The sequence below is a fragment of the Flavobacterium sp. ACN6 genome, from assembly GCF_002304005.1.
Taxonomy (GTDB): domain Bacteria; phylum Bacteroidota; class Bacteroidia; order Flavobacteriales; family Flavobacteriaceae; genus Flavobacterium.
Genome location: NZ_MRCQ01000007.1, coordinates 173015 through 230685, shown reverse-complemented (window position 1 = coordinate 230685; position 57671 = coordinate 173015). Strand labels below are relative to the sequence as shown.

General features: G+C 33.9%; 53 protein-coding genes and 1 tRNA gene (2 of these 54 running past the window's edge). 29 read left to right on the top strand and 25 right to left on the bottom strand.

Annotated elements, in window-relative coordinates:
- From gldM to topA, 5 genes are all read right to left on the bottom strand, one after another.
- Positions 1–899, bottom strand: partial view of a gliding motility protein GldM gene (gene gldM / locus BSF42_RS13060; RefSeq protein ID WP_095953527.1) — the 5' portion only. It extends 643 nt beyond the left edge of the window; only the first 899 of its 1542 coding nucleotides appear in the window; the start codon lies at positions 897–899; the stop codon falls past the left edge of the window.
- Between the two features lie 51 nt (positions 900–950).
- On the bottom strand, positions 951–1598 hold the full coding sequence (gldL, locus tag BSF42_RS13055; protein WP_095953526.1) for a gliding motility protein GldL: 648 nt from the start codon (positions 1596–1598) through the stop codon (positions 951–953).
- Between the two features lie 59 nt (positions 1599–1657).
- Complete coding sequence (gene gldK, locus BSF42_RS13050) at positions 1658–3058, bottom strand: gliding motility lipoprotein GldK (RefSeq protein WP_095953525.1); 1401 nt, start codon at positions 3056–3058, stop codon at positions 1658–1660.
- Positions 3059–3321: 263 nt separating this feature from the next.
- Positions 3322–4473 carry a formimidoylglutamase gene (locus tag BSF42_RS13045; RefSeq protein WP_095953524.1) on the bottom strand — a complete coding sequence of 384 codons (1152 nt, stop codon included), beginning with the start codon at positions 4471–4473 and terminating at the stop codon, positions 3322–3324.
- Positions 4474–4479: 6 nt separating this feature from the next.
- The gene (gene topA, locus BSF42_RS13040; protein ID WP_095953523.1) at positions 4480–6996 is read right to left on the bottom strand and encodes a type I DNA topoisomerase; all 2517 of its coding nucleotides are present in this window, start codon (positions 6994–6996) and stop codon (positions 4480–4482) included.
- Positions 6997–7591: 595 nt separating this feature from the next.
- On the opposite strand from topA, the gene miaB reads away from it, so the two are divergent.
- The 10 genes from miaB (at position 7592) to BSF42_RS12990 (ending at position 18420) form a co-directional block, all read left to right on the top strand.
- On the top strand, positions 7592–9037 hold the full coding sequence (gene miaB / locus BSF42_RS13035; protein WP_095953522.1) for a tRNA (N6-isopentenyl adenosine(37)-C2)-methylthiotransferase MiaB: 1446 nt from the start codon (positions 7592–7594) through the stop codon (positions 9035–9037).
- Between the two features lie 94 nt (positions 9038–9131).
- A complete protein-coding gene (locus BSF42_RS13030) occupies positions 9132–10091 on the top strand; it encodes a hypothetical protein (RefSeq protein WP_095953521.1) in 960 nt (319 codons plus the stop codon).
- Positions 10092–10113: 22 nt separating this feature from the next.
- A complete protein-coding gene (locus BSF42_RS13025; protein ID WP_095953520.1) occupies positions 10114–11373 on the top strand; it encodes a sigma-54-dependent Fis family transcriptional regulator in 1260 nt (419 codons plus the stop codon).
- Between the two features lie 134 nt (positions 11374–11507).
- Positions 11508–12014, top strand: a complete 507-nt coding sequence (locus BSF42_RS13020; RefSeq protein ID WP_095953519.1) for an LptE family protein — start codon at positions 11508–11510, stop codon at positions 12012–12014.
- Between the two features lie 168 nt (positions 12015–12182).
- Positions 12183–13922 (top strand): tetratricopeptide repeat protein, encoded by a 1740-nt coding sequence (locus BSF42_RS22630; RefSeq protein ID WP_216360280.1) that lies wholly within the window; start codon positions 12183–12185, stop codon positions 13920–13922.
- A 3-nt stretch (positions 13923–13925) separates the two neighbouring features.
- Entirely contained in the window at positions 13926–14267 is a 342-nt protein-coding gene (gene secG, locus BSF42_RS13010) for a preprotein translocase subunit SecG (protein WP_095953518.1), read from the top strand.
- Positions 14268–14407: 140 nt separating this feature from the next.
- Positions 14408–14683, top strand: coding sequence for a co-chaperone GroES (gene groES, locus BSF42_RS13005; protein WP_012023920.1), 276 nt, complete (start codon positions 14408–14410; stop codon positions 14681–14683).
- Positions 14684–14772: 89 nt separating this feature from the next.
- Complete coding sequence (locus tag BSF42_RS13000) at positions 14773–15129, top strand: four helix bundle protein (protein WP_095953517.1); 357 nt, start codon at positions 14773–14775, stop codon at positions 15127–15129.
- A gap of 175 nt (positions 15130–15304) precedes the next feature.
- On the top strand, positions 15305–16933 hold the full coding sequence (gene groL, locus BSF42_RS12995; RefSeq protein WP_095953516.1) for a chaperonin GroEL: 1629 nt from the start codon (positions 15305–15307) through the stop codon (positions 16931–16933).
- Positions 16934–17217: 284 nt separating this feature from the next.
- A complete protein-coding gene (locus BSF42_RS12990; protein WP_095953515.1) occupies positions 17218–18420 on the top strand; it encodes an ectonucleotide pyrophosphatase/phosphodiesterase in 1203 nt (400 codons plus the stop codon).
- A gap of 230 nt (positions 18421–18650) precedes the next feature.
- Here BSF42_RS12990 and BSF42_RS12985 read toward each other — a convergent pair whose 3' ends face one another.
- From BSF42_RS12985 to BSF42_RS12975, 3 genes are all read right to left on the bottom strand, one after another.
- Positions 18651–19490: an oxidoreductase gene (locus BSF42_RS12985; RefSeq protein ID WP_095953514.1), complete on the bottom strand. Its 840-nt coding sequence runs from the start codon at positions 19488–19490 to the stop codon at positions 18651–18653.
- Between the two features lie 91 nt (positions 19491–19581).
- Positions 19582–20490: an AraC family transcriptional regulator gene (locus BSF42_RS12980; protein ID WP_095953513.1), complete on the bottom strand. Its 909-nt coding sequence runs from the start codon at positions 20488–20490 to the stop codon at positions 19582–19584.
- A 417-nt stretch (positions 20491–20907) separates the two neighbouring features.
- Entirely contained in the window at positions 20908–22437 is a 1530-nt protein-coding gene (locus BSF42_RS12975; RefSeq protein ID WP_095953512.1) for a SulP family inorganic anion transporter, read from the bottom strand.
- Between the two features lie 470 nt (positions 22438–22907).
- On the opposite strand from BSF42_RS12975, the gene BSF42_RS12970 reads away from it, so the two are divergent.
- The 3 genes from BSF42_RS12970 (at position 22908) to BSF42_RS12960 (ending at position 27321) form a co-directional block, all read left to right on the top strand.
- Positions 22908–24458: a tail fiber domain-containing protein gene (locus BSF42_RS12970; protein WP_172426684.1), complete on the top strand. Its 1551-nt coding sequence runs from the start codon at positions 22908–22910 to the stop codon at positions 24456–24458.
- A gap of 312 nt (positions 24459–24770) precedes the next feature.
- On the top strand, positions 24771–26042 hold the full coding sequence (locus BSF42_RS12965) for a tail fiber domain-containing protein (RefSeq protein WP_095953510.1): 1272 nt from the start codon (positions 24771–24773) through the stop codon (positions 26040–26042).
- A gap of 22 nt (positions 26043–26064) precedes the next feature.
- Entirely contained in the window at positions 26065–27321 is a 1257-nt protein-coding gene (locus BSF42_RS12960; RefSeq protein ID WP_095953509.1) for a tail fiber domain-containing protein, read from the top strand.
- A gap of 97 nt (positions 27322–27418) precedes the next feature.
- Here the strand turns inward: BSF42_RS12960 and BSF42_RS12955 are convergent, their stop codons facing one another.
- The gene (locus BSF42_RS12955) at positions 27419–27658 is read right to left on the bottom strand and encodes a hypothetical protein (RefSeq protein WP_253251047.1); all 240 of its coding nucleotides are present in this window, start codon (positions 27656–27658) and stop codon (positions 27419–27421) included.
- 8 nt (positions 27659–27666) lie between these two features.
- Entirely contained in the window at positions 27667–28656 is a 990-nt protein-coding gene (locus BSF42_RS12950) for a hypothetical protein (RefSeq protein ID WP_095953508.1), read from the bottom strand.
- 422 nt (positions 28657–29078) lie between these two features.
- Between BSF42_RS12950 and BSF42_RS12945 the strand changes: the two genes are divergently transcribed.
- Together BSF42_RS12945 and BSF42_RS12940 are read left to right on the top strand one after the other, a co-directional pair.
- Positions 29079–29840, top strand: a complete 762-nt coding sequence (locus BSF42_RS12945) for a sensor histidine kinase (RefSeq protein ID WP_253251045.1) — start codon at positions 29079–29081, stop codon at positions 29838–29840.
- A complete protein-coding gene (locus BSF42_RS12940; RefSeq protein WP_095953506.1) occupies positions 29813–30526 on the top strand; it encodes a LytTR family DNA-binding domain-containing protein in 714 nt (237 codons plus the stop codon). The genes BSF42_RS12945 and BSF42_RS12940 overlap by 28 nt, the downstream gene beginning before the upstream one ends.
- A 223-nt stretch (positions 30527–30749) precedes the next feature.
- Here BSF42_RS12940 and BSF42_RS12935 read toward each other — a convergent pair whose 3' ends face one another.
- Entirely contained in the window at positions 30750–31031 is a 282-nt protein-coding gene (locus BSF42_RS12935; RefSeq protein WP_095953505.1) for a hypothetical protein, read from the bottom strand.
- A gap of 232 nt (positions 31032–31263) precedes the next feature.
- A complete protein-coding gene (locus BSF42_RS12930) occupies positions 31264–31680 on the bottom strand; it encodes a hypothetical protein (RefSeq protein ID WP_095953504.1) in 417 nt (138 codons plus the stop codon).
- Positions 31681–31954: 274 nt separating this feature from the next.
- Between BSF42_RS12930 and BSF42_RS12925 the strand changes: the two genes are divergently transcribed.
- A complete protein-coding gene (locus tag BSF42_RS12925) occupies positions 31955–32419 on the top strand; it encodes a hypothetical protein (RefSeq protein ID WP_095953503.1) in 465 nt (154 codons plus the stop codon).
- Positions 32420–32960: 541 nt separating this feature from the next.
- On the opposite strand, the gene BSF42_RS12920 is transcribed toward BSF42_RS12925, so the two are convergent.
- Positions 32961–33278: a GIY-YIG nuclease family protein gene (locus tag BSF42_RS12920; protein ID WP_095953502.1), complete on the bottom strand. Its 318-nt coding sequence runs from the start codon at positions 33276–33278 to the stop codon at positions 32961–32963.
- A gap of 509 nt (positions 33279–33787) precedes the next feature.
- Here BSF42_RS12920 and BSF42_RS12915 point away from each other — a divergent pair.
- From BSF42_RS12915 to BSF42_RS12855, 13 genes are all read left to right on the top strand, one after another.
- Complete coding sequence (locus BSF42_RS12915) at positions 33788–35023, top strand: TMEM143 family protein (protein WP_095953501.1); 1236 nt, start codon at positions 33788–33790, stop codon at positions 35021–35023.
- Positions 35024–35045: 22 nt separating this feature from the next.
- On the top strand, positions 35046–35561 hold the full coding sequence (locus tag BSF42_RS12910) for a DUF2199 domain-containing protein (RefSeq protein WP_095953500.1): 516 nt from the start codon (positions 35046–35048) through the stop codon (positions 35559–35561).
- 134 nt (positions 35562–35695) lie between these two features.
- Positions 35696–36349, top strand: coding sequence for a cupin domain-containing protein (locus BSF42_RS12905; RefSeq protein WP_095953499.1), 654 nt, complete (start codon positions 35696–35698; stop codon positions 36347–36349).
- A 45-nt stretch (positions 36350–36394) separates the two neighbouring features.
- The gene (locus BSF42_RS12900; protein ID WP_095953498.1) at positions 36395–36859 is read left to right on the top strand and encodes a DUF962 domain-containing protein; all 465 of its coding nucleotides are present in this window, start codon (positions 36395–36397) and stop codon (positions 36857–36859) included.
- Positions 36860–36963: 104 nt separating this feature from the next.
- A complete protein-coding gene (locus BSF42_RS12895) occupies positions 36964–38805 on the top strand; it encodes a TlpA disulfide reductase family protein (protein ID WP_095953497.1) in 1842 nt (613 codons plus the stop codon).
- Between the two features lie 117 nt (positions 38806–38922).
- Positions 38923–39603, top strand: a complete 681-nt coding sequence (locus tag BSF42_RS12890; RefSeq protein ID WP_095953496.1) for a metal-dependent hydrolase — start codon at positions 38923–38925, stop codon at positions 39601–39603.
- A 149-nt stretch (positions 39604–39752) separates the two neighbouring features.
- Complete coding sequence (locus BSF42_RS12885) at positions 39753–40604, top strand: alpha/beta fold hydrolase (RefSeq protein ID WP_095953495.1); 852 nt, start codon at positions 39753–39755, stop codon at positions 40602–40604.
- A 198-nt stretch (positions 40605–40802) separates the two neighbouring features.
- Complete coding sequence (locus tag BSF42_RS12880) at positions 40803–41510, top strand: hypothetical protein (RefSeq protein ID WP_095953494.1); 708 nt, start codon at positions 40803–40805, stop codon at positions 41508–41510.
- Between the two features lie 88 nt (positions 41511–41598).
- Positions 41599–42201 (top strand): dihydrofolate reductase family protein, encoded by a 603-nt coding sequence (locus BSF42_RS12875; protein ID WP_095953493.1) that lies wholly within the window; start codon positions 41599–41601, stop codon positions 42199–42201.
- Positions 42202–42227: 26 nt separating this feature from the next.
- A complete protein-coding gene (locus tag BSF42_RS12870; RefSeq protein WP_095953492.1) occupies positions 42228–42419 on the top strand; it encodes a hypothetical protein in 192 nt (63 codons plus the stop codon).
- Between the two features lie 398 nt (positions 42420–42817).
- A complete protein-coding gene (locus tag BSF42_RS12865; protein WP_095953491.1) occupies positions 42818–43300 on the top strand; it encodes a hypothetical protein in 483 nt (160 codons plus the stop codon).
- Between the two features lie 163 nt (positions 43301–43463).
- Positions 43464–44195: a hypothetical protein gene (locus tag BSF42_RS12860; RefSeq protein ID WP_141248454.1), complete on the top strand. Its 732-nt coding sequence runs from the start codon at positions 43464–43466 to the stop codon at positions 44193–44195.
- A gap of 155 nt (positions 44196–44350) precedes the next feature.
- Positions 44351–45292, top strand: a complete 942-nt coding sequence (locus tag BSF42_RS12855) for a DUF2185 domain-containing protein (protein ID WP_095953489.1) — start codon at positions 44351–44353, stop codon at positions 45290–45292.
- Between the two features lie 321 nt (positions 45293–45613).
- On the opposite strand, the gene BSF42_RS12850 is transcribed toward BSF42_RS12855, so the two are convergent.
- From BSF42_RS12850 to mraY, 12 genes are all read right to left on the bottom strand, one after another.
- A tRNA-Arg gene (locus tag BSF42_RS12850) sits at positions 45614–45687 on the bottom strand.
- 74 nt (positions 45688–45761) lie between these two features.
- A complete protein-coding gene (locus tag BSF42_RS12845; protein WP_095953488.1) occupies positions 45762–46211 on the bottom strand; it encodes a GatB/YqeY domain-containing protein in 450 nt (149 codons plus the stop codon).
- A 265-nt stretch (positions 46212–46476) separates the two neighbouring features.
- A complete protein-coding gene (gene ftsZ, locus BSF42_RS12840; RefSeq protein WP_095953487.1) occupies positions 46477–48468 on the bottom strand; it encodes a cell division protein FtsZ in 1992 nt (663 codons plus the stop codon).
- A gap of 86 nt (positions 48469–48554) precedes the next feature.
- Positions 48555–49964, bottom strand: coding sequence for a cell division protein FtsA (gene ftsA, locus BSF42_RS12835; protein ID WP_095953486.1), 1410 nt, complete (start codon positions 49962–49964; stop codon positions 48555–48557).
- A 6-nt stretch (positions 49965–49970) separates the two neighbouring features.
- Positions 49971–50693 (bottom strand): cell division protein FtsQ/DivIB, encoded by a 723-nt coding sequence (locus BSF42_RS12830; protein WP_095953485.1) that lies wholly within the window; start codon positions 50691–50693, stop codon positions 49971–49973.
- Positions 50680–52029 (bottom strand): UDP-N-acetylmuramate--L-alanine ligase, encoded by a 1350-nt coding sequence (murC, locus tag BSF42_RS12825; protein ID WP_095953585.1) that lies wholly within the window; start codon positions 52027–52029, stop codon positions 50680–50682. The genes BSF42_RS12830 and murC overlap by 14 nt, the downstream gene beginning before the upstream one ends.
- A gap of 210 nt (positions 52030–52239) precedes the next feature.
- Entirely contained in the window at positions 52240–53325 is a 1086-nt protein-coding gene (gene murG / locus BSF42_RS12820; protein WP_095953484.1) for an undecaprenyldiphospho-muramoylpentapeptide beta-N-acetylglucosaminyltransferase, read from the bottom strand.
- Positions 53326–53370: 45 nt separating this feature from the next.
- Positions 53371–54681, bottom strand: a complete 1311-nt coding sequence (locus tag BSF42_RS12815) for an FtsW/RodA/SpoVE family cell cycle protein (RefSeq protein WP_095953483.1) — start codon at positions 54679–54681, stop codon at positions 53371–53373.
- Between the two features lie 56 nt (positions 54682–54737).
- Positions 54738–55052: a four helix bundle protein gene (locus BSF42_RS12810; RefSeq protein WP_253251044.1), complete on the bottom strand. Its 315-nt coding sequence runs from the start codon at positions 55050–55052 to the stop codon at positions 54738–54740.
- 121 nt (positions 55053–55173) lie between these two features.
- The gene (murD, locus tag BSF42_RS12805) at positions 55174–56505 is read right to left on the bottom strand and encodes a UDP-N-acetylmuramoyl-L-alanine--D-glutamate ligase (RefSeq protein WP_095953481.1); all 1332 of its coding nucleotides are present in this window, start codon (positions 56503–56505) and stop codon (positions 55174–55176) included.
- Between the two features lie 62 nt (positions 56506–56567).
- Positions 56568–56918: a four helix bundle protein gene (locus tag BSF42_RS12800; protein ID WP_095953480.1), complete on the bottom strand. Its 351-nt coding sequence runs from the start codon at positions 56916–56918 to the stop codon at positions 56568–56570.
- Between the two features lie 52 nt (positions 56919–56970).
- Positions 56971–57671, bottom strand: partial view of a phospho-N-acetylmuramoyl-pentapeptide-transferase gene (mraY, locus tag BSF42_RS12795; RefSeq protein ID WP_095953479.1) — the 3' portion only. The gene runs 532 nt beyond the window's last position; 701 of the gene's 1233 nt are visible here — the last part of the coding sequence; its start codon lies beyond the right edge, outside the window; it ends in the stop codon at positions 56971–56973.

Here is a 57671-nt window from a genome sequence, read left to right as displayed (position 1 = left end):
AATTGTCCATTAATATTTTGTTCTCCAACTCCACCAGCAGTTAAAGAGATAACAGCTTGTCCGTTTACGATTTGTCCAGGACCTTGGAATGAAGTAGGTTTAGTATTTTCGTCATAACGACCTAAAACAACTTTACCTGTAACTTTTTCTCCTTGGAAATAAGCGTTTTTGTCTAAAACAACGATTGCTTGGTAATTACTGTAAGAAGCAGCAGCAACTGCAGCTTTTCCTAAAGCACTGTTGTAAACATCTGTTTCAACTTTTTTAACATCATTTTGCCAAGTTGAAAGTTTTGCAGCAGATGCAATTGCAGGGAATCCTTTGAAGTGATAAGCTAAATATTTTTCTTTGATACCATCTTTGTTCTTAACATCAGATACATCAAATTTCTTTTCAACCTCAGAAATAATTGCTGCGTATTTTTTATCTGTACCTAAAACAGCTTTAATATCAGCTTTGTATTTTTCGATTTTAGCGATAATTTCGTTACCTTTTTTAGTATAACCGTCTCCTGTAAACCAGTCGTCGATATTATCTCCTCTATCCATTGCCTCATATGGCAGTTTTCCAGTTTCTTTTTCAACTTCGAAACCTTTAATAGACTGAGCTTTTAGAGTAGCGATATAATCATAAAAATCTTTTGTAATTGTTTCAACTTTATGAGCTGTAACTGCAGCAATAGCAAATTCTCCTTTTGCTTCAGCAGCTTTTTGATCTAAAGATGTTAATAAACCTGTATTTGTTTCCGTTGAACTTGTATTTGCACTTTCAAATTTTTCGTTCATCAAACCAAAAGCAGAAATTACTTCTTTTGATACGTTCATTGCTAACATTGCGATGAAAACCAGATACATCAGGTTAATCATCTTCTGTCTAGGGGTTAATTTTCCTCCTGCCATTTTTTTCTAATTAGTTCTTTATTAATAAATTTAATATTAGTCAAAAACTAATTATCCTTTGTTACTCATTGCAGAAAGCATACCACCGTAAACACTGTTTAAAGAAGCAATATTTGCAGTCATAGATTGCATTTGCTCTTTTAATTTAGAAGCATTTTCAGCGATTTCTTTGTTAGCTTCAGCGTTTCTAGAAGCGCTTTCTAACTGTACTTTATATAAACTGTTTAATGATTCCATTTGAGCAGCAGCAACAGATAATTCTTCAGAATATTTCTTTTGTCCTGCGATTGAATCTACAGTTGGAGCAATTCCTTTAGCAGCAGATTCGAAGTTTTTGATGCTGTTTCCTAAACTTGACATTAATTCACCGTCAATTTTAGCTTCTTTTAATAATGAATCTAATTTTTGAGATAATAATCCTTGAGCTTCTGTTGGAGCTTCAACTTTAACCTCTTTTTTTCTAGCTTGTCCGTTAGCTAATTCAGGGTAAACAAGAGTCCAATCTAACTCGTCTTCAACAGGTTCGAAAGCAGAAAGTGCAAAGATTAACGCCTCAGTAACCAATCCTACTGAAAGCATAACTGTTCCTGTTAATGGTCCAATTTCAAAGTGAGTAATTTTGAATAAAGCTCCAACGATTACTACTGCCGCTCCCATACCATAAGCGAAATTCATTGCTTTTTTACTTAATAATGCCATAATACTTTTTTTTAGGTTTTAATTTAAATAGATTTGTTGGATATTGATAAAATTATAAATTACTTTCTTGTGTTGGAGCTTCCAGTTACCTGAGTTCCCATGTAATCTTGTACAGTTCTAAATCCGATATAACTTCTAGCTGAATCAGCATATTCGTGATCACGAGTACTAACTTGTAAGAAGTATGCAACATCTTTCCAAGAACCTCCACGAACCACTTTTCTCTGATTTTTACCATCAATTACGTTTGGATTCATTGTTGAAACATATTCGTAAGCGTTTGGATTGTAAGCAGAGTCAGTCCATTCTGAAACGTTTCCTGCCATATTGTATAATCCGTAACCGTTTACATCGTATGATTTTGCTTCAACAGTATATAATGCTTCATCAGCAGCATAATCTCCTCTACTTGGTTTAAAGTTTGCTAAGAAACAACCTCTATCACTTTTAGTATAAGGACCTCCCCAAGGATAAGTAGCAGATTCTAGACCACCTCTTGCAGCGTACTCCCATTCTGCTTCAGTTGGCAATCTGAAAGCATTTACTAGGTCACGCCCTTTTTTCTTAGATTTGATATAACTGTTTTTGTTTAATGTTCTCCAAGCACAAAATGCTTTTGCTTGTTTCCAAGTAACACCAACTACAGGATATTCTCCGTAAGCTTTGTGCCAGAAATAATCATTATGCATTGGCTCATTGTATGAGTAAGCGAAATCTTTAATCCAAACTGCAGTATCAGGATAAACATTTACCTGTTCTGTTTTTACGAAGTCACTTCTTTTTCCAACTTTAGCTTTTGCAGCAGCTTGAATGTCCATCCAAGAATAACGAAATTTCAATTTATTTACATCAATTGTTCTTAAACCATTGTATGATTCTTCAATTGGCAAATACATAGAATCCATTACTTCAGCGTAATATTCATCTGGATAAGCTTTTGTATCTTTAATTAATTTAACTTTTCTGTTTAGTTTTCTTCCAGCGTATGGATCATCTTTTGTACCAACACTATAATAGTTGTCATACATATATTTATCATAAGCAGTCATTTTCTCTGGATCTGAATCGTTGAAAGCATAATCAGATATACTTCCACCTTTTGAACCTTTACCATCAGTAGCTTTTTGTCCTGTTTCATCAGCTAAGATTGCTAAACGAACTCTCATTGTAGAATCTTTCACCCATTCCACAAATTGACGGTACTCACTATTTGTAATTTCAGTTTCATCCATATAAAATGAACGAACCGTTACTGTTTTAGTCGGAGCATCTTCTACGTTAGCTAAATCAGCATCTGATTTACCCATTATAAAAGATCCACCCGGAACTAATGTCATTCCATAAGGCTTCTCAGGATGCCATTTCCCTCCTGTAACACCAACTAATTCACCTTTATCTCCTGACTTACCACAGCCGATTACTAGTGTTAACATTGCTGCAAATGCAATAAACTTCTTCATATAAATTTGGGATTATCTATTCATTATTAAAAGTCCGTAAACGTATTTATTATTTATCTAAAAAACAATACTAATTTCGAAATTTATTTTACCGTTCAAAAATAATGTTAAATAAAATAAAAAAAAAATATTTTACCGATAAACTGTTTCAAAAAATCGATGTAAAACGTTAATTTTTATGATATATAATTATTTTCTTACTAATTTATTTTAACTTTTTTTAATTAATTTTAAAAATTTAAGATTTTGCTTAAATTTTCGACTTACAATGCATTTTTTCGCTGTGCTTTCCACCATCTTTCTGGCAATTCTTGGTTGCAAGCCGACAAATATTCGTCATAAGAACAGGGTAATAACGTATTTCTTTTCAATTTATTGTGACCATTAGATTCAAAAGGAATTTCAATCCACCAGCGATCTGTTTTGTCACTTTTATAAAAAATCAGTTCTTCATCTTCAAGAGGAACTATATATTTTAAATAGTTTGCACGGCTTCCAAATGGATACTCTTTTGAACGATAATGATACCCTTCTATAAAGTACCAAACTATCTGTGCAATAATTACAGACTCTGCCATAGAACTATTGTGATTAAAGATTCCAAAAGAGGAAACTTTATCACTAATTCCTGCATATCTTGCCAAAGCACAGATTTCTTTTCCATTAAAACCATTAGGCTCAAAAGTAACCGTATTTCCTGAAGCAGAAGATTTTACAGAATTTAAATCGATACTAACTAAATCTGCATCTCTAAAAATTGGTTCTGCTAATGTTATTTTATTTGAAATTTCCCCTAAACGGTAGGCATCAAAAAATAACTTTTCGATCAAGTCGATTTCTTCTTGCGAATTATAATACGTTTGATATCCTATATTACAGTAATTGAAAAGGTTATTTGGTTCATCAATAATGATCTTAGTTAAATACGAATTAGCTGAAACTGACTCGTTTTCCTTTCCAAAATCAAACTTATTATCAACGGCAACCATATTAACCATTTGCTCCAAATCGTCATAAGCACGATACAACGCATATGTTAAATCTTGTGAACCTCCCAGGACTATAGGAATGACTTTGTTTTTAATTAAAGAAGCTGTAACTTTCTTTAATGCAAAATAAGTATCCTCTACAGAATCTCCTGCAAGTATATCTCCTAGATCAGCAATCGATGCATCCCAGTTACCAGGAAACATCCCATACAACTTTTTACGTACTGCAGAAAGATTAACTTCATTAACCATATTGATGTTGGTACGATCTTCCAAAACACCAATAATAGCAATATCAATTTTGTCAATATCTGGAAACTGATCTTGGGTATGAAAGACAACTTTACTCCCAAGCTCTTGTGAAGACAGTGCGCTGACGAATTTTACAATCGCATCATTAACTGGTTCTAGAAAATCGAATTCCATCTATACTTATTTCTTTTTAGCAGCTGTTTTTTTAGCTGGTGCTTTTTTAGCAGTTGTTGTTTTTTTAGCTGCAGTTTTCTTTGCAGGTGTTTTAGCGGCAATCATTTCTTGAACTTGTGCCAATGTTAATTGTGCTGCATCAACATCTTTACTCAATTCAATTTTCATTTTGCCTTTTAGAATTACAGAACGTCCCCAACGGGCCTTTTCTACTACAATTCCTTCGTCTTCCCAATTATGAATGACTTTATCGATGTTTTTTTGAAGTTTTTCTTCGATAAGTTCTTCAACATCTGTTTGTGACAAATTATCAAAATTGTATTTTTTATTGACATTTATAAAAAGACCGTTCCATTTAATGAATGGACCAAAACGCCCCACTCCTTTTTGAACTGCTTCTCCCTTATAAACTGCAATTGGCGCATCAGCAAGTGCTTTTTCGTCAATTAATTCCTGTGCTCTTTCCTTAGAAACATTCAACGGATCTTCTCCTCTTGGCAATGAAATAAAAACGCTTCCGTGACGAACGTAAGGACCATAACGGCCATTACTTACTTCTACTTCTTCTCCTTTATATTCACCTAAACTTTTAGGAAGCAAAAATAAATTTAAAGCTTCTTCAAGTGTAATGTTTCCAATATTTTGATCTGCCATTAAACTGGCAAATTTTTTATCTTCATCATCTGCTTCTCCAATTTGAGCCATTGGTCCAAATTTTCCTAAACGAACAGAGACTTGTCTTCCGTCTGCATCTTTTCCTAAAATTCTTTCACCGCTTTCACGTTCCGCATTTGCTTCAACTTCTTTTACATTTGGATGAAATTTATTGTAGAACTCCTGCATCATAATCGCCCAGTCAATATTTCCTTCGGCAATTTCATCAAAATCCTGTTCTACTTTTGCTGTGAAATTATAATCTAAAATGTTTCCGAAATTCTTTACTAAGAAATCAGTCACAATAGTTCCGATATCTGTAGGAACCAATTTTCCTTTATCAGAACCTGTGTTTTCTTTCAAGAGTTTTTCACCTACTTTACTGTTTTGCAAAGTAAGCTGTGTATAATTACGTTCCTGCCCTTCAAGCGTTCCTTTTTCAACATAATTTCTATTGATAATTGTTGAAATCGTTGGCGCATAAGTAGAAGGACGGCCAATTCCAAGTTCTTCTAATTTTTTTACCAAAGATGCCTCAGTGTAACGTGCAGGTGGTCTTGAATATCGTTCTGTAGCTGTAATATAGTTGTTTGCTAACTTTTCGTTTACTTTTAATGCAGGAAGCATTCCTTCTTGTTCTTCTTCGTCATCATCATGACCTTCAAGATAAACTTTTAAGAAACCTTCAAAAAGTAAGACCTCCCCAGAAGCCGTAAAAATTTCGCTGTGATTATCTGCTTCAATTTTTACGTTTGTTCTCTCCAGCTGTGCATCGCTCATTTGCGAAGCCAACGTTCTTTTCCAGATCAAATCGTACAAACGAGCCTGATCACGATCGATATTTACCGTATGACGAGACATATCTGTCGGACGAATTGCTTCGTGCGCTTCTTGGGCTCCTTTGTTTTTATTAGCAAAAACGCGAGGCTTAGAATATTCTTTTCCGTAAGATTTTATGATTTCTGCTTCAGCGGCATCCATTGCTTCTTTAGAAAGGTTTACCGAGTCAGTTCTCATATAAGTAATAAGTCCTGCTTCGTACAGACGCTGTGCTAACTGCATTGTAATTCCAACCGGCAGATACAATTTTCTTGCCGCCTCTTGTTGAAGCGTAGAAGTTGTAAAAGGTGATGTTGGTGATTTTTTGGTAGGTTTAGTTTCTAAATCAGCTACCTTATATTTAGAACCGATATTTTGATTTAAGAAATCTTCGGCTTCTTTTTTTGTATTGAAATTTTTAGGCAGTTTTGCTTTGAAAACTTTTCCCGCTTCATTTACAAATTCTGCAACAATTGAATAGGATGCAACTGCAGTAAAGTTTTGAATTTCACGTTCTCTTTCAACAATCAAGCGAACAGAAACAGATTGTACACGACCAGCAGAAAGTCCGCCTTTGATTTTTCTCCATAAAACAGGAGACAATTCGTAACCTACTAAACGGTCTAATACTCTTCTTGCCTGCTGTGCATTTACTAAATTATAATCAATCTCTCTTGGATTGTCGATTGCTTTTAGAATTGCAGATTTTGTAATTTCGTGAAAAACAATTCGTTTGGTTTTTTTTATATCTAATTTCAATTCTTCCGCCAAGTGCCATGAAATAGCTTCTCCTTCGCGGTCCTCATCACTTGCTAACCAAACCATTTCGGCATTCTTAGATAGTGTTTTAAGTTTACTTACCAAAGCTTTTTTATCCGGAGAAACTTCATATTTAGGTTTAAAACCATTTTCTACATCTACCCCTATTTCCTTTGATGGTAAGTCGGCTATGTGACCATAACTTGACTCCACCTGAAAATCGCTCCCAAGAAATTTCTCGATCGTTTTCGCCTTTGCAGGTGACTCCACTATTACTAAATTCTTTGCCATTGCTCTATTTTTCTGCAACAAAAGTATCTATTTTTTTTAAATATTAACCTTGCTTATGAATTTTTGAAGTATTTTGATATTATGAAACTTAAAATTGCAGATTTATCTGTAATAATCTCGATAATATATATAGGTATAACTTTTAATGATTTATGACCGAGAAATGTTCTTTTTGAGACCAATGGTTCTAGCCCAGATTGCAGTGAAAAGCCCGGAGTAAAAAAATTAAAAGTTTCTTGTTTTAAAAAAGCGACCAACGGAAGCTCTTTTTAAAACATTAGAAACTTTTAATTTTTTGCGAGGACTTGAAACGTAAAGCTGGAAATTGCTTCTGAAAAAATTTAACCACAAAGCTCACAAAGATTTACGCAAAGTTCGGAAAGTTTTTTCTAAGCTAAAATTCAGAACAAAGTTCCCAAAGCTATGAGAATTCTTTTTAATCTTTTAATCTGTGGCTATTTAAATATTTTAGAATCATAAAATTTTACAAAAATCATAAAAATCTAAAATCTGCATTCTAAAATCTAAAATTTCTTTCCTGCCATCTTGTCATATTGACTGTATTTACGCTATCTTTGCACTTTGAAATTTTACAATGGAAAAGATTATTGAAGAAAGCAAGCAGGGCGAAAGTCTTGTTTTGGAAAATAAACCTGAGAATACTAAAAAACTTTTTATAGAAAGTTACGGCTGTGCGATGAATTTTTCGGACAGTGAAGTCGTAGCTTCCATTTTGTCTGCCGGAGGTTATAATACCACTTCTGTTTTGGAAGAAGCCGATTTGGTTTTGGTAAACACCTGCTCTATTCGAGACAAAGCCGAGCAAACTATTCGCAAACGTCTTGAGAAATACAATGCTGTAAAACGCACTAATCCGAAAATGAAAGTTGGGGTTTTGGGCTGCATGGCGGAGCGTTTGAAAAGTCAGTTTTTGGAAGAAGAGAAAATAGTCGACCTTGTTGTTGGCCCTGATGCTTATAAAGATCTGCCGAATTTATTGGCAGAAGTGGAAGAAGGCCGTGACGCTATCAATGTAATTTTATCAAAAGAGGAAACTTACGGAGATATTTCGCCTGTTCGTTTAATGAGTAACGGAATTACCGCTTTGGTTTCTATTACCCGTGGCTGCGATAATATGTGTACGTTTTGCGTTGTGCCTTTTACACGTGGTCGTGAGCGCAGTCGTGAACCTCAAAGTATCATCTCTGAAATTCAGGATTTATGGAATAAAGGTTTTAAAGAAATTACTCTTTTAGGGCAAAATGTTGACAGTTACCTTTGGTACGGCGGCGGTTTGAAAAAGGATTTCGTAAACGCTTCTGAAATGCAAAAAGCAACTGCAGTCGATTTTGATCAATTACTTGAAATGGTGGCTGTTGGTTTTCCTAAAATGCGTATTAGATTTTCGACTTCTAATCCGCAGGATATGCACGAAAGTATTTTGCATGTTATTGCGAAATATCCAAATATCTGTAAGCACATACACTTACCAGTTCAATCTGGAAGTAATAGAATTTTAAAAGAAATGAATCGTCTGCATACGCGTGAAGAATATATGGCTTTGATTGACAAAATCAGATCAATTGTTCCAGATGCTTCAATTTCGCAAGATATGATTGCCGGTTTTCCAACTGAAACAGAACAAGATCATCAAGATACGGTGAGTTTAATGGAATATGTGAAATATAATTTTGGTTATATGTATTCGTATTCTGAACGCCCTGGAACTTTGGCAGGAAGAAAAATGAAGGATGATGTTGAAGAAGAAACAAAGGCTAGAAGATTACAAGAAATTGTTGATTTACAGCAAAAACACGCTTGGTTTAGAAGCGAAGAATTTGTTGGAAAAACAGTTGAAGTTTTGGTAGAGAAAGTTTCTAAAAAATCAACCGAAGAATTCTCTGGAAGAAATTCTCAAAGTATTACAGTTGTTTTCCCGAAAGAAAACTACAAAATTGGTGATTTCGTAAACGTAAAAATCACAAGCTGTACTTCCGGAACATTAAAAGGAGAAGCAGTAGAACTAAGCGCTATGAATTAAGAAAATTTATTTCAAGTTTCTAATTTCAGGTTTTCTTTGTAACTTAAAACTTTAAAGACATATACAATAACAGTTTATTTCGATATTATTCACTATGAAAAAAATCATTATTCTATTACTCTCATTATTTATTCTATCGTGTTCAAATGATAACAATTCAGCTTCCGAGTCTGAGAATATAGAAGGTACTATTTTAAAAAACTATAAAGAATATGGTGAATACGGAAATATACATCTATTTGATAATAAGGGTACCCGATACGATAAAATAACGCGTTCAAAAGGAGAAATATTTATAGATTTTTCGTACGACTCTAACAACAGAATGACTGAAATAGCTATAAGTCCTGATAGTGCTCCTGTGACAACCACTTTTACTTATAATAGTAATGGCCAAATTATTAAAATGGAGAAGGATTCCAGAAAAGTTGGGACTGCAGGAAAACTTTTTGTTTGGCTATTTACTCACAATAAAAATGTTGTGACTGGTGAATTGATTTCTGCGGATGATCCAAATTTTAATCACGTAAAAGTTCAGTACACATTTAACGATGAAGGGCTGCTTATTTCTAAACACAATTATGTTGATTATCCTGCTAAAGAGAACAGACCAATAAGAACAAGCTCGTATGCAACTTTAAAATATGACAAAAACAAAAATTTGATTTCATTAAAAATATCGACAGATGGTACGCACGATTTATCAGACAGTCCTGCAAATCTGTACGCCGGATCTGTTACCTACGAATATGATGATAAAATAAACCCAGTACATCAGGTTTATATGAATCATTATATGAACTATATTTTAAGCAATGATTATCCTTTTGTTTTGGAAAGAGGAAGTATTCAGGATCATGTTGCAGGCACAGGAAAAAATAATTTAATAAAAACTACTTATCCAGTCCCTGAGTTTGGAGGCATTCCAATCGACAATGTATATAAAAACACTTATAGTTATCAATTGAATAACTTACCTTTAAAAATGTCCAGAATTTCAACCGAAGACAATAAAGAATACGGAGGCCTGACTTTTAATTATTCTGTTAAATAATAATCCAAGAAATAACTATTTTATGGAAACAGTTCAAGCAATAAAACAACGATTTGAGATTATTGGAAATGATCCTAAATTAAATCGTGCTATCGAAAAAGCCATTCAGGTTGCTCCAACTGATATTTCGGTTATGGTGACTGGGGAAAGTGGTGTTGGTAAAGAAAATATTCCTAGAATTATACATTCGCTTTCGCACAGAAAGCACGGAAAATATATTGCTGTAAACTGTGGAGCTATTCCAGAAGGGACTATTGACAGTGAACTTTTTGGCCACGAAAAAGGTGCTTTTACAGGTGCAACAAGCACACGTGAAGGTTATTTTGAAGTAGCCGACGGAGGAACTATCTTTCTTGATGAAGTTGGTGAATTACCATTGACAACACAAGTAAGACTGCTTCGTGTTTTAGAAAATGGAGAATTCATTAAGGTTGGTTCGTCTCAGGTTCAAAAAACAAATGTTCGTATTGTTGCTGCTACCAATGTGAATTTATTCAATGCAATTGAAAAAGGTAAATTTCGTGAAGATTTGTACTATCGTTTAAGTACTGTAGAAATTACGCTGCCGCCTTTACGAGAAAGAAACGATGACATTCATTTATTGTTCAGAAAATTTGTGGCAGATTTTGCTCATAAATACAAAATGCCGCCCTTAAAACTAGATGATGATTCTGTACAGTTATTACAGAAATTTAGATGGAGCGGTAATATTCGCCAGCTTCGAAATGTGGCTGAACAGATTTCTGTTTTAGAAACCAATCGCGATATCACGCTGGCAACTTTACAATCCTATCTACCTGCCGAAGGAAGAAGCTTACCTTCTGTTATTAATGAAAATAAAAAAGAAAGTGACTTTAGTACAGAAAGAGACATTTTATATAAAGTTCTTTTTGATATGAAAAGTGATCTGAACGACTTGAAAAAACTGACTTTAGAACTAATGAAAAATGGCACTTCTAAAGTACAGGACATTAATCCGAATTTAATTCAGAAAATTTACGGAAATCAACAAAACGACAGCGAAATTGATTTTGAAGAAGAACCAAGAACCGCTGTTATGACTGCTCCAGCTGTACGCGAAGAAAATTATCAAATACAAGACGATAATTATTTATTTGCTGAAACTATTGAGGAAGAAGAAGTTTTACGATTGGAACAAAAAGAAATCGAAATGATCAAAAAATCATTAGAAAAAAACAAAGGAAAACGTAAAGCCGCAGCAGATGAATTAGGTATTTCTGAAAGAACTTTATACCGCAAAATCAAACAATTTGACCTATAGAAAATTCCAAAGAATAAATTCCAAATTCCAAATTGCTATATTTGAAAAATAATTGGAAATTGGAAGTTTAAAAGATTTGAAGTTCCCTGACCAATTTGGAATTTAAATTTTGGAATTTATTACCATTACATTTTATGAAAAAAATATATTCTTTCTTCGCATTAATCAGCTTGTTCATGTTAAGCGGTTGTGGCTTTTATAACTTTACAGGAACAACAGGGCAGATTAATGCAAAAACATTTCAAGTTAACTTTTTCCAGAATAATGCGGATTTAGTTGAACCTGGAATCGACAGGACTTTTACATTAAATCTGCAGGATTTGATTATGAATCAAACCAACTTAAATTTGGTGAGTAACGGCGGTGATTTAGTATACGAGGGAGAAATTACAGATTACAGAATAACCCCAATGACAGCAACTGCAGATCAGCAGGCGTCACAAAACCGTTTAACAATTCGTGTGAATGTGAGATTTATGAATAAAAAGAAAGAAACAGATGATTTTGAAAAATCTTTTGAGTTCTACTATGATTTCCCAGGTCAGGATCTTCCGACAGGATCAGTTTTAAACGAAGCGTTAAGAGTCATTTTTGAAAGAATTACACAAGACATATTTAATGAATCATTGGCTAAATGGTAATTTATGTTTATTTGTTGAAATCGTTTATTTGTTTAATCGTTTAATCGATTCTAAAACGATAAACATTTAAATAGTTAACAATTAAACAGTTATCAATTAAACGAATAAACGGTTAAACTAAAGAAAAACGGTTAAACAAATAAACGAGTAAACTAAAGAAAAAAAAGAATGAACGTTACTGATTATACCTACTTAATGAACAAACCGGATGCTATTACTGAAAGGCAGGCGGACGCATTAGGAAGTGTTCTGAATGAGTTTCCATATTTTCAAAGTGCGCGAGCATTAAGACTAAAAGGACTTTACAATCAAAACAGCTTTAAGTATAATTATGCTTTAAAAGTTACGGCCGCTCACACTTCAGATCGTTCTGTTTTGTTTGATTTTATTACTTCTGAAGCTTTTACTTCTATTCAAAATGATTTCTACGAACAAAAACTTAGAGATCTTCTGGAAATTACTGTTTTTGAAAGCGAAATAATTTCTCCTGCACAAATTCAGAAAGCTATTGAAGTACCAACTGAATTTATAGAAGAATCAATTTCAGATTCTCGTAAAGAAACTGCAATTCCTTCTATAGATCAATTTGTTGAAGTAGAAAAAACAGTAAAAGTCGAAGAAACCGTAAAACTGGAAGAACCTGTAAAAGCAGAGGAACCAATAAAGACTGAAGAGCCAAAGAATATTCCAGAAATAGATCCTTCTATTTTTACTGCAATCAAAGAAGCGCAAACCGTAACTTTTGAGAAACCTGTAAAAATCGAAGAACCAAAAACGCTTCCAGAAATAGATCCGTCTATTTTTACTTCAATTAAAGAAGCGCACTCAATTACTTATGAAAAACCAGTAGTTGAAGAAGAAAATAAAATTGATATTCTTGAAGAATCAAGTTCTGATAGTAAAGAAGAAACCGAAACTTTTTCAACAACAGAGCAAATAAAAACGGAAGAGCCTAAAATTAATCGTATTGAAGATTCTATTTTAAGTTCAATTAAAGAAGCTGAAACTCTTTCTACACCAAAGCCCGTAAAAGTTGAGGAATCTAAAATTGATCCAGCAATTGAGCGTTCGATTTTAAATTCAATTAAAGAAGCCGAAGCCTCAATTCCTGAAGAACCAGCAAAAATAGAAGAAACTAAAATTGATTCTGTTATTGAACAGCCGGTTTTAAACTCAGTTGAAGAAGACGAAGATGAAAGTGTTATCGAAGAAATGATAATTCCAGAATTCAAGATTAATCCAATTGAGCGATCTATTCTTTCTTCTATTAAAGAATCTGAAACAGCATCTCCAAAAGAAGTGATTAAGGAAGAAATTCCTCAAGAAGCTCCAGAAGAAGTTGAGGAGCCAATCAAAGAAGAAGTTCAGCAAGAGATTCAAATAGAAAATGAAGAATCGCAAGACGAAGAAATAAATGAAGCAGTTAAAACTGCAGCAGAACATTTAGAAATTGGCAAGCCTTTAGATTTTTCATTTAATGAAAAACACTCTTTCCAAGAATGGCTGCAATTATCTCGAACAGAACCAATTGACCGTTCAGATGAAGTTTCATCAGAAGAAGAAATCATAAATGAAGCTGTTGAAACAAAAAAAGAAGAAAAAGTAATTGATGAAGAGAGACTAAAAAAGGCTGAAATTATCGATAAATTTATCGAAACTAATCCGAAAATCTCTCCTGTAAAACCTGGTACAAGTGTTCCGGTAGTCCAATTAGAGAGCAATTCTGAAGACAATTCATATCTAATGACAGAGACTTTGGCTAGAGTATATCTGGAACAAAAGAAATATACAAAAGCAATTCAAGCATATGAAATATTAATTTTGAAATATCCAGAAAAAATTACTTTCTTTGCAGACCGCATATCGGATATAAAGATTTTACAACAAAATAACAATAACAATAATTAAGTAATGAGCACATTTTCAATTTTTTTAGTTTTAATCACAATAGTTTGTTTTCTATTGATCGTAGTTATTATGGTACAAAACCCTAAGGGAGGCGGATTGTCTTCTACTATCAGCGGAACGCAGATGTTAGGCGGCGTACAAAAAACAACTGACTTTTTAGACAAAAGTACTTGGACTTTAGCTACAGTTCTTATTGTGTTAATTTTACTTTCAAGCTTAAGTTTCTCTGGATCTTTAAGTGATACTGAATCTAAAATCATTGAAAAAACTGAGGCTCCTGCAAATACGCCTGCAGTACCAGCACAAGGAAATACTCCTGCTCCAGCAGCACCAGCAGCTAAATAATCTTAGCTCATATAAAATCTAATGCCAGCCTGTCAAAGCTGGCATTTTTTTTAAGAAATAATGTCAGTTTTACCAGCATGGCATAATTTCTGAAAGTTTATAGAACATAAAAAATGTATAACTAATAATAATATAAAATCATGGCTTTAAACATTAAACCGCTTTCAGACCGCGTACTTATTGAGCCTGTTGCAGCTGAAACTAAAACTGCTTCGGGTATTTTTATTCCAGATACTGCCAAAGAAAAACCTCAAAAAGGAACTGTAGTTGCAGTAGGAAACGGATCTAAAGATCATACAATGACTGTAAAAGTTGGTGATACTGTTCTCTACGGAAAATATGCCGGAACAGAACTAAAATTAGAAGGAACTGATTATTTGATTATGCGTGAGGATGATATCTTAGCGATAATCTAATAGTGCTGTAAGCCGTAAGCTTTAAGCTATAAGTCTCTTTCGAAGAGTATAAAAAGTCTATAGCCTATTGCCTAAAGCTTTCAAAAAAAATGAGAGATTTTAAAAAATACGATATTTGGCATTTAAGCCATTCTTTAACTTTAGAAATCTATAAATTAACTTCTTTATTTCCAAAAGAAGAATTATATGGATTAACAAGTCAAGTAAGAAGAGCATCCTCATCAATCCCAACTAATATTAGTGAAGGATGTGGAAGAAATAGTGATAAAGAATTCAATCAATTTCTCAACATCGCTTTAGGTTCTGCCAATGAAACAGAATACCTCTTGATTTTAGCTAAAGACCTACAATATCTTAATAATGAAATTGCAGAAAATCAATTAGAAAAAATCAACAGTATAAAAAGCAAAATTTACAAATTAAAACAAGTATTAGTACAGCAATAGGCTGTAAGCTGTAAGCTATAAGCTTCCAAACAAAGCGTAAAGCAATAAAAAAAAATTAACCAAGCATTAGAAAGGCATAAAGCCTAAAGCCTACTGCCTAAAGCAAATAAAAAAATTAACCAAGCAGTAGAAAGGCATAAAGCCTAAAGCCTACTGCCTAAAGCAAAAAATAAAAATGGCAAAAGATATAAAATTTGATATTGAAGCACGTGACGGATTAAAACGTGGTGTTGATGCATTAGCAAATGCTGTAAAAGTTACACTTGGACCAAAAGGTCGTAACGTAATTATTGGAAAATCATTTGGGGGACCAACAGTTACCAAAGATGGTGTTTCGGTTGCAAAAGAAATCGAATTAAAAGACCCGTTAGAAAATATGGGCGCACAAATGGTTAAAGAAGTTGCTTCTAAAACCAATGATTTAGCAGGAGACGGAACCACAACTGCAACAGTTTTAGCTCAGGCAATCGTAAAAGAAGGTCTTAAAAACGTTGCTGCAGGTGCAAATCCAATGGATTTGAAACGCGGAATTGACAAAGCTGTTGAAGCTATTGTTGCTGACTTAGCAAAACAAGCTAAAGTGGTTGGAAGCGATTCTGACAAAATCAAACAAATTGCTTCTATCTCTGCAAACAATGATGAAGTGATTGGTGATTTAATCGCTACTGCTTTCGCTAAAGTAGGTAAAGAAGGTGTTATTACTGTTGAAGAAGCTAAAGGAACTGATACTTTCGTAGACGTTGTTGAAGGTATGCAGTTTGACAGAGGATATCTTTCTCCTTACTTCGTAACAAATCCAGAGAAAATGGAAGTTGAATTAGATTCTCCTTACATTTTATTATACGACAAAAAAGTTTCTTCTTTAAAAGAATTACTTCCAGTTTTAGAGCCAGTTGCTCAATCAGGAAAACCTTTATTGATTATTGCTGAAGATGTTGACGGAGAAGCTCTTTCTACTTTGGTAGTAAATAAATTAAGAGGTGCTCTTAAAATTGCTGCTGTAAAAGCTCCTGGTTTTGGAGACAGAAGAAAAGCAATGTTAGAAGATATCGCAATCTTAACTGGTGGAACTGTAATTTCTGAAGAAAGAGGATATACTCTTGAAAATACAACTATCGAGATGTTAGGAAACGCAAAAAGAGTTTCTATCGACAAAGACAACACTACTATTGTAAGTGGTGCTGGTGAAGCTGATATTATCAAAAACAGAGTAAACCAAATTAAAGGTCAGATGGAAACTACTACGTCTGATTATGATAAAGAAAAATTGCAAGAGCGTCTGGCTAAATTAGCTGGTGGTGTTGCTGTTCTTTATGTTGGTGCTGCTTCTGAAGTTGAAATGAAAGAGAAAAAAGACAGAGTTGACGATGCTTTACACGCTACTCGTGCTGCTGTTGAAGAAGGAATCGTTGCTGGTGGTGGTGTTGCCTTATTAAGAGCTAAACTTGCTTTAGCAGACTTAAAAGCAGATAACGCTGACGAGGCTACAGGAATTCAAATCGTTTCTCGTGCTGTTGAATCTCCATTGAGAACTATCGTTGAAAACGCAGGTCTTGAAGGTTCTGTTGTTGTAGCTAAAGTTTCTGAAGGTTCAGGTGATTTTGGATACAATGCAAAAACGGATGAATATGTAGATATGCTTTCTGCTGGAATTATCGATCCTAAAAAAGTAACTCGTGTAGCACTTGAAAATGCTGCATCTGTTTCTGGAATGATCTTAACTACAGAATGTGCATTAATTGATATTAAAGAAGAAAACGCTGGCGGTATGCCAATGGGAGGCGGAATGCCAGGAATGATGTAATTCGTTCTTTTCTTAAAACTTAAAACGCCGGATATTTTTTATCCGGCGTTTTTTTTGCCAAAGATTAAAGGATTAAAAAGATCATAATTTGTGAAAATCTTTTTAATCTCTGGCAAACCTTTTCCAACACAAAGCATTCGTGAAAATTCGTGAAATTCGCGGCAACCTTTTTCAAATAAAGACAATTCGTGGCAAGGCATTTTTAAATTTAAGATTGTTTAACATTCTGTTTTTGCTCTTAAATATACTTATTGGTAACTTTGTGTCTTCAATAAATTTCAATAATGAAAAAACTTCTTACCCCTTTTATTTCTTTACTTATTCTTTCATTTTCATTTGTTTTACAAGCACAAAATACTAAAGATAATTATGTTGTTTTAGTTTCGATGGACGGATTTCGCTGGGATTATGCAAAGCAATTTAATCTTCCAAACTTAAAACAAATCGCTAAAGAAGGCGTTCACGCAAAATCGATGAAACCTTCTTATCCAACCAAAACTTTTCCTAATCATTATTCAATTGTAACAGGACTTTACCCTGATCATCACGGAATTATTAATAACATTTTTTATGATGCTTCAATGAACGAAGCATTTTCATTATCCTCTAATGCAAAAAATGATTCTCGCTTTTATGGTGGAAATCCGATTTGGAATTTAGCAGAAGAACAAGGTGTAAAAACCGCTTCTTTCTTTTGGCCTGGTTCTGATATTGATAAAAGAAACCCAAGTTATTTCAAAAATTACAATGGTAAAATCCCGTATGAAGCCAGAATTGATACGGTTATGAAATGGCTCCAGCTTCCAGAAAAACAACGACCTCATCTTGTGACTTTGTATTTTGATGAACCAGATCATACGGGACATAATTTTGGTCCGCTTTCGCCGGAAAACAAAAAAATGGTCATCAAAATGGATTCTATTATGGGTGAATTATCTCAAAAATTAAACCAATTACCAATCGGAAAACAAATCAACTTAATTATTGTTTCAGACCACGGAATGGCTTCTATCAGTAATGATAAAAAAGTAGCAGTTTTAGATTATTTAAAACCAGAATGGCTGGGTTACAAAGATGTAATTAATCCAATTATGAGCCTGCAGGCAAAAACTGGATTTCAAGATTCAATAGCCAATGCTTTAAAAAAAGTGCCTCATATTAAATTCTGGAAATCAGCTGAAGTTCCAAAAAGACTGCATTACGGAACCAATCCGCGTGTGCATGATTTTGTTATTGAAGCCGAAAAAGGATATAGTTTAGTGAGTAAAGAAAGTAATCACATAAAAGGCGGTACGCATGGTTATGACAATAACGAAAAAGATATGCATGCCATTTTTTATGCAAAAGGTCCTGCTTTTAAAGCCGATAAGACAGTCAAAACTTTTCAAAATGTTTCGGTTTATCCGTTGATTGCACATATATTAGGTTTGCAAACGGGAGAGATTGATGGAAAATTGAGCGATGTAAAATCGGCGTTGGCAAATTAGATAATGTAGCAATTTCATTAATTAAACACACAGCATATCTGTAGAGACGCACTGCAGTGCGTCTATGCCTGATATTCACTTAACGTTTAAACAAATAAACCCGACAGGTTTTAAAAACCTGTCGGGTTTCCTACATTTTGTTGGTACGCACTGCAGTGCGTCTCTACAGAAAAATGGGATATTGTAAGTCAATTATCAAATTGACACATTTTCTAATAATCTAATTGAAATTAAAACCCTGTCGAAACTGAAACTGATTTCCATTCTTCTAATTGTTTTTGAACACTTGCAATCTTTTGGTTTGCCATATTATAAGCATCTTCACCTAAGAACAAATGCAAAGCAGGATTTTCTTCATGATTCATTTTAATTAATGCTTCAGCTAATTTTACTGGATCACCTGGCTGATTTTCGTTAATATCCTCTTTGTGAGCGTTTTCAGATTGTCTTACTTCTTTATAATCTGCAATCGGATTTTGAGGCAGTAACAATGAACTGTCCTTTAAGAAATCGGTTCTAAAATAACCCGGATAAACGATTGTTGCGTGAACCCCAAATTCTTTTACTTCCGCAGCCAAAGATTCTGTTAAACCGGCAACTGCAAATTTTGTAGAACAGTAAATTCCCCAGCCCGGAAATTCTCCATAATAACCTCCCACAGAAGAAATATTAAAAATATGTCCAGATCTCGCAGCACGCATATAAGGCATTGTATTTCTGATCACATTCAATAATCCGAAAACATTTACTTCGTAGTTTTTTCTGGCTTCAGCATCAGTCAATTCTTCTAATGCTCCTAGCAGACCGTAACCAGCATTGTTTACCAAAACATCAATGGTTTTAAAATGACTTACTGCCAATTCAATAGCATTTTTAACGCTTTTTTCATTAACCAAATCCATTTCAAGAGGAAGAAAATTCTCTGATGTATTTCCTAAAACCTTTATTAAAGTTTCTTCACTTCTAGAAGTTGCTGCCACTTGATAACCTTCTGCCAATAATTTTTTAGCTAATTCTAATCCAAGTCCTTTTGACGCACCTGTGATAAACCAAACTTTGTTATTTTCCATGATATTAAATTTTTACGTTTTAATTACACGACAAAGGTATTGGCTAAGTACTTCTTAAAAATTAAAGCAATCAAGCAAGAAGTTGCAAAAATCAAATAATTTCAGTCAGACGATAGTTTTTAGGAGAAACCTGAACATTTTTCTTGAAGAAATTGATGAAATGAGACAGTTCTTCGAAACCTAAACACCACGCAATTTCATTTATATTCCAATTGGTTTGTTTCAGTAAAATCATTGCTTCCTGAACAATTCTTTCGGCAATAATCTGCGAAGTTGTTTTTCCTGTGGTTTCTTTTAAAGCTTTATTCAAATGATTGACATGCACATTTAACTGATTGGCAAATTCAGATGGGGAACGAAAATTGATTTGCTGCGATATCGATTCAATCGGAAACTGGCGTTCTAATAACTCTAAAAACAAGGAAGAAACCCGAATAGTTGCATTCGATTTACTATATAATGAACTAGTTACAGTTTGTGTTTTGAGTGCAAGATGAATAATTTCAAAAACCAAATTACGAAGGACATCATATTTAAAAGCGTAATCTGAATTGATTTCGTCAAACATTTTCAAATAAACTCTTTTTAAAGATTCTGCTAATTCATTTGAAATAGGAACAACTGGATTTCCGCCGGGCTGGAACAAAGGATATTCTTTTAAATTCCCAAATTGATTAAAAAAGGCATCAGTAAAAATGCAGAAAAATCCGGTTTGATTTTCATCAATATGTTCCCAGCTATATGGAATCTGCGGATTTGCAAAAAACAAAGCTTGATCTTCTATCGTGACAACTTTATCGGCATAATGTACTTTGTTTTTACCAATGATTAAACTTATTTTATAAAAGTCTTTTCGTGTATAAGGCAATGGATTACAAGTACTCCCAACATAATCATCTAATTTAAAAACATTAAAATGTCCGATTTCTTTTTTAAGATTCTCGGGCATTCCTTTTATTTTTACGGTATAAAAATCTTCGAGTGTTTCTGTTAGTTTCATTTGGCAAAGTTACGAAAATCAAATTATGCTGATTAGGAAATTTGTCAATTAGATAATTTTTACAAATGTCTAATTACCCAAAGTATATTTGTAGAGACGCACTGCAGTGCGTCTACGTAACGCATATCAAAACTGTGTGGCCGCGTAACGCATAAGACGCACTGCAGTGCGTCTCTACAGAATATACGTTATGTGATCGAAACAACAAACCCGACAGGTTTTTAAAACCTGTCGGGTTTACGGTATGATGAGAAATGATAACCAAACATTATGTAGACGCACTGCTGTGCGTCTCTACAGAATACACGTTATGTGATCGAAACAACAAACCCGACAGGTTTTTAAAACCTGTCGGGTTTAATGTAAGGTCAATTCATAATTCACAATTTACAATTCACAATTAATAATTAACCATTATCAAGACACCACTTTATAAGTCGGATCTTCAATAACATTGACATTAATAACCGCATCGGCGTTTTTAAGTAATTGCATGCAATCTGAGCTTAAATGTTGCAATTCTATTGTTTTATTTTCCAGATTGTATTTCTTAGTCAGATTATTCAAGGCTTCAATGGCCGACATATCTGAAACGCGGCTTTCTTTAAAGTCAATAATCACATGATTTGGATCGTTTTGAATATCGAACTTTTCCATAAAAGCCGTTATAGATCCGAAGAATAACGGACCGTAAATTTCATAATGCTTTATTCCTTCTTCATCAACATATTGTCTGGCACGAATTCTTTTGGCACTTTCCCAGGCAAAAACCAAAGCCGAAATAATCACACCAATTAAAACTGCCAAAGCCAGATTGTGCAGTACAATTGTAATTAAAGCAACCAGAATTCCAACGAAAATATCGTGTCTTGGCATTTTGTTGATAATTCTGAAACTCGCCCATTCAAAAGTCGTAATGGCAACCATCATCATAACGCCAACTAAAGCCGCCATTGGCAATTTACCAATTACAGGCGCTCCAAAAAGTATGATTATTAAGATCGTCAATGAAGCAATAATTCCAGAAAGTCTTGCTCTCGATCCAGCACCAAGATTCACCAAAGTTTGTGCAATCATTGGGCATCCTCCCATTCCGTAGAAAAAGCCGTTTAAAATATTAGAGCTTCCCTGCGCAATACATTCACGATTGCTGTTTCCGCGCGTTCCGGTAATTTCGTCGACTAAATTCAGCGTAAGCAAACCTTCCGTCAAACCAACTGCCGCTACAATTACGGAATAGGGAAATATGACTTTTAAAGTCTCAAAAGAAATTGGAATATTAGGAATATGAAATGGAGGAAAACCGCCTTGAACGGAAGCAATATCTTCTACCGTTTTGGTTTGGATATTAAACACAATTACCAAAGCAAAAACTACCATAATAGCAACTAAGGAAGCTGGAACCGCTTTTGTAATTTTAGGAAAAATCAAAACAATAGCGACTGTCAGCGCAACCAATCCGAGCATAATATACAAAGGAGTTCCCTGAAGCCAAGAAACCTGACCGTTTACCATCGTTTTAAACTGTTCCAGCTGCGACATAAAAATCACAACTGCTAATCCGTTTACAAAACCAAACATAACGGGCTGCGGCACTAACCGAATAAATTTTCCGAGTTTAAAAAGTCCGATACAAATTTGCACTACTCCGCCAAGTGCGACGGCAGCAAAAACATATTCTATTCCGTGTGATTTCATCAGAGCAATCAAAACTATTACCGTTGCCCCCGCTCCGCCAGAGATCATTCCAGGTCTTCCGCCAAATATAGCGGTTACTAAACCCGCAATAAATGCGGCATATAGTCCGACCAAAGGCGGAAATCCAGCCAAGATAGCAAACGATAAAGATTCTGGAATCATAGTCATTGCTACGGTTAAACCGGCTAAAATTTCATTTTTGTAATTGACCTTCTGGGTAAAATCGAAGAGTTGGAAAGCTTTTTTCATGGCACAAAATTAGAAAAATAATATGCAAAAAAAGAACAAACCTTTTCGTAGTGAAAAAGTGGCAGGAAATTATACGATAAGTTAAAACAGCCGTATTAGCTGAACTGTTCTAAAAGGAAAATTAAAATCGAAAGAATAAAACCTAGCATCTTGTATGTTATAATTTATTTAGAAATATTTCACAAAAATACTTACAAAACAAACAGGTACAGCTGCGTATTTACACCTGTTTTTTTGTATAAAGCTAATTTTTTAAAAACATTCCATAAGAAACAACAAACATAAAGTTAATGGTGAGGTATATTTAGTGGGTTTTTATATCTCTGCCCTAACAACAGAATTAATATGTTTCGACAACTTTCTTTTTTCAAAAATTAACCCTATTTTCTTATAAAAAAAACTTCTTAATCCTATTGAATTCTCAGATGTCCCTTAACTTGCCACTCCTACAAAAAACAAAAGGTTTTAAAATGAAAAAAATTACATGCTGGCTCTTATTGATTCAAAGCGCATTTATGATGGCACAAACCGAAACGGTTGTTACGCCAAACGGAAAAAAAGTAGTTGTTTATCCTGCTGCTCCAGGCACAGCAGACAATGGTTTAACACTTAACAATAACCATATACAGCTTGGCGGGGCTTTAGTACAGCCTTCTGTCTTAACTACAACAGATGCTTTCACACTTGCTATTAAGGGGCTTAAATTAAGCGAAGGTTATGCAGATATAAATGATAATTATATTGTTACAGTAGACTCATACACGGGTGTTCTCCGTGCAAGACAAAATAACGGCTGGGATACAAGTGGAAACGCAAATATAGATCCAAGCCTGCATTTTTTAGGAACTATGGATAATGCTGACTTAGTATTTAAGAGAAATAATATTATGAGTGGTTTACTAGGTATTAATAATACTTCTTTTGGATTTGGTGCATTAAATAACACTACAACTGGAATTAATAATATTGCCTTGGGTACTGGGACTTTGAGTAAAAATACTACTGCAAACAGTAATATTGGAATAGGAGATCAATCGCTTTATAGCACTACTAGTGGAGATCAAAATATTGGAATTGGATATCAGGCGCTTTATAATAACTTTAATGGAGATAGTAATATTGGAATTGGGTATCAGGCGCTTTATAATAATACAGGGGGAAGAACAAATGTAGCGATAGGAGATTATGCCATGCTCAAGGCTACCATTGGCAATACTAATGTTGCCATTGGACGTGAATCGCTTTACAACCTTACCAGTGGACATGAAAATGTAGCAATTGGCTTTGCAGTAATGTCTTCAAATACAACAGGAAGTCAGAATATATCAATAGGACATGGTTTATCCAGAAACACTACAGGTAATGACAATATTGTTTTGGGCTATCAGGCATTAGATAATAACAGATCAGGAAGTAATAATGTCGTTATTGGTCCACATAGTGCTGGCAGTGTTGCGATGGTAGATAATTCTGTTATGATAGGTTATGGCAGCAAGCCATTAGGAGATAACCAGACAAATCAGATAGTTATAGGATATGGAGCTAATGGACGAGGCAGTAATTCTGTACAAATAGGAAATCTTTTTGTGACAGATATTGGCGGAGCAGTAAACTGGTCTATTGGTTCAGATATGCGTTTAAAAAAAGATATTGTAACAAGCCCATATGGGTTAGACTTTATTACTAAACTGCGCCCGGTAAATTACAAAATGAAAACAGGGACCACAGATTTGCAGTCAGGATTTATTGCCCAGGAAGTAGAAAAGGCTGCAAATAGCATTGGATACGAGTTTAATGGAATTATAAAACCCAAAAATGATACTGATTTTTACAGCCTTCGGTATACAGAGTTTGTTGTGCCTTTGGTAAAAGCGGTACAAGAACAACAGTTACAAATTGAAACTTTGCAAAAACAGGCAGAAATTAAAATTGAATCTTTGCAAAAACAACTCGAGAGTAAAAATGCTCAGATTTTAGAAATCGAAAATCGCCTTTTAAAGTTAGAACAGCGATTGCAGTAATACCATTTGCATATTTTTGTTGTAACTATTTGTATAAAAAGTTCATAAATAAAAAGGAGTTTTTAATCGACAGCAATGATTAAAAACTCCTTTTTATTTTTAAATCCCTAAAAACTTAAAAAAAGTACTCAGCATATATTTCTTCTTTTTAATAAAATGATAAGGTATTTCTGCACCGCATTACGGCACTGAAAAAAAAGCTTATTCTACAATTCTTTAAACTTCTACAGACACATAAGCAATTGATCTTCAGATAACTTTGCATTATGAATAATTGACTAAAAATAATACCAATCCTAAAAAAATAAAAAAATGAAAAACATAGTATGCGTGTTTCTACTACTTCAAAGCGCATTTATGGTGGCACAAATAGAAAAACTTGTGACACCAAACGGGAAAAAAGTAACTTTTTATCCTGCTGCACCAGGCATGGCAGATAATGGTTTAACTCTTGAAAATAATACTGTCCAGCTGGGCGGAGCTTTAACAAAAGCTTCGGTTATAAGTGCAAGCTTTGGTTACCCACTTAGTATTCAAGGACTACAAGATATTAACGATCCTGATTATCTTTTAACAATAGACAGTAATGGAGTTCTGCATAAAACGTCCAGTAGGAACTGGAGCTTAAACGGAAACGCAGACACTGATCCCGAAACAGATTATATAGGCAATTATGACAATCAAGATTTAAGGTTGAGGAGAGGGAACACTAGAGCTGGACAAATTAGCATTAATAACACTTTACTTGGATCTAGCAGTGGTAGTCTTACTGGCATCACAGGACAGTATAATACGGGTATTGGCTACTCATCACTAACTGGTAATACGTCAGGCAGTAACAATACCACCGTCGGAGGCCAGTCATTATATACTAATAAAACTGGAGGCAGTAATACTAGTGCAGGAATGGGTGCACTAGAGAGTATGAGTAGTTTAAACAGCAACAATGGAATTGGTTACAGACCCCTTACCCTTTTAACAGTAGGAGAAGATAATGTTGGAATTGGTAATTATGCCGGGGTGTACCTTACTGTAAACCTTAACAAATTGACAAAAAGCACCCAATCGGTTTTTATAGGTTCGCTGACGCGTGCACCTTATGACGACATTACAAATCAAATTGTAATTGGCTACGATGTAATAGGAAAAGGTTCAAATACAGTATATCTAGGAAACGGTTCTACCACTAGTATTGGTGGTGCTGTAGACTGGTCTATTGGCTCAGATATCCGTTTAAAAAAAGATATTACACCAAGTCCTTACGGCTTGAATTTCATTAACAAATTACGTCCTGTAAACTACAAAATGAAAACCGGATCACAAGATTTACAATCCGGTTTTATTGCACAAGAGGCAGAAGCTGCCGCTAATAATATTGGGTATGAATTTAATGGTGTTGTTAAACCGCAAAACGAGAAAGACTTTTACAGCCTGCGTTATGCAGAGTTTGTAGTACCACTGGTAAAAGCGGTACAAGAAAGACAGCTGCAAATTGTATCCTTACGAGAACAGTTGAAAAGTAAAGATGCCCAGATTTTAGAAATCGAAAATCGTCTGCTAAAATTAGAGCAGGAATTTAAATAATAGTTCACTTAAAAAAAATACCATGAAAAAATTAGTCTGCTTGTTTTTATTGATTCAAAGCGCACTCGTAATAGCACAAACCGAAACTGTTGTGACACCAAACGGAAAAAAAGTAATCATTTACCCTGCAGCCCCAGGTATTGCAAACAACGGCTTAACACTTGCTAATAACACTATAAAACTGGGCGGAACTTTGACACAGCCTACTGTTTTAACAACAACATCAGATTTTACTCTTTCAATAAAAGGACTCACGAATGGTTCTGGAGATAAAATTGTGACAGTAGACAATAACGGTCTACTGCAGCAGACTTGGAATACAGGCTGGAATACAAACGGAAATTCAGGCACTATCATATCAAATTTTATAGGTACTACTGATAATAAAGATTTAGTATTTAAAATAAATAACAGCTTCGCCGGGAAACTTGCTCAAGGCAACACTGCTTTTGGATATGGCAGCTGTCCTTTTACAGGTACAGGTTTGTATAATACAGCAATTGGAGACAATGCTTTAACCCTAAATACTACCGGAGCCTTTAATACTGCACTGGGAAGCCAGGCATTAACCAATAATAAAACCGGAGGCAGCAATACTGGAATAGGGGCGCTTGCTTTAACAAGTGCTTTAAGCGCAAGTAGAAATACAGCATTTGGATATGAAGCACTAACCAATTTAACAACAGGAGATGACAATACTGCAGTTGGTAATAACGCAGGGTCTAATACGACAGCTGCTAAATTGCTAAAAAGTAACAAATCTATATACATTGGTAATGACACCTCTTCACCGTCTGACAATGTTACCAACCAAGTAGTAATAGGATACGGCGCGCTAGGAAGAGGTTCTAATACTGTACAAATAGGAAATAGTGACATGACTAGTATTGGCGGCGCAGTAAACTGGTCTATTGGTTCAGATCTGCGTTTGAAAAAAGATATTGTAACAAGCCCCTATGGCTTAGACTTTATTACTAAACTACGTCCGGTAAACTACAAAATGAAAACCGGGGCTCAGGATTTACAGTCAGGTTTTATTGCTCAGGAAGTAGAACTTGCGGCAAACAGTATTGGCTATGATTTTAATGGTATTGTAAAACCACAAAACGATAAAGATTTTTACAGCCTTCGCTATGCAGAGTTTGTAGTCCCATTGGTAAAAGCGGTGCAAGAACAGCAACCCCAGATTGAAGCATTACAAAAGGAAGTAGAAAATAAAGATACTAAAATTATAGAACTCGAAAATCGTCTGCTTAAGTTAGAACAGCGATCGAAATAATTTCAACCAAAAAAGGAAGCTTAGGCTTCCTTTTTTATTTATAATCGTAAATATCATTAAACTAACAGCTTTCTAGAGAGCTATAAAAAACAACAAATTAATCGAGTCTCACACAGGTATATCCCAGACAATGTACATAATCCATAATATTATCACACTCGAGGTCAATTCCTTCGACTCTTAAAATTTTATCACAATCCTCCAGATCAAAATTAATTTTATAATTAGGAAATTGAGTTTGAATAACGGCGATTACATAGTCTTTATCAGATTCTTTCTGAACATTCGTTTTAAAAATTTCCACAACCATAGATGACCCTTTTAATTCTTGAAACATATAAATCCTTACTTTCGATTAAAAAGATTATACGAAACACCCAATCTAAAATACCCTTGAGTATCTTCTTTTTGGTCGTAAACATATCGGTTTGTCCGTTCTCCTTTCTCGGTAATTCGAGCACTTACGACATTATTAAATCCGCCTTTAACAAATGCGATCAGCTTTGGGGTAAAGCTGTATTCGTATGTAATACCCGATTTTAACTCTAACTGGTTGAGTTCGTAAACACCATTTAAATTTGGGGAGTTTAAATTTAGGTAAAAACTTTCAGTATTCAATTCTGTTCCTAAGGAAATTCTTCCATTTTCTAACAATTCCCTTCTAAACAACAATCGTTGGGGAAGAATGAAATCCATGTCCCATTTTGAATTTTTAAATTTATGATTAATCGAGAAAAGCGGCGTAAGCGGTACAATAGACGACGGATCCAGCAAAACCAAAACACCCGCAGTAATGGTCGTAGAAGGTGTTCTTTTAAGAACCAAAACAGCAGAAGCAAATCCTTTTATACGCTGCAAATCGTCTTCATTTCCATCAACCGTTGCTGTCGCGCTGTAAATAACCGGTTTATTAAAAAGTGACGACATATAAGTAGCACTTACTGCACCCGCCCAATAGTGAATATCCTGATTTTCTCTCGTATAAGTTTGAGTAGTGCCATAATTGTAAATGTCTCCAAAATCATAACTTTCATATTTATAACGCAGTGAAGTTGTCAACACAAAACGTTTGGATTTTGAAGCATAAAACGGAAGATTAAAAGCTGCTTTTAGTCGGCTGTGGTTTTCGATTCTTCCTCTTTCCAATTTATTTCCAAATAATTCCGAATCGTAATTCGATGGTCCAAGTTGTTCGTATTGTATGTCAAAAGTCCGCGTTGTGGGAAATTTGTCTACAATTGCTTTTCCAAAGGTTTTCATTCCTGGTTCTTTTTCCTGAGCCATGGTCTGCAAAGAGGTAAATACGACGATTAACGAAATGATTTTTGATTTCATAAACTTGAAAATAGGAGATAAATTTGTTTTTGGAATGAATTATAAATTCGATTCAAAAGTAATTTACAAGCTCTTATTATAATAGCAATTTTATACCAGTGGCGTATGATTTATACGAATGGCGTTGGTATAATTTCCCTCTTACAATTGGTTAAAAACTATACTATTATACTATTTTTGCCGTTATGACGCTTCTTAAAATATATCAGAACTTTTTCCTCCGAAACCTCATCGTCCATACTTTCATCTTTTTTGTAATTTTGGCCTGCGTGTATGACGAAATTCGATTAGACGGTCATTCGTGGTCCTATATCATTAGTAAAATAAGTGTTGGCTATTTTCCTTGTATCGTCTGGATTACTATTTTTAATCTTTTCATTATTAAGCGATTTTTATTCAAAAAAAGGGTAAAAGTATTCTTTATGCTTTTTGCTGTTTATTGGACTACTTTCTACTTTTTTATGAATTGGTTTTTCCCGCTAATGGGTTTAGGAAATTTCAAAACGCTTCAAATATTATCGCTCATTATCAACGGAATGTTCTTTTATTTTATTCATGTCGTGATTACCAAAAAAATCATGGACATGGACAAGGATATTATGAATTTCAAATCAGAACTTTCGTTTTTAAAACAACAGCTCAATCCCCATTTTTTATTAAATGCCATGAATAATCTCTACGGAGAAGCATTGGCAGAACCTGATAAAGTTCCAGACAGAATCCTGAATCTTTCCGATTTACTTCGCTATCAGATTGAAGCCACTAAAAAAGATTATGTTTTGGTTGAAGAAGAAATTGCTTTCGTTAAAAAATATATTGAATATTACACTTTTAGAAATGAACGTCTTAAAGTAACGCAGTTTTTTGAAGGCGCTTCTGATCAAATTGAAATTCCGCCTTTATTCTTTTTACCTTTGGTAGAAAATGCCGTGAAATTTTCTGCTGAAACCGAAGCACCTTTTATTAATCTGGACTTAAAAGTAAAATGTCGAAATTTGACTTTTACCATTAAAAACAATTATCTGGATTCGGGATCAAGGCTTTCGAGCACAGGAATTGGAATTGAAAATCTAAAACGACGTTTAGAAGTTTACGGTCTGCATCACGATCTGAGCTGTAAAAAAGAGAAAAATATGTTTGTTGTAAAATTAAGTATATGGCATTTACCTACCGCTGTCTTATAATAGACGACGAGTCGCCGGCACACAAAGCGCTGGCATCGCACATTTCGAAGTTTGACGATCTGGAACATTCCGGAAGTGCTTTCAGCGGAATGGAAGCAGTAAAAATGCTCAACGAAAACACTTACGATATTATTTTTCTGGATATTAATATGCCCGTAATTTCGGGTGTCGAATTAATGGAATTACAACCCAAAAGGCCACTCACAATTGTAACCACAGCCTATTCAGATTTTGCACTTTCAGCCTATCAAAACGATGCGATCGATTATCTGCTGAAACCTATTTCTTTGGAAAAATTCTCCAAAGCGATCGAAAAAGCCAAAACATATTATTCTGGAAATACGCTTAAAAAAGAAACCATTCTTACCGAAAAAACATTTTCCTACCGCACCAACGGACAAATGTTTACTATGCCTTTGAGTGATATTTTGTATATCGAAAGTCTGGGTAACTACATGAAACTATATAGCAAAAAACTAAAATCGCCCGTTATTATTTACGGCTCGCTTTCTAATATTGGCGAAGAAATTAACTGCTCCAATTTTATACAAGTCCACCGCTCTTTTATTGTAAATACTAAAGAAATTACAACGGTTACTTTTAAATCGCTTACACTTTCTAATGGCGAAATGGTTCCTGTAGGAAGGAAATATCAGATTTTATTGGATGGTTTGGCAATTAGATAATTTGCCAATTTAGATAATTAGATAATTTTAAAAAGCTCAACTTTTTTGGTTGGGCATTTTTTTGTCTTCGATTTATCATGTAAGTTGTAAACTAAAAATACAGCTTTTTTGTTACATTTAAGAAACTGCCTCATCCCGAAAAAATTTTACATCTTCAACTTTCAAATTAAAACACAAAAAAAAGCTCCGCAATACGGAGCTTTTAATTTTAGAATAACAAAATTTAAACTGCTTTTACCATTGTCACATTATCACAAGCTTTTTGAATTTGCTTGTCTGTGAACTGAGATAAAACTTTAACCAAATCTCTACTGGTTTTGAGACAGCTTAACATTTTCTGCCTTAAAATCAGATCGTTTGCAAATTCGGTATCGAGCAATAACTCGAAAATTTCTTGCAAATAAATGGGTTGTTTTTTAAAATCGCCATCAAAACTTAAGTTTGAGACGTAAATGGCCACGGATCGCATTACGTCGCGGTGTGTTTTTTGATTTTCTCTTGTCATATCGAAAATTTAAACGCACGAATCCCCCGCTTTAGATGTGACAAAATACCCGTATTAAGGATAGATTTACCAGCCTTTCGGTTTAAACTACTCATCATGGCGAGGGATTCGAATATATTAACTTCTACGAAGTTTTAATCCAATATCCTTAAGTATTTTGTCGATGACAAACATACAAAATTAATGCTATACCAAGAATAAAAAAATAAGATATTTTCTTACAAATTATTATTTAGTATTTCCTTCTCAAATAGCTAAGCGCCCCACTCGACCATAAAGCCCAAAGAATCAAAACCGGCTGCAAAAACAAGCGTATCAAACGCGCTTCATCTGTGTTCATTCCTAAAGCATCTATTCCGTTTAAATACTGCGCGATATTTCCTGGAAAAACCAGTACATAAAAAATAGCCAAGAAAATCCCCAGTTTCACTTTATGATTCGTCATAAAAACGAGAGCAAGTCCTATAGCCATCTCTGCAATTCCAGAAAGAATAACAACAAGATCTTTATCCATCGGGACCCAATTGGGAACCTGAGCCTGAAATTCTTGTCTTTGATAGGTAAAATGTCCAATCGCCGCCATGATCATAAAAATCCCTAATAGAATTCTAAAAAAATTCTGCGTCTTTGTAGTTGATATATTTTCCATATATAAAGAGTATTAATTGTAAAGTTTGTTAAGTCGTTAAAAAACTGATAATCAAATTTAAGATAATAGCTGCAAAATAATATTTCAAGTTGTCGATATATTAATTGTATAATCCCAATGTTTAGTATAAATAATGGGCGGTTTCATTGGTCTCAGACAAATTATCATTCTTTGTTAATTTTTTTCTTCAAAAAAAGATCTAATCTGAATAACTTTTCTTACTTAATTAGTTAAATTCGCGTGCTACAAAACCACTAAGAATATTTTATAACCAATGAGCATTTTTAATTTATTTAAACGATCAGATATAGAATGTCCGAGATGCCTCGGAAAAGGATTTGTTGACTGGGACGATATTGTTCGATTAAATAGACAATTAAAATGGGTTCCAGCTCCATGCGCCTATTGCGACGCCGCAGGAAGGGTTCCTCAAGAAATGCTTTCTAAGGTTGCTGTAGATTGCATGTACCTTACTATAGATCTGCCAGAAGCTGTAATTGAAAAAATAAAAGAAGGCGACAAAGAAACAATAGAAAAAGGACAGCAGCGCGAACTTTTTATTGACCATCTTATTCAATTTGCAGCGCATTATTATCTAACCCAAAATATGGATGCAGAAAGTATTGCCAATTTGTATTTAAACACAGAAGAAGAATCTGCTCTTTTTTCTGTAACGCGAGAAGAATTAATCAAATACGTTCAAGGCGTAATCGAACTAAAAAGATCAGAATTGAATTAATTCGCCCAAAGTAAAAAAACTTAGAAACTTAGCCTCTCAGAACCTTAGAACCTCCCAGAAAAAAACCCGTATAAATACGCATAGCCACAACTTTATTAAGTGGTAATATTGCTATGAATAATTTTTAGTTAGAATATAAGTTTTCTTCAAGAGAGCTTTTTAAATTTTTTGTCACTTTTTTTTTGGAACACGAAGTGGAATTTCAAATCGCTGGTAACGATTAGAAATTTCACTTTTTTTTGTTTTTGATCCTCAGTACAAATTATCTTAGAAACTCTACAAAGAAAATCTACAGCCATAGTTTTGTCAATCCTGAGGAACGAAGGATCACACTAGAAACTCAATAAAGTAATTCCGTAAAGTAAACAACTAATCTTTGTCGATCCCCGCGTGTGATCCTTCGTTCCTCAGGATGACAAGATTGTGGTTACTTTCTGGGTGACAGGCAAATTTGCAGTCTTTTTTGTTTTGTCATCCTGATTTCTATGATAAAACTGTGTGAAGCTATTCAACAAATTGTACCGTGTGAAAAATAATAGAACTATTCAAAAAGATAATTCAGAAATTCAAAAGTTGGATTAAAATCTTTTATCAAATCAATTTTCCTTACCCTAATCCATCCTTTCAATTCTTTTTCTCTTGCAATTGCTTCTTGGATCCAAGTGAATTTCTCGTAATACACCAAAAATTCAATGCCATACTTAGAAGCAAAGGTTTTTGCATTATTATGAATGTTTTCCTTATGCTGCTTAAGTCTTTCTCTTAAATTTTGAGTGACCCCAATATAAAACGTTGATCGATTTTTGTTTGTAATAATATAAATATAGTAGGTATGATACCCATCTTGAGGATTAATCATTTTTATTTTTTTGTACGAATATACGTGTTTTATTTTTTTGTCATCCTGAGGAACGAAGGATCACACTAGAAAATCTTCAAAAAAAATCTACAGGCACAGTTTTGTCAATCCTGAGGAATGAAGGATCACACTAGAAACTCAATAAAGAAAATCTACATAGTTTTGTCATCCTGAGGAACGAAGGATCACACTAGAAACTCAATAAAGTAATTCCGTAAAGTAAACAGCAAATCTTTGTCGATCCCCGAGTGTGATCCTTCGTTCCTCAGGATGACAAACCGTGCGAAGTATGGAAAAAGTGAACAGCCAATCTTTGTCGATCCCCGAGTGTGATCCTTCGTTCTTCAGAACGACAAAATTGTGCGTGGTATCGAAAATAAAAGCAACCAACCTTTGCCCCTTTGCTTCTTTGTCCCTCTGTCACTTTACTCCTCACCCCCTTTGCCCCTCAAAAAAAAGAAGTACTTTTGCGTTTACTAAACGCCACGGAAATAAAGCCCAAAATCAAAATGACACGAGAACATTATATCCCGTTCAACAAAGAATTTTTACTCGAACAGCAAATTGCAGCTTTCGCCGAAGACAAGCAAAAGGTTGAAGATTTTAAAAAGTTATTTGATATAATCGAACATTATTATCATTACGAATCTTTTAATCTTAATCGAAATCTAAAGCAAAACTACGCGCTGTATGATCCGGATTTGAGCGAAAAAGAACGTGAAGGTTTTATTGGTAAAAGTGATTTTTCGGTTTTTAAAGCCACTTTGCTTCAGGTGCTGGAACGCGGTAATTATTACCGAATTAACGAAGAAATCTTAAAAGAAGCATTTGAAGAATCAGACTTAATTGGTCTAAGTCTGGCGATTGATTTTAATGCTTTTAAAGATTACGAACTATACGCCCGAGGGCATCACAAAGCAAAAGAAAAGGTCAAGAAATATTTTTTCTGGAAGAAAGAAGTTGAAATCGAATATTACGATCGCGTTCTTATTTACCTCAATTACAGCGACGCCGATTATCTGGCTCAAAAGAAGGTCAAATTAGGTAAAATGCCTATTGACCCAGGTTCTATCGCTTTGAAAATTTTTAAGCGTGTTCCCAAAAATGATCTAGAAACGATATTTCCAAATGCACTTCCTAAAATGTCTTTAAAGGATAAAATGCTGCTTTGGGTTCCTGGAGTTTTTGGCGGAATTTCCCTTTTAAGTGCCAAGGTAATTCCGGCGCTTATCAATATGTATGATGCGTATCAAACGGGCGAAACGATTGATTTGTTAAACAGTAAAACTTCCTTAAATCAAGGATTAATTGCTTTGGGAATTCTGGCTGCTTATTGTTTCCGTCAATACAACAATTTTATTAATAAGAAAATCAGATATTCTAAAACGCTTTCAGACAGTTTGTATTTTAAGAACGTCGGAAACAACAGCGGTGCATTCTATTCGCTTTTAAATTCATCTGAAGAAGAAGCTTTAAAAGAAACAATCTTAGCTTACGCCTTTTTAAACAGAAGTCAAAACCCATTAACTCCTGAAGAGCTAGACGCGCACATTGAATCTTGGTTTTCTTCGCACTTAAAAACCGAATTGGATTTTGATGTAAATGATGCTTTACTAAAACTAAAAAGTATTGGCATTGGAAAAGAAACAAATGGGAAATGGCAGGTTATTCCGCTAAACGAAGCGCTTGTCAAAATTGATGAATTGTGGGATAATGTTTTTGAGTACAATCAGAAGTCAGTTTAGAATTATTTAAAGAAAACAAAAAATGTATACCTACAAATGCTCTTGCTGCGGCGAAACTTTTGACGAAATGCCCTTATGTTTTGGCAATGAATTTCCTGCGTACTATTTTTCCATTCCGCCAGAAGAAAGAGAAAACCGAATTAAATACGGTGGCAGCTGGTGTTATGTAGATGAAGAACATTTTTTTCACCGCGGGCAATTAACTATTCCGATAATCGACTATCACGAAGATTTAGTTTTTAATGTCTGGACAACAATAAGCGAAGACAATTTCTGTCTCCGAATGGATTTATGGGAAGATCCAAACCGAATTAATCAAGAACCTTATTTTGGCTGGATGCAGACCGATGTTCCTACTTACGGCAAAACAATTTCACTAAAATCAATTGCCATTGAACAAGGCTTAGGATTGATTCCAGAAATAAAAATGATCGAAGAAAATCATCCCTTAACCATCGATCAGGAAAACGGAATAACCTTTGAAAAAGCGGTTTCTATCGTCGATGAAATTATGAAAAGCCAGCACGGTAAAAGCTAAAAATTAGTATTGTAGCTGTATTTCAAAAAACATAATTTACTGAATATCAGTGTTTTTAAATTAAAATAGGAACGATTTTTTACCTAACTTCGTTTCTACTCCCATCAGTATTTTAATTTAAAACCACTTGAATTATGAAAACTCCGTTAAATTCCAGACGTGAAGCCATACAGCAAATAAGTTTATTTTCTGCGGCGGCCTGTTTATATCCTTTACTTTCTTCTTGCAGCAATCCAAAAACAGATAGAGCAGATAACACTACTGCATTAAAACCTCCCGTTCCTTTTCTAATTCCTCCTAAAAAGCCCTTAGAAATTGGGGATTTAGGCAGTAATATGAGAACGTTAATTCGTAGTTCTCAAACGAATAAACAATTTTCTTGCGTTGAAGCTGTTCTAGCGCCGAAAAAAATTGCAGGTTCTCCTCATAAACACGATAATTTGGATGAACTGATGTATGTTCTTGAAGGCACTGCATCGGTTTTATTGGGCGACGAAGTAATAAAAGTTTCTGCTGGAAGCTGGCACTTAAGACCCAGAGGAATAGTTCATGTCATTTGGAATTCAGAAAACGTAAACTTACGATTGATCGATATGTATTTTAACCAAAATTTCGAAGATTATCTAGAAGAGCTTTATCATAAAATTATACCCGAAGTTATAGAACGTAAAATATCTTTTGAAGATCCAGAAATAGCAAAACGAATCGCCGAACTAGACAAAAAATTTGGTTTAACTTATTATCCCGAAAAGAGCGAACCGCTGATTAAAAAATACGGATTAAGCTAAAAGAAATTTTATTAGATTTACGTATCTAACCTTAAAACCAAAACAATGAGAACATTAGAACAATGGTTTGCAGAATATGCCGTAAGTCATCAAAATCCAACAAACAAAGCGATACATTATATTTGTGTTCCCGCGATTTTCTTTTCGATCGTGGGTTTATTAATGAGTATTCCGAGTGGAATTATTGCCAATACTTTAAAACTAAATCTGCCGATTATCGAAAATTGGGCTTTTGTAGTTTTACTTTTTGTTCTTGTTTTCTACATTCGATTATCGTTTGCAATGGCTTTTAAAATTGCTGTCTTTTCAGGAATCTGTTTGGTTGTAAACTATTATATCGGACAAGTTGTTCCGCTGTGGGCATTTTCTATTGGAGTTTTCATCATTGCCTGGATCGGACAATTTTACGGACATAATATCGAAGGAAAAAAGCCTTCTTTCTTAAAAGACCTTCAATTTTTATTGATTGGACCGGCGTGGGTGGTAGAGAATTTGTTTTCTAAAAAATAATTTTTGCTAATATTTTCTTAATAAAACAACAACAGATGTAATAATATATAATTTTACAACACGTTAAACAATTAAGAAATAAACAAACAAAAAACCAAAAACAGATGAAAAAATTTACCATTTTGTTATTCTTTACCGTTGTTAGCACTCTATTTTCTCAAAACGGAAAAATCTATTTAAAAGATTCTAAATTTAAAATAGGTGCTGCAAACACCTATGTTTACGAACCTCCCAAAGGGCTTGTGATAGAAGAAAATTCTAAAGCAAATGTTCTTTATGTTACCGATGAAGATTTTTCTGCCGATTTAAATACTCTGAAAAAAAGTGGCAAGTTTTATGAATTCACTACAAAAGTTCCAGATTCTGCCAGACTGATTATGGTAACCATAACCGATTTACAAAAAGTTGCCGACAACAATAACGATCAAGGTTATTCTGTACTTCTAAGAACTCAAAATGAAACAGAACTGGGTAAAACTCTAGTTAACGAGATTTTCGTTAGAGGTTATAGCAATTATTTTTTAGGCTTAAAAATAGATGTAAAACCAGAAAACCAAGTTGCTAAATATGAAGCAGTCTATGCCAAATATCCGAAATTAAAAGATGATAAAGTTTCTGTAGATTATTTATACAATAAAAAAGCTCTCAACAAAGAACAAGGCGATAAAGATTTATTGGCTTTTGCCGCTAAATGTCTCGAAAAAAATACTGAAGAATATTTAAATCTCGCTTACAGCATATATCAAGGCAGTAATATGCCCGAAGAAGCAGAAAAACTGGGAAAAGAAATTTCGACCAGATTTCCTGAAGGCAAAAATGAAAGAATGAATTTTATTAGAAAATTCTATGAGCAGCCCGATAAAACTGAAGCTTCAATTTTGGAAAGCATAAATACCTTTAAAACTAAATTTAAAAATGCCCCAAAAGGATCTTTAAATTATTTTTATCAAAATCTGCTGACCGTCTATCTGGATAAAGGCGAATTTAAAAAAGCAATTGCACTTGAACCTCACCTTAAAAATGCCAGCGATACTTACAACAATTTTGCTTGGGGGCAATCGGGCGGTGATTTGACTACGCCTGTAAAAAACATTGATTTTGTAACCAAAATTTCTCAAAGATCCGTTTATCTTCTGGAAGAGAAAAGCAAACAAAGTTTCAGTAATCAATATCGTGACCAGTTTAATATGTATGCAGATACTTATGCGCTTTTACTTTACAAACAAGGTAAGTATCAAGAAGCATTTAAATATCAAAATGCAGTTAAAGAAAAAAACGGATTAGACGCTGGAGGAAAAGATCGCTATCTGGCAATGCTTTCTAAAGTGAAAAGTACAGACGAAGTACAAGTTTATGTTGAAGATGAAATCAAAAATAAAGGAGTTACCTCTCCAGTATTTCTTTCGAAACTAAAAGAAATTTATATCGAAAAAAAGCTGCCAATTGCAGAATATGATGCAATTAAGCAAAAATCGGATCTTTTAGCAAAAGAAAACAAAAACAAAGCCCTTCTTGAAAAATTTGGAAGTACAAATGCATCTGATTTTACTTTAAAAAATATGGAAGGAAAAGAAACTAAACTTTCTGATTATAAAGGTAAATTGGTCGTTCTTGACTTTTGGGCGACATGGTGCGGTCCCTGCAAAGCTTCTTTCCCAAAAATGCAGAATTTAGTAACCAAATATAAGGGTAAAGATGTTGAATTTTTGTTTGTTAACACTTGGGAAAATGGCAAAGAAGATGAAATTTTCAAAAAAGTAACCACTTATATAACTGACAAAAAATTTGATTTTAATGTAGTGTTTGATTCTAAAGCCGAAGTGGTGGCTAATTATAAAATAGAAGCAATTCCAACCCGTATTCTTATTGGCAAAGATGGAAGTATTTTATTCTCTGATAATTCTAATACAAATCTAGGAGACCTAATTGACGAACAATTAAAATAAATATTTTTTACAATTTTAAAAATTGAAATGCGCAGTACTATTTACTGCGCATTTTTTATTGGTATCTTTATTGAACTGAATATCAATAAATTATTAATTTAAAAAAATACATTTATTATGAAAGTAACCTATTACGGTCATTCGTGTTTTTCTGTTTTTGTCAATAAAAAACATCTTCTCTTCGACCCTTTTATTACACCAAATGAATTAGCAAAAGATATTAATGTAGATGAAATAAAAGCCGATTACATTTTTATCTCACACGCGCATTACGACCATATTACTGACGTCGAAAGAATTGCCAAAAATACTGGAGCGAAAGTTCTTGGTAACTTTGAAATCTATAACTGGCTTTTAAAAAACGGAATCGAAAATGCACATCCTATAAATCCCGGCGGAAAATTAAGCTTCGATTTTGGAACTGTAAAATGTGTAATTGCACAGCATCCGAGCAGTTTTATGGACGGAACTTACGGCGGTATTGCCTGCGGTTTTGTACTCACAACTTCTGATGGAAATTTTTATTACAGCGGCGATACGGCGCTGACTTTAGACATGAAATTAATTCCAGAATTTACCAAACTTGACTTTGCTGTATTTCCAGTTGGCGACGGTTTAACAATGGGATTTGAAGAAGCAGTCAAAGCTTCAAGACTTGTAGAAGTTAATAAAATATTAGGCGTTCATTATGACACTTTTGGTTTTATCAAAATGGATCACCAAAAAGCTCTGGATGAATTTCAAAAGGCAGATCTTCATCTTTTTTTACCAAAAATTGGCGACACAATCGACTTATAACACTTTTTAAATATCGTGAAAAAATATTTTTTTAGCGAAATAAAACGGAACGATACTGTTGCTTTTTCGTTGAAAGCCGATTTCTAAATATTTTTTCAAAAGGCACTAAAATTGTTTCTTATTTCATTATTAACCAAAAACTTAAAGTAATGAACACATCAAAAATAGACGCTTCGAATTCAGAAACCCAAATTGCAGCTTTCGCCGATAAAAAAATCGCATATCGTTCTATTGGCAGTGGATTTCCTATTATCTTAATTAATCGTTTTAGAGGAACTCTAGATACGTGGGATCCATTATTTTTAGAACTGCTCGCAGAAAATTATCAGGTTATTACTTTTGATTACTCAGGAATTGGTTATTCGACCGGAAAATTACCAACCGATATTAAGGAAGTCGCCACAGACGTAAAAGATCTTGCCGATTTTCTAAAAATCAAAAAAGCCGTTTTAATGGGATGGTCTTACGGCGGATTAGTAACGCAGGCGGCAACATTTCAATATCCCGAACTTGTAACACATACTGTTTTGCTGGGAACTGGTCCCGTAGGAGAAAGAGTCGTTCCGCTGGAGCAGGCTTTTCTTGATTCTGCCTTAAAACCTATAAATGATTTTAATGATGAAATTATACTTTTCTTCGAACCTGAATCTGAAGAAAGTAAAAAAGCAGCACAGGCTTCACATGACCGAATTGCCAAAAGAATTGACGTTTCTAAGATTCCATCAACCATGGAAGTATTTCAGCTTTATTTTGCAGGAGGTGAAGGCGCAGTTGCAGACAAAGGTAATTTTAGAGATAAACTAAAAACAACACAGACACCTATTTTAATTATTTCCGGAGACCATGATATTAGTTTTGCTGTAGAAAATTGGTACACACTGACCAAACAGCTTCCAACGTCACAGTTAATTGTACTGCCAAAAACGGGGCACGCTCCTCAGCATCAAAATATTCCACTGGTAGTAAATTACATCGATAATTTTTTACAGAACACGCAATAAGTTTAATTTTTGGAAAAGTTAAAAAGCTGGGCAAAAGTATTTTTATACTTTCTGCCCGTTTTTTATTTCGTTAAAAACCAATTAAAAAAAACAGTACATTAGCAAAACAATTCACTCAAAATCAACAACATAAATAAAACACATATTCTAAAAAAAGTAAAATTCACTACTACTAACTCTTACTTAAAAAAATATCTAATGAAAAGTAGAATAATTATATTGTTACTATTTTGTTTTTGCATAACAGCAAAGGCACAAAATAAGTTTTTTGAAATTTACACAGATTCTATTGCGCTGAAAAATCAAAACAATGAACTGATTCAAGATATTGAAGCAAAAATAAAACGCATTGAACCTGCTTTTAGCTTTAAAGGACTTACTACAGAAATTCCCACGACGTTCATGTACGGACAATACCGAACCAAGACCAACAAAATCTACCTGCAGCCTTGGCAGATAGGCGGGCCGCCTATGGAAAGTTTCCTGACTGAAATTTCGGGAAGTCTTGAAAAAGGAAATGCGCTGGCTGCTTTGTTTTTTTATGGTTATTTTTTACCTCATGAAGTGGGACACGCCTTTCAATACCATGCCAAAAATCTCCCTAAAAATGCCTACGATGAAGAATATCAGGCAAACGAATTTGCGGTTTTATATTGGAGAAGTGTGGGAAGACAAAAAGAATTAAAGCAATGCTATGAAATGGCAAAATTGGTACTCACAAAACTAAAAAACCCAATACCTGAAAATGCCGAACCAAAAAAGTATATGACAGAGCATTATGAAGAATTGGTAAAAGATCCTTACAAATACGGTTATATTCAATTTTCTCAAATCGTAAAAGTAATGGAAGACAAGTCACTGCCTAATTTTGATAGTTATGTGAAGGAAAAACTCACTAAGAAATAACCGATTTATCTCTATTTAAATGGAATTCTTTTAAATATAAAATAGGATTTGTTTTTTAAATTTGAATAAACACAAGAACAATATTATTATGAGAAAAATAATTGTTTTGTCAATGATTTCTTTAGATGGCGTGATGCAGGCGCCCGGCGGACCAAAAGAAGATCAATCAAACGGATTCAAATATGGAGGCTGGGTGGCACCATTTGGCGATGAAATTTACAATACAGCTGTAAAAAATGAAACAAAACCAGCCGATTATCTTTTAGGCAGAAAAACTTTTGAAATATGGGAAGACTACTGGCCGAAACATACTGCAATTTGGCCGGGAATTAATGAAGGCAATAAATATGTTCTCTCTACAACCAGAAAAGAATCAGACTGGAAAAATTCTTATTTCATCAAAAGTCTTGCTGCTATAAAAAAACTAAAAGAATCCGATGGCGCAGACATTCAAGTTTGGGGAAGCAGTGAGCTTGTTCATTTATTATTAAAAAATGATTTAGTAGATGAGCTCCGATTTAAAATTCATCCGATATTATTGGGTAAAGGAAAAAAACTTTTTGATGATAATGCACATCCGTCAGGATTTACTTTAATAGGAAATACAGTCACTACAACTGGAGTAATTTTAGCCAGTTATAAACGTGCTGGAGAAGTAAAAACAGGAAATGCAGGACAAACTGATAAGTAATTTATTTAAAGTTAAAACATACAACCATGGAAAACAACAAAACTCTTTTATTTACTTTTAGAATTATAGCAATCATTTTAGGCGTGGTTTTATTCAAACAGTTCGATTTTCAAACCCTAAAATTTGAAAAACCTGCACTGGCAATTGTGTATGCCATTGTATTTGTATTTTCAATTTTTGTTTTGATTAAAAACAGTAAAAAACGAACTGATAAATAAAATTGCATATTCTGAAAAATATAAAAAAGCCTGTTTCAATTATGAAAGAGGTTTTTTTATTTGATTGTGACCTTGGCGGTACAGAATTCGAACCAATTAATGGAAGATTTGAAAATTTTAAATGATGTTTAATTTTTTGATTCGACGTTAATATTACTATTGATTAATCGTGTTTGTGCTGATTCAATAAAGCAGCAAGTCCACTGAATTTTATCCCCATATCAGCACGAAAAGCATTCAACGAATTAAAAGTTCTTTTGATTATTTATAAGTTTATTATTATATATTTGATAATAAATAAACCCTGACCTTGTCAGAAATATCTACCAAATTTTGGGGTGATAAGTCTGATGTTGTCAGTAGTATATAAAAGTTATATGCTATTTTGAAAAAAAACAATGGAAATAGAACAAACATCAGAAGAACAAATATATAATTGGATAAAAATTGGTCTTCTACAACCAAGTGAAAGATTATCTGAACTATTTTATTACGACAAACGTGATAATCAATTTTTCTCAATCTTAATTAGTGATTATTTCCACTTTGATGAAGATTATAATGTTCCCGAAAATGCAAGTTCAAGTTATCCTGAAAATATTTTGAAATTACTTGCTGACAGAATGAAGAGGATTGAAAATGATGATAAATCAATTATCCCATTATCGAGAGCAAATAGAGAAGAAAACACAAATGATGATTATTTAGATCAAAAAATTGAAACGTTTTTAAATTTAAATTCGATTAACATTAAAACTGTAACCATTTGGGATGTTGATTCAATTGGAAGTTTAACAATTGATTTGACAACTAATAATGAAATTGAATCGGAAATAAATCAAAAAATTGAGAAAAAAAATTGGTGGAAGTTTTGGAAGTAGAAAAAACAGCCTATAACAGCCACTACAATGGTTTTGGGCATTTGGCTTAATAGAAAGATGGTTTTGTATTTGCAATATTTGGCAAATCCGAAGATAGGTCTTAATTTAATCCCAAACCCGCTGTAGTGCTAGAACGTTGGCAGTAACTATAAAATCCGAAAGAATGAAAAAATTTACGTTTTTAATATTTATTATTTATAATCTTAACGCATTTTGTCAGAGCAATCTAAAAATAGAAATTGACAATCCTGAACCAAGAGTTGGAGAAAGTGTTATGTTTTCAATTAATATTGACTTTTTAAAAAACAATATACAAGAGGAATTAGGTTCTGAAATAGAATTGACACGTTCGACATCTGTTCACGGTTTGCAATCCGATGATTTTGAAAGAGTAATAATATTTAACAAAGTTGGCTTAAATAAAGTTGGTCCGTTTGAATTTGAATTTAATGGAAAAAAATATGTCACAAACCAAATTGAGATTAATGTTCAACCTCAAATAATACTTGAGGAAAATTTAATGGTAAGAATTGCTGAACTTAATGGCCAAAAATATATTATTATAGAACAATTGGTGAAAAATATAGCCAAAACGAAACGAAACGAATTTGGGGAAATGACAACTTATTTAGGCGGTTTAGCACCTGATAATTTTGAATTTGCTAAACTTAATGAAGAAGTTAAAAGAAATATAGAACTTGACGATTTGAACACTTCAAGCGAGACCTTAACGCCTAAAGATTCAAAATATGGAGAAATCGGATTTTCATATTCAAAAATGAGATATAGAATAAATTTTAGCAAGGATTTTAAAGATGAATATATGCTAACTGAAAAAGACTTTCTAAACTTGCCAAAAAATTATAAATTAAAACCAATAAGTATAAAAAAATAACTACTGCCAACAGCCACTACAACGGATTTGGGCAATAGGCTTAATGGAAAGATTGTTTTGTACTTGGGATGATTTGGCAAATCCGAATAATGGGCTTAATTTAGTCCCAAACCCGCTGTAGCGCGAGAACGTTAGCCGTAATTATAATAATCAATATGATATTTTTTAACTCAAAAAAAAGAAAACAAGCTGTCAAAGACTTTTTTGAGTATGTAAAATCCGAAGTTTTACCTAATGAAAAAGAAACTGAAATAGTAGCTGGAATAACTAAACAACTCAAAAGTGGATTTGAACTAATCGACAATAATAAATGGGGAACAGCATTTGAAAATTTGGGCAATGAATTAGTTGAACACTATGTAATTATTGACAGAAAAGGAACAGAGTTAGTTAAAAAAATAATTAAGCTCTGTAAACTTGACAAGAAATGGGAATTTGACTTGCGAAGAATTAATTCTCTAGGTTATAAAATGGGAAGTTGGAAGTTAACAGACTCGGAAAAATTAGCACTAGAACACAAATACACTTTTTACAAACCAAGTAGAGAAATAACGAAAAACCTTGTTGTTGGCAATATAGTAAAACTTACTTTCGAGTTTGATTCTTCTAATTCAGAACATCCATCAGCTGAAAGAATGTGGGTTGAGATTACAGAAATTAATGGCGAAAAGTTTAAAGGAAAATTAGACAATCATCCATTTTATTTACACGAACTTTATGCTGGTGACGAAATAATTTTTGAGCATAAACATATCATCAATCACAATTTAGAATTATCTGAACCAAATTTGGTAGATAAATATTATGATAGATGCTTTGTTACAAATAAAATTCTCTATGACAAAGCACCAATAAATTACATTTATAGAGAAGAACCAATGGGAAAAGACGAAAACAGAGATTATGTTGACACCGGTTGGAGAATTTTATCAGGAGATGAATCAGATGAATATATGGATAACTCGGAAAATGTAAGTTTAGTTTCTCTTGGAGCTGTTTTATCAATAGACGATTCCTTTATATATTTATTGGAATCTGAAGTCGGAACAAGTTTTGAGCGAAATGAAAAAGGAATTTTTGAAAAAATTAATGAATAAAAATAACTACGGCTAACAGCGGTTTGGCGAGATTAAGGCTTTAGGCTTAAGGGGAAGTTGGTTTTGTATTTGGAATAATTTTCTTCGCCTGTTCGCTATCGCTCGGGTGGCAAATCCGAAGAATGGGCTTAATTTAGTCTCGAACCCGCTATGATATTAATTACATCATCTATGCAGAAAAAACAAAATCCTTAATGGGTTTCGATCCAAAATTACTTGCAAACATTGAGACTTTCTAAAATTAAAGAAATCACTAAGGGTTTTCGAACCATAAAAAAAGCCTGCAAAATATATACTTTGCAGGCTTTCATTTTTTTATAGTGACCCCGGAGGGGTTCGAACCCCCAACCCTCAGAGCCGAAATCTGATATTCTATCCAGTTGAACTACGAGGTCAATATTTAAAAATTCAATTTTTTAAATTCCAAATTCCAATACTAAATTGGAATTTGGAATTTCTATTTTGGAATTTAAACTAATAATTTCTTTACAATTGCAGAGATTGTTTTTCCTTCAGCAGTTCCGCCTAATTGTGCAGACGCTAATCCCATAACTTTACCCATTGATGCAATTCCAGAAGCTCCAGTTTCAGCAATGATTTTTGCTACAACTGCCTCTACTTCTTCTTCGCTTAATTGAGCTGGTAAAAACTTCTCTATTACAGCAACCTGAGCCAATTCTGGTTCCGCTAGATCTGGACGGTTTTGCTCTGTAAAGATTCTTGCGCTTTCTTTACGTGTTTTTACTAATCTTTGAAGTAATTTAATTTCTTCGTCTTCTGATAATTCTTCTTTAGAACCTGAAGCAGTTGAAGCCAATAACAATTCAGATTTAATTGCTCTTAATGATTCTAGTGCTACTGTATCTTTTGCTTTCATGGCCGTTTTAATCTCGTCCATGATTTGTGTTTGTAAACTCATCTTTTATTTTTTTTATTTAAATAAGCAGTGCTTATAAATTGATATTTGTAATGAAAGCATTTCAACTTTAAATTATTTATTTGTCAGGCTGAGCGAAGTCGAAGCCCTTCTATATTAATCCTCCTTTTTAATAAGTTAGGAAGATAATATTTCTTTTATAAATAAACTTTAAAGTCAAATTTTAAAATTCTGTGCGAAGATAAAAAAAATAACCCGAAAATTAAATCCAATTTTCGGGCTATCCTAATATTATGATGCAAAAAAATTAATCTACGTTGTCGTGCAAAAATGAATTGTTTGAACGTAATTGTAAATCGTTGTTACTATCTGTTCCAACAGAAATTCTAGAATTTGTATTATTTGATTGTGAATTCGATAAATCAATTCCTAATCTTTTGTAAGCTGGTTCTTTTTCCAACTCGTCAATTCTAGAAACATTATTGTGGAATTTATAATTAAACTCTTTTAGTTTCTTTCTTCTTTCTTCAGCTCTTAAACGAAGTGTTTCTTCAATTGTCAATTCCATTGGAGAAACTTCAGAAGTTGTTGTATAATCAGCCTGGCTTGCAAAATCAGGTCTTGGTTTCAAAGTAATATTTAATTCCTCTGGAACAACATCTTCAACCACTTTTTCAACTGGCTTAGACTTCATTAAATCATTTTCAACTTCCATATATTCTTCTAGAGAATATTTGATGATTCCGTTATCAGAAACTTCTGTTACCGGCACAAACTGTACAGGATCGTTTACTTTGATCTCACGAGTTTCATTTGTCAATTCAAACAAAACTTTATTATCCTCAACAACTGGTTCTCTTTTTACAGGCTCTTGCTTAAACAAAGGCAGATCAAAAGAAAAAGTAGTTTGCTCTTCTCTTTCAAATACTCTTTGTTGCTGTACAGGCTGTTGTTGTACTGGCTGTTGCTGTACTTGTTGTACAACAGGAGTTTCTGGTGCAGAAATTGTAAAATCAATATCTGTAATTGGCGAAACAATTTCAAAAGTTACATCCAAATTTTTGATAAACTCAGACATTACAACTAACTCTTCCTGATTGATTGCTGGAGCAACAGCTTGAGGAGTTGGAGTAAATGTTTCATCTTCGTCCATTAAATCAAACACAACTTTATCTTCCGTTTTTGTTGTAGGTGTATCAACTGTTAAGTCGAAAGAAGTAAGAGGTTTGTTAGTTAAATTATGAACACTTCTTTGCTCATCTTCTAATGTATGAATGATTTTTTTAGGTTCTGTGTTAACAATTTCATTTTGTTGTTCTACATCAAAACCTGTAGCGATTATAGTTACTGCAATAGCTTCACCAAGAGTTTCGTCTTCACCAACTCCCATGATAATATTTGCGTTGTAACCTGCTTCATCTTGAATGTGATCGTTGATTTCTCCGATTTCATCCAGAGTAATCTCATTAGTTCCAGAAACGATAAGCAACAATACGTTTTTGGCACCTGTAATTTTGTTGTCGTTTAACAAAGGAGAATCCAAAGCCGAAACGATAGCCTCTTTTGCTCTGTTTTCACCTGTTGCCACAGAAGATCCCATGATTGCAGTTCCGCTGTTCGCTAAAACAGTTTTTGCATCACGTAAATCGATATTCTGGGTATAGTGGTGCGTAATTACTTCGGCAATACCTCTAGAGGCAGTTGCTAAAACTTCATCCGCTTTTGAGAATCCAGCTTTAAAACCAAGATTTCCGTATACTTCTCTTAATTTGTTGTTGTTGATTACAATTAAAGAATCGACTTGCTTGCGCAGTTTCTCGATTCCAATAAGTGCCTGCTCCTGACGTACTTTCCCTTCAAATTGAAACGGAATCGTCACGATACCAACAGTTAATATTTCTCTTTCTTTTGCTAGTTGCGCGATAACTGGAGCAGCACCTGTTCCTGTTCCTCCACCCATACCAGCAGTAATGAATACCATCTTAGTATTTCTATCTAACATTTTTTCGATATCAGAAATACTTTCGATAGCAGACTGCTGCCCAACATCTGGGTTTGCTCCCGCTCCTAATCCTTCAGTCAAATTAACCCCTAACTGGATTTTATTTGGTACTGAACTATTTTGAAGCGCTTGCGAATCGGTATTACAAACGATAAAATCTACGCCTTTAATACCTTGCTTAAACATGTGATTGATTGCGTTACTTCCGCCTCCACCTACACCTATGACTTTGATTACATTTGATTGATTTTTTGGTAAATCAAATGAAATACTTCCAAATTCTGAGTTGCTCATCATCTTTTTGGTTTTTGAAATTCTTATTTAGTACATTTTTTACTTCTTGACTTGGGGCAAAAAGTAATTTCCTTCTCTTATTAATCTAATTATTCTGCGTTGTCTAAAAATTCTTTGATTTTATCAACGTATCGATCAAAAAATGATCTTCTTATTTTATTTTCGGTAGATTCATCCTTAGGCGCGTTGTGTGTTACAACCTCTCTAGTGTCTTCGATAGTTTCTACTCTTTCAACGTAATTTTCTTCTACTTCGTATCGTTGCGTTGGAGTCGGCACATTTCTGTAAACAACTTTTGTTTGTTCATTAACCAATTCCATTCTAACAGCACTTTGCGAACTGTTTTCGATACTGTTCATTACTAATCCAACTGCTGTTGCAAACAACGGACTAGAAATTTCTTCTCCAGAATTCCCCGCTAAGTGCTCATTCGGATATCCAATTCTAGTGTCCATTCCTGTGATGTATTCTACCAATTGTTTGATGTGTTTCAATTGTGCGCCGCCACCCGTTAATACAATACCAGCAATCAGTTTTTTGCGAGGATCCTCATGACCGTATGCTTTTATTTCTGCAAAAACCTGTTCTACAATTTCCACCACTCTGGCATGGATAATTTTAGATAAGTTTTTAAGCGAAATTTCTTTTGGTTCTCTTCCTCTTAAACCAGGAATCGAAACGATCTCATTATCTTTATTTTCTCCAGGCCAAGCCGATCCGAATTTTATTTTTAAAAGCTCTGCTTGTTTTTCAATAATCGAACAGCCCTCTTTAATATCATCTGTAATTACATTTCCTCCAAAAGGAATCACCGCTGTATGGCGAATGATACCATCTTTGAAAATAGCCAAATCTGTTGTACCGCCACCAATATCGATAAGTGCTACACCAGCTTCTTTTTCTTCCTGACTTAAAACTGCATCTGCCGAAGCTAAAGGTTCTAAGGTTAATCCAGACAATTCAATTCCTGAACTCTGAATACATCTTCCCACATTTCTGATTGAAGAAGCCTGACCAACTACTACGTGAAAACTAGATTCTAATCTTCCGCCGTACATTCCAATTGGCTCTTTAATTTCAGACTGTCCGTCAATTTTAAATTCCTGTGGTAAAACGTGAATAATTTCTTCTCCCGGTAACATCGCCAGTTTGTTTACCTGATCGATTAGGAGTTGAATATCATTTTCACCAATTACTTCCTCTGGATTATTTCTACTGATGTAATCCGTATGCTGAATACTTCTGATGTGCTGTCCGGCGATACCCACAACCACATCTTTTATTTTGTAACCCGAATTATTTTCTGCTTCGATTATCGCTTGCTGAATCGATTGAATCGTCTGCGTAATGTTGTTTACTACTCCTCTGGCAACACCCAAACTTTTGGATTTACCAATGCCCAAAATCTCCAACTTACCATATTCATTCTTCTTGCCAATCATGGCAACGATTTTGGTTGTTCCAATATCTAGACCTACTGCAATGTTATCTTTTTCCATTTTCTATTATTTAGTGCAAACTACTTGTTCCGTAAACCTAAGGTCAATTTTTTTGTATTTGTATAACGAACTATCTAAAACTGCTTTTTGAAAAAACGCTTTATAGTTTCTAAATTTCTTATCAACATTCATTGTTCTGCCGAAATCTATGAAGTAATCATAGTTTCGATTAAACATTTTTAAGCTTCCATTCGGCATAATCTCTATTGCAATGATGTTTTTTTTCAAAAACGCATCGTCAAAAATTGTGCGAAATAAAGCTGCTAAATCTTCGTTATTTTTTTCATTAATTGCCCCTGAAACAAGAGGAACTCTCGCAGTAAAATTGTCAGACAACGGCATTTTATTACCCTCGTAATCAATATAAAAAGAAGAACCGCCGTCATAAACTCTTGCTATGGGCGTCTTCTGTTTTACTACTGCTTTTAGGACTCCATCAATACTTACAAAAACATTTGACTTCTCAATCATCTCCTGCGTATCGAGGGTTTTCTCTATCTTATTCAAATCTACTTCATCTTTTCTAATACTGGAAGCATCTCTTTTATTTTCTATCAACAATTTATTAACCATTTCCGGCTTCACAAAAAGCGTATTTTCTCCTACAAAAACAACCATGGATTTTTTCAATTTTCGATCGCCGTTTCTATGCTGCGCGAAGGAAAACAGGAAAAGTACTAGTCCGAAAATTAGTATTAATCGAATATTTGTCCAATTAAATATTTTCATTTAAAATCTTTTTAATTGAAGGAACCATTTCTCCAAGATCACCAGCTCCAATTGTTACAATAATTGGTGCATCACTGGCTTTGATTTCACCTAATAAATCGTTTTTTGCAACAATTTTTTTGTTCGAATTCGTCATTTTACCTAAAAGCCACTCAGAAGTCACTCCTTCCATCGGAAGCTCTCTTGCAGGGTAAATATCCATTAAAAATACTTCGTCAAACTGAGACAAACTTGCCGCAAATCCGTCTATAAAATCTCTTGTTCTGCTGAATAAATGCGGTTGAAAAATCGCCAGAACTTTACGCCCTGGATACAACTCTCTAACTGCTTGATGTACAGCATTTATTTCTGTTGGATGATGTGCATAATCATCGATATATACTAAATTTTCAGTCTTAATCTGGTAAGAAAAACGTCTTCTGATTCCGTTGAATGAAGCAATGGCTTTTGCAATAGAGTCGGTCGGGGTGCCAAACGTCTTAGCCATTGCAATAGCCATTAATCCATTCATTAAATTATGTTTTCCTGGCAGTCCAAAATGAAGATCTTTCATAACTTCTGACGGCGTCTGCACATCAAAAACATAACTTCCATCTTCTATTCGAACATTAAAAGCCTTATATACAGCATCTTCATCTATAGCACACTGAACACCTTCTAAAGGCAGTTCTTTTGTAATGAAGAGATTATTTTTATCTTCTACTTTTGAAGCAAATTCTCTAAAAGAATCTTCAATTGCATCACTTGTTCCGTAAATATCCAAATGGTCAGCATCCATAGAAGTCACACATGCGATATCCGGACGTAAATGCAAAAATGATCTATCAAATTCGTCAGCTTCTACAACGGTTACTGTTTTGCCGCTTCCAATTAAATTCGAATTATAATTTTCTACAATTCCTCCAATGAAAGCTGTTACATCAACACCGCTTTGGAACAAAATATGTCCAAGAATACTAGATGTTGTGGTTTTTCCATGCGTTCCTGCAACTGCAAAACAGAAAGTATCTTTACTTATGATTCCCAAAACTTCAGCACGTTTTTTAACCTCATAATGTCTTTCGATAAAATAATTCCATTCTGAATGTGTTTTTGGAACAGCCGGTGTATAAATAACCAGCGTATTCTCTACATAATAGTCGGTTGGAATTAAACCAATGTTTTCTTCAAAATGAATATCAATCCCACTTTCAATCAATTCATTAGTCAGCATAGAAGGTGTTTTATCGTAGCCTGAAACTTGTTTTCCAATAAACTTGAAATAACGAGCCAAGGCACTCATTCCGATACCTCCAATACCAATAAAATAAACGTTTTGTATTTGATTTAAATTCATTTTAATTTTTGCTTTAAGCATTATGTTTTAGACTTTAAGCCGTAAAACTTTATCCTTTAATTTTATTTTTAAAACTAGGTTTCAGTTGGAATTTTTCGTAAAAAACTCATCTTTAAACCCTTATGTTTTCTTTGTTCTAATTAGACTAAATTGCCTAAAATAGCATTCTACTATTTTGTTTCTGTTGTATAATTTTCAATTTAAATTACATTATAACAACTTCTTAATCTCTTCTACAATTTGTTTTGTAGCATCTGGTCTTGCCAGTTTTTTAATATTTGCACTGAGTTGTTTTTGCTTTCCATCGTCTTTCAGCAGTGCTTCAAAAACAATGCTAAATTGCTCGTTTAACTCAGATTCTTTCAACAAAATCGCACCTTTTGCATCCACTATTGCCTGTGCATTTTTAGTTTGGTGATCCTCAGCTACATTTGGAGATGGAATAAAAATCACTGGTTTTCCAACAATACATAATTCTGATACTGATGAAGCGCCTGCACGTGAAATCACTATATCTGATGCTGCATAAACAAAATCCATTCTTTCAATAAAATCAACCACTCTTACATTTTGCTGATTGTACTTTTTATAATCTTCAAAATATAATTTTCCGCACTGCCAGATTACCTGAACATCCTGTGAAAGAAAATTTTGCAATTCTTTTTCTATTAACTGATTAATTCTTCTTGCTCCTAAACTTCCTCCTAAAACCAGTAATGTTTTTTTATTCGGATCTAAACCATAAAAAGCAACTGCCTCATCACGTTTACTGTCAATATCAATTAAATCCTGACGAACCGGATTTCCAGTTAGAACAATTTTTTCTTTTGGAAAAAATCTCTCTAAATTTTCATAAGCCACACAAATTGCATTAGCCCTTTTACTCAACAATTTGTTCGTTATTCCAGGAAACGAATTCTGCTCTTGAACCACCGTTGGAATTCCTCCCGAAACTGCCGCCTGAAGTAACGGTCCACTGGCAAAGCCTCCCGTTCCAATTACTACATTTGGTTTAAATTTTTTAATAATTCTTCTTGATTCCAATAAACTTGTTGCTAGTTTAAGAGGAAACATCATATTTTGTAAAGTCAGTTTTCGCTGTAAACCAGCAATCCAAAGACCTTGTATTTCGTAACCTGCCTGAGGTACTTTCTGCATTTCCATTTTATCTTTGGCACCTACAAAAAGAAATTCAGCATCTGGAAATTGTAATTTTAATTCATTCGCAATAGCAATCGCAGGATAGATATGTCCTCCTGTTCCTCCTCCGCTAAGTATGAATTTATACTTTGTCATCTTTCTAAAAATTACAATGTTCTAAAATTTATTCTGTTTTCTATTTTATTTGTTTAAAACGGCATTCATCGGATTTCTCGAATTATCTTCTATCGAATACATTTGCTCTTCTTCATATATTTCTTCTGAAACCAAATCTTCTTCTGCTAATTCTTTATCAATTAATCGCTGCAATGCTTCTTTTCGTCTTTCTTTTTCTTGCTTTTCTTCGGCTATTTCTTCGTCTTTTTTCGTCACGCTGATAATTATTCCTAAAGAAAAACACGTCATCCAGATTGAACTTCCCCCACTACTTATTAATGGAAGTGTTTGTCCTGTAACTGGTAATAATTCGACTGCAACCGCCATATTAATCATGGCCTGAAATATCATTGGAAAGCCTAGTCCGACGACAACGAGTTTACCAAATAGCGTATTGGCTTTATGTGAAGCGATCACAAATCGGAACAATAACAACAAATACAAAACTAATATTGAAACCCCGCCAACTAAACCATATTCTTCTACTACAATTGCATAAATGAAATCGGAAGATGATTGCGGTAAAAAATTCTTTTGCACACTTTTACCTGGACCTAATCCGCCAAATCTTCCAGAAGCAATTGCAATTTTCGCTTTCTCAATTTGATAGTCATCTTCATCAGGTTTATCTGTTGTAAAGTTCATAATTCGACTTTCCCAAGTTGACACCCTGCTAAAGAATCTTGAATCTGGAAAAGCTTTTGCTACTAAAAGAAAAAACGCCAGTGCCAAGATTCCTGAACCGATAATAAAACCAATATATTTTAAGGGATATTTCCCAATAAATGTCAGCATAATTACCATTGCAAAAATCAACGCTGTAGTAGAAAAATTGGCTGGCAAAATTAATATCAAAGTAATAAATACCGGCAGCCAAAGTTCAATCAACGAAGCTTGAAACGGCTCATTTTCTTCTTTTGTTTTTGACAAATAACGAGCAACATAAATAAACAAAACACTTGCTGCTAAAGTCGAAGTCTGAAACGTAATTCCAATAAACGGCACTTGAATCCACCGACTTGCATTGGCACCTGCAATTACGGTTCCTTTCAACAATGTATACAGCAACAAAAGCCAAACTACTGGAAGTGCAATTTTTGAAATCGCTCTAAAATAATGATATGGAACTTTGTGAACCAAATAGATTATAAGGAAACCTATACAAACGTGCGCTAAGTGTTTTACCAAATAGCCCAAAGTATTTCCTGTTCCGTGTCCAATATATGCCAGATTACTACTCGCACTAAAAACAGGCATAAACGAAAACAACGCCAATAAAGCCACAAATGACCATATTACCCTATCTCCTTTTAGTTTGTTTACCAGCTCTTTCATAATCTCAATTTTAGATTTCTGATTTTAGATTTTAGATTACTTAAAATCTAGATTTTTTATTTATTGATTCTTTTATTTACTGTTTTTAAACTGCTTACGAAAATGGCCGTTAATTCATTTCCTTCTTTCCAAATTGTTTCTAATTCAGATTTTGCAATCCACATTTTTTCTTTTATAATTTCTAACCAGAATAAAGTTTCATCAGCTTCTTCTAAAACTATATTCATTTTAGCTATAAACTCTCTATCGCTTCTTGCTCTGCATACTGCCCTATAATTCGCACCAACAGATGTTCCACTCCTTACTATCTGATTACTTATTGATCTAATCACATTTGTATTTGGCAATTTTTCAGCCAATTCAATTATCATTAATGAGAATTTTTTTGTTCTCAATTTCATTTCATCCGTCGTCATAATCAAAAAAGAACTTAATAATTTTATAAATCTAAAATTTCAAAGTCTAGAAAAATCTAAAATCTAAACTCTAAAATTATAAATTGTGGACCGCTTGTTTAAATTGCTTTCCTCTGTCTTCATAGCTTTCGAATAAATCGAAACTTGCGCAGGCTGGAGATAATAAAACAGCGTCACCTTTTTCTGTTAATCTTTGAGCAGTTTTTACTGCATCGCTCATATTGTTTACTTCAACCATAATATCAACAACATTTCCAAAAGCATCTATAATTTTACGGTTGTCAACGCCTAAGCAAATTATTGCTTTTACTTTTTCGCGCACCAATGACATTAACTCGTTATAATCATTTCCTTTGTCAACACCTCCAACAATCCAAACGGTTGGAACATTCATACTATCCAAAGCAAAGAATGTAGCATTTACATTTGTTGCTTTTGAATCGTTGATGTATTGCACGTTTTGTATTTTTAATACTTTCTCTAAACGGTGCTCAACACCTTGAAAATTAGATAAACTTTCGCGTATTGTTGCATTTCTAATTTGCATCAATTTTGCTACAGAGCTTGCTGCCATTGCGTTTTTCATATTATGTTTTCCTTCTAACGCAATGTATTCTGTTTCCATTGTAAACTCTTCTTGGTTGATCTTTATTTCCATTTTGTTGTTATTTATAGAAGCCCCTTCATCGAATGTTTTAGTCAATGAAAAAGGAATTAATTTTGCTTTTACTTTGTTATTGTTCAACCATTCTGCACTTGCCTCATCATCTGCATCGTAAATGAGATAGTCACTTTCGGTTTGATTCATCGTTATCCGGAATTTCGAATCGATATAATTTTGATATTTATATTCATATCGATCTAAGTGATCTGGACTAATATTGGTTATTATTGCAATATCTGGTCTGTAATCTATTATTCCGTCTAGTTGAAAACTGCTTAATTCAAGAACGTATGCATCAAATTTATTTTCGGCTACCTGCCAGGCAAAACTTTTTCCAATATTACCTCCCAAACCAACATTTAATCCTGCCGATTTAAGCAAATGATAAGTCAGCATTGTTGTTGTTGTCTTACCATTACTTCCTGTAATTCCAATAGTCATTGCTTCTGTAAAAGGCGCTGCAAATTCTATTTCAGACATTACTTTTACTCCAGCCGCAATCAGCTTTTTTACTATTGGAGATTTCTCTGGAATTCCTGGGCTTTTCATCACCACATCTGCATTCAAAATCAAATCTTCTGTATGCTGCTCCTCTTCCCAGTCAATTTTATTAATGATAAGAACTTCTTTGTAACTCTCTTTTATCTTTCCGAAATCTGACACAAAAACATCGTATCCTTTTTTCTTTCCAAGGATCGCGGTTCCTACACCGCTTTCTCCTCCTCCAAGTACTACTAATCTCATAGTTCTTTAATTAAAAATTCAGAATTAAAAATTAAAAATCAGTTGCGACTTTCAATGAATTCCTATTTTCCTTTTAGGGTTAGTATAATTTTCGCTAATATTCTGCAAATTTCATCAGCCTCACCAAAGATGCTGTCGAATTCATTTACAGAGATATAATCTGTTGCTTTTAATAATTTTAACCAATAAATCGTTTCTCTAGCTTCTTTATATGAAATTTCAAGCTTAAATAAAAACTCTTTATCAGAACGTCCTCCAATCGATTCTTCAATGTTTGCTCCAATTGAAGTTCCGCATCTTAAAAGTTGCTTGCTTAAAACAAACTCCTTTTTAGTATTAGTTAGATATTTATATAAATTGATTATTCTAACCGCAAAGAGAAATGATTTCTCTTGAACAATATTCTCCTTCATCTACAAGAACGTGCAACTTTTAATTTTTAATTCTCAATTTTTAATTTAAAATTTATCTCAGTTTTAAAGTAATGATTGATAATATGGCCAACATTACGGCAACAATCCAGAAACGGGTTACAATTTTACTTTCGTGATATCCTTTTTTCTGATAATGATGATGAAGCGGTGACATCAGGAAAATTCTTCTGCCTTCTCCAAAACGCTTTTTTGTGTATTTGAAATAAGTTACCTGTATAATTACCGATGCACTTTCTGCCAAGAAAATACCACAGAATAAAACAATCAATATTTCTTTACGAACTGCAATTGCTAAAACTGCTATAATTCCTCCAATTGTCAAACTTCCAGTATCTCCCATAAATACAGATGCGGGGAATGAATTGTACCAAAGAAATCCAATCAGCGCACCAACAAATGCGGAAATAAACACGGTCATTTCTCCCGAATTGGGGATATACATAATGTTTAGATAATTCGAGAAAATAATATTTCCAGAAACAAACGTAAAAATTCCGAGTGCGAGGACAGAAATTGCCGAGGTTCCAGCGGCCAGTCCGTCGATTCCATCGGTTAAATTAGCGCCGTTTGAAACTGCAGTTATGATGAAAATTACAACTGGAATAAATATTAACCAAGCCCATTTTTCATACCCTTCTCCCATAAATGATAATACTTCAGCGTAATCAAATTCGTTGTTTTTTACGAACGGAATTGTTGTTGCTGTAGACTTTTCTTCAATAGGTGCCGGAA

Excerpts from the sequence above, each read along its gene's own strand:
- secG (WP_095953518.1), top strand. The coding sequence starts at position 13,926 with ATGAGCACATTTTCAATTTTTTTAGTTTTAATCACAATAGTTTGTTTT.
- BSF42_RS12945 (WP_253251045.1), top strand. The coding sequence starts at position 29,079 with ATGCTTTTTGCTGTTTATTGGACTACTTTCTACTTTTTTATGAATTGG.
- BSF42_RS12810 (WP_253251044.1), bottom strand. The coding sequence starts at position 55,052 with ATGATAATTGAATTGGCTGAAAAATTGCCAAATACAAATGTGATTAGA.
- BSF42_RS12925 (WP_095953503.1), top strand. The coding sequence starts at position 31,955 with ATGAGCATTTTTAATTTATTTAAACGATCAGATATAGAATGTCCGAGA.
- BSF42_RS12940 (WP_095953506.1), top strand. The coding sequence starts at position 29,813 with ATGGCATTTACCTACCGCTGTCTTATAATAGACGACGAGTCGCCGGCA.
- BSF42_RS12990 (WP_095953515.1), top strand. The coding sequence starts at position 17,218 with ATGAAAAAACTTCTTACCCCTTTTATTTCTTTACTTATTCTTTCATTT.
- BSF42_RS12875 (WP_095953493.1), top strand. The coding sequence starts at position 41,599 with ATGAGAAAAATAATTGTTTTGTCAATGATTTCTTTAGATGGCGTGATG.
- miaB (WP_095953522.1), top strand. The coding sequence starts at position 7,592 with ATGGAAAAGATTATTGAAGAAAGCAAGCAGGGCGAAAGTCTTGTTTTG.
- BSF42_RS12830 (WP_095953485.1), bottom strand. The coding sequence starts at position 50,693 with ATGAAAATATTTAATTGGACAAATATTCGATTAATACTAATTTTCGGA.
- murD (WP_095953481.1), bottom strand. The coding sequence starts at position 56,505 with ATGAGATTAGTAGTACTTGGAGGAGGAGAAAGCGGTGTAGGAACCGCG.
- BSF42_RS12895 (WP_095953497.1), top strand. The coding sequence starts at position 36,964 with ATGAAAAAATTTACCATTTTGTTATTCTTTACCGTTGTTAGCACTCTA.
- BSF42_RS12890 (WP_095953496.1), top strand. The coding sequence starts at position 38,923 with ATGAAAGTAACCTATTACGGTCATTCGTGTTTTTCTGTTTTTGTCAAT.
- BSF42_RS12870 (WP_095953492.1), top strand. The coding sequence starts at position 42,228 with ATGGAAAACAACAAAACTCTTTTATTTACTTTTAGAATTATAGCAATC.
- BSF42_RS12930 (WP_095953504.1), bottom strand. The coding sequence starts at position 31,680 with ATGGAAAATATATCAACTACAAAGACGCAGAATTTTTTTAGAATTCTA.
- BSF42_RS12910 (WP_095953500.1), top strand. The coding sequence starts at position 35,046 with ATGTATACCTACAAATGCTCTTGCTGCGGCGAAACTTTTGACGAAATG.
- BSF42_RS12880 (WP_095953494.1), top strand. The coding sequence starts at position 40,803 with ATGAAAAGTAGAATAATTATATTGTTACTATTTTGTTTTTGCATAACA.
- murG (WP_095953484.1), bottom strand. The coding sequence starts at position 53,325 with ATGACAAAGTATAAATTCATACTTAGCGGAGGAGGAACAGGAGGACAT.
- BSF42_RS12860 (WP_141248454.1), top strand. The coding sequence starts at position 43,464 with ATGAAAAAATTTACGTTTTTAATATTTATTATTTATAATCTTAACGCA.
- BSF42_RS12845 (WP_095953488.1), bottom strand. The coding sequence starts at position 46,211 with ATGAGTTTACAAACACAAATCATGGACGAGATTAAAACGGCCATGAAA.
- BSF42_RS12855 (WP_095953489.1), top strand. The coding sequence starts at position 44,351 with ATGATATTTTTTAACTCAAAAAAAAGAAAACAAGCTGTCAAAGACTTT.
- murC (WP_095953585.1), bottom strand. The coding sequence starts at position 52,029 with ATGAATTTAAATCAAATACAAAACGTTTATTTTATTGGTATTGGAGGT.
- BSF42_RS13045 (WP_095953524.1), bottom strand. The coding sequence starts at position 4,473 with ATGGAATTCGATTTTCTAGAACCAGTTAATGATGCGATTGTAAAATTC.
- BSF42_RS13025 (WP_095953520.1), top strand. The coding sequence starts at position 10,114 with ATGGAAACAGTTCAAGCAATAAAACAACGATTTGAGATTATTGGAAAT.
- groES (WP_012023920.1), top strand. The coding sequence starts at position 14,408 with ATGGCTTTAAACATTAAACCGCTTTCAGACCGCGTACTTATTGAGCCT.
- BSF42_RS12975 (WP_095953512.1), bottom strand. The coding sequence starts at position 22,437 with ATGAAAAAAGCTTTCCAACTCTTCGATTTTACCCAGAAGGTCAATTAC.
- BSF42_RS22630 (WP_216360280.1), top strand. The coding sequence starts at position 12,183 with ATGAACGTTACTGATTATACCTACTTAATGAACAAACCGGATGCTATT.
- BSF42_RS12965 (WP_095953510.1), top strand. The coding sequence starts at position 24,771 with ATGAAAAACATAGTATGCGTGTTTCTACTACTTCAAAGCGCATTTATG.
- BSF42_RS12970 (WP_172426684.1), top strand. The coding sequence starts at position 22,908 with ATGAAAAAAATTACATGCTGGCTCTTATTGATTCAAAGCGCATTTATG.
- BSF42_RS12935 (WP_095953505.1), bottom strand. The coding sequence starts at position 31,031 with ATGACAAGAGAAAATCAAAAAACACACCGCGACGTAATGCGATCCGTG.
- BSF42_RS12980 (WP_095953513.1), bottom strand. The coding sequence starts at position 20,490 with ATGAAACTAACAGAAACACTCGAAGATTTTTATACCGTAAAAATAAAA.
- BSF42_RS13000 (WP_095953517.1), top strand. The coding sequence starts at position 14,773 with ATGAGAGATTTTAAAAAATACGATATTTGGCATTTAAGCCATTCTTTA.
- BSF42_RS12800 (WP_095953480.1), bottom strand. The coding sequence starts at position 56,918 with ATGAAGGAGAATATTGTTCAAGAGAAATCATTTCTCTTTGCGGTTAGA.
- BSF42_RS12920 (WP_095953502.1), bottom strand. The coding sequence starts at position 33,278 with ATGATTAATCCTCAAGATGGGTATCATACCTACTATATTTATATTATT.
- ftsA (WP_095953486.1), bottom strand. The coding sequence starts at position 49,964 with ATGGAAAAAGATAACATTGCAGTAGGTCTAGATATTGGAACAACCAAA.
- ftsZ (WP_095953487.1), bottom strand. The coding sequence starts at position 48,468 with ATGATGAGCAACTCAGAATTTGGAAGTATTTCATTTGATTTACCAAAA.
- BSF42_RS12955 (WP_253251047.1), bottom strand. The coding sequence starts at position 27,658 with ATGTTTCAAGAATTAAAAGGGTCATCTATGGTTGTGGAAATTTTTAAA.
- gldL (WP_095953526.1), bottom strand. The coding sequence starts at position 1,598 with ATGGCATTATTAAGTAAAAAAGCAATGAATTTCGCTTATGGTATGGGA.
- BSF42_RS13030 (WP_095953521.1), top strand. The coding sequence starts at position 9,132 with ATGAAAAAAATCATTATTCTATTACTCTCATTATTTATTCTATCGTGT.
- BSF42_RS12915 (WP_095953501.1), top strand. The coding sequence starts at position 33,788 with ATGACACGAGAACATTATATCCCGTTCAACAAAGAATTTTTACTCGAA.
- BSF42_RS13020 (WP_095953519.1), top strand. The coding sequence starts at position 11,508 with ATGAAAAAAATATATTCTTTCTTCGCATTAATCAGCTTGTTCATGTTA.
- BSF42_RS12960 (WP_095953509.1), top strand. The coding sequence starts at position 26,065 with ATGAAAAAATTAGTCTGCTTGTTTTTATTGATTCAAAGCGCACTCGTA.
- BSF42_RS12900 (WP_095953498.1), top strand. The coding sequence starts at position 36,395 with ATGAGAACATTAGAACAATGGTTTGCAGAATATGCCGTAAGTCATCAA.
- topA (WP_095953523.1), bottom strand. The coding sequence starts at position 6,996 with ATGGCAAAGAATTTAGTAATAGTGGAGTCACCTGCAAAGGCGAAAACG.
- BSF42_RS12905 (WP_095953499.1), top strand. The coding sequence starts at position 35,696 with ATGAAAACTCCGTTAAATTCCAGACGTGAAGCCATACAGCAAATAAGT.
- gldK (WP_095953525.1), bottom strand. The coding sequence starts at position 3,058 with ATGAAGAAGTTTATTGCATTTGCAGCAATGTTAACACTAGTAATCGGC.
- BSF42_RS12885 (WP_095953495.1), top strand. The coding sequence starts at position 39,753 with ATGAACACATCAAAAATAGACGCTTCGAATTCAGAAACCCAAATTGCA.
- BSF42_RS12815 (WP_095953483.1), bottom strand. The coding sequence starts at position 54,681 with ATGAAAGAGCTGGTAAACAAACTAAAAGGAGATAGGGTAATATGGTCA.
- BSF42_RS12985 (WP_095953514.1), bottom strand. The coding sequence starts at position 19,490 with ATGGAAAATAACAAAGTTTGGTTTATCACAGGTGCGTCAAAAGGACTT.
- BSF42_RS12865 (WP_095953491.1), top strand. The coding sequence starts at position 42,818 with ATGGAAATAGAACAAACATCAGAAGAACAAATATATAATTGGATAAAA.
- groL (WP_095953516.1), top strand. The coding sequence starts at position 15,305 with ATGGCAAAAGATATAAAATTTGATATTGAAGCACGTGACGGATTAAAA.
- BSF42_RS12950 (WP_095953508.1), bottom strand. The coding sequence starts at position 28,656 with ATGAAATCAAAAATCATTTCGTTAATCGTCGTATTTACCTCTTTGCAG.